Raw genomic sequence first — 57,671 nt, 5'->3', positions numbered from 1 at the left:
CGCAGTGGCGTCACCGTGGCATACTCGCCTATGGCGCAGTGATCCTGAGTGGCGCTGCGCTGCTAACGATGACCTTCACAACGTCACCTATTGTGCTTTCGCTGCTCATGGCCGTCCAAGGCTTCGGACTCATGATTTTCGGTCTCATCTGGGAGACCAGCCTTCAGGAATTAGTGCCACCCGAAGCTTTCGGGCGAGTGGTCAGTTTGGATTTGTTAGGCTCCTTTGCCTTATTGCCCTTGAGCTATTTCCTTGTCGGCTGGATTGCTGATCAAATCGGTGGCGTGATCACTATCACGATATTCGCTTCGATCGGCCTGGCCATTGTCGCCAGTGTGCTTTGTGTGCCGGCGATTCGGCGGTTTCAGTAGCAAGTTTCGGACTCAGAAGCCGTTATTTTAAAAATTCGACGTTCTATTTGGAACTAACGGACTGAGCGGGCGTTAATTGCAAATTCTAGAGCAGTATTAGGTTATTTCATGGCCGTTAGCCTCTCCTGAGTCCGTTAGAACTTGTATCCGGCCGAAATGCCTCAAATAAAGTCGGCTCAGTCCGTTAGATACTGGGGAGGCACAGGAGATCTTCCTGGGCAAGAAGATCTGGTAGATCTAGCCGGTGTGGGGACTTGCTCGTCCAACAGCTCCAGATCATCCAAACACAACTTCTTACACAACCAAAAAGGAAGGCCCCTAACCAAAGAGGCCTTCCTTTTCATTTTCCGTTTTCCGTTCTATGGTAAATTCGACGATCCCATCAAATAACGATCAACCTCACGAGCCACCGCGCGCCCCTCATTGATCGCCCAGACGACAAGGCTTTGCCCGCGACGCATATCTCCAGCGGCAAAAACGCCATCCACGCTCGTCGCAAACTTGCCGTACTCCGCCTTCGCGTTGGAACGCTCGTCTTTGGCGACGCCAAGCTGATCCAGCACCGTATTCTCCGGTCCTGTGAAACCCATCGCGATCAGTACCAGCTGCGCTGGATACACTTTCTCGCTGCCGGGTACTTCCACAGGGACGAACGCGCCTTTCTCGTTCTTCTGCCACTCGATCAGCACCGTGTGCAGCTCTTTCAAGTTGCCGTGCTCATCCCCCACGAATTTCTTCGTGTTGATTAAGTACTGGCGCGGGTCCTCGCCTTGAACCGCAGCAGCCTCTTGTTGGCCGTAGTCTACTTTGAGCACCTTCGGCCACTCCGGCCAAGGATTGTTCGCTGGACGCGTCTCCGGAGACTTCGGCATGATCTCGAACTGCGTCACGCTTTTGCACTTGTGACGCAAAGAGGTGCCCACGCAGTCCGTCCCCGTATCACCGCCGCCGATGACGATCACGTCTTTGCCTTCGGCGGAGATAAACTCACCGTCGGAATGCCCTGTATCCAGCAAGCTTTTCGTATTCTTGCTGAGGAATTCCATCGCCAGGTGAACACCGCCAAGCTCGCGGCCTTCAATCGGAAGGTCGCGCCCTTTGGTGGCTCCACCGCACAGCACGATGGCATCGAACTCCTCTTGAAGCTTCTCAATCGGATAGTTCACACCGACGTGCGCGGAGGTAATGAACGTGACGCCCTCGGCTTCAAGCAGGTCCACACGGCGCTGGACATACTTTTTGTCCAGCTTCATGTTCGGGATGCCGTACATCAGCAGTCCGCCCACGCGGTCCGCGCGCTCGAACACCGTAACCCAGTGACCGGCCTTGTTCAGCTGCGCTGCGGCAGCGAGTCCGGAAGGACCCGAGCCTACGACGGCAACCTTTTTGCCTGTACGCAGTTCAGGCGGCTCAGGCCTGATCCAGCCTTCAGTGAAGCCTTTATCGATAATGGCTTTCTCGATGCTTTTGATCGTAACTGGCGTGTCCTTAAGCCCCACTGTACAGGAGCCCTCACATGGCGCCGGGCATACACGACCCGTGAACTCTGGGAAGTTATTCGTTTTGTGCAAACGATCCAGCGCTTCCCGCCATTGTCCACGATACACGAGGTCATTCCATTCCGGAATGAGATTGTTAACCGGGCAGCCAGCAGCCATGCCGCTGATCAAAGCTCCCGTGTGGCAAAATGGAATGCCGCAATCCATACATCTTGAACCTTGCGTCTGCAATTTATCATCCGTCAGCGGTGTCGCGAACTCTTTCCAATGGCCAATTCGGACCAGCGGAGCAGCCTCGGTTGCCACTTCACGGCGATGTTCTATAAAACCGGTTGGTTTACCCATGAACGTCTAATCCCTCCTAAGAGTTTTGCTTCAACAAAACTTACGCCGTAAGCCTCTGCTCTGATTCGTTAGTTCCCACCGACACGGGAAACATCCCGCATATTCGCCTCGAAAGCAACCATGATTGCCTCTTGCTGGCCAAGTCCGGATCGTTTCACCTTCTCGATGGCATCAAACATCCGCTTGTAGTCCTTCGGTATCACCTTCACGAACTTCCAAACGTATTCATCCCAGTGCTGTATGACGCGGTGGGCAACGCTGCTATCCGTAAATGTAGCATGATGCTGAATCATCGTTCTCAGTTCATTCATTTCAAAAGCTTCCTCGACCTGCTCAAGATGGATCATCTCTTTGTTCACCTTGTCGGCAAAATCGCCTTTCTCATCGAGTACGTAGGCAATTCCACCTGACATCCCTGCCGCAAAGTTACGGCCAGTCGAGCCTAGAACAACAACACGGCCGCCTGTCATATATTCACAGCCATGATCGCCGACGCCTTCGACAACTGCGCGTACACCGCTGTTTCTAACACAGAAACGTTCACCAGCAATGCCTCGAATGTAGGCATCACCATCTGTAGCTCCATAGAAAGCCGTATTTCCAATGATCACATTCTCTTCTGGGATAAAAGTGGACTGGGCAGGCGGGAAAATAACAATCTTGCCGCCGGATAACCCTTTGCCCACATAGTCATTCGCATCTCCTTCAAGGGAGAGTGTAATCCCCTTCGGCACAAAAGCGCCAAAGCTTTGCCCGGCTGAGCCGTTAAAATGTAAGCGAATGGTATCGTGCGGCAAACCTTCCACGCCATGACGGCGCGTCACTTCACTGCCGATGATTGTGCCGACCACACGATTCGTGTTAGCGATGTCCATGCTCACATGCACATGTTCCTTACGCTCAATCGCGGGTTCGCAGACCTCAAGCAGCTTGCTAACGTCCAAAGAGCGATCCAAGCCGTGGTCTTGCGCCATTTGGCAGAATCGACCCACATCCTCACCGACATCCGGCTGGTGCAGGAGCGGCGATAAATCAACGCCTTTGGCTTTCCAGTGCGCTACAGCTTGCTTGGACTCAAGCACATCTGTGCGGCCAACCATTTCCTCAATGGTGCGGAAGCCAAGCTCAGCCATCAGCTCACGCACATCCTGCGCGATGAAGGTCATGAAATTCACAACATGCTGCGGATCGCCGGCAAATTTCTTGCGAAGCTCCGGATTTTGCGTAGCCACGCCAACCGGACAAGTATCCAGATGGCACACGCGCATCATCACGCAGCCGATGGTAATCAGCGGAGTTGTCGCGAAGCCGAACTCCTCGGCACCGAGCAGCGCAGCAACGACAACGTCGCGCCCTGTCATCAGCTTGCCATCCGTCTCGACGGTGATACGGCTGCGCAGGTTGTTGAGCACGAGAGTCTGATGCGTCTCCGCCAGACCTAGCTCCCACGGCAGTCCCGCGTGACGAATACTCGTCTGCGGCGACGCGCCCGTTCCTCCGTCGTAGCCGGAGATGAGGACCACGTCCGCTTTCCCTTTGGCTACGCCGGCGGCGATCGTGCCAACCCCAACCTCGGATACCAGCTTAACGCTGATTCGTGCACGCGGGTTGGCATTCTTGAGATCGTGGATCAGCTCTGCGAGATCCTCGATCGAATAAATATCGTGATGCGGCGGAGGTGAAATCAAGCCTACGCCTGGCGTAACGCCGCGAACCTCAGCTACCCAAGGGTAAACCTTGGTGCCTGGGAGCTGACCGCCCTCGCCGGGCTTCGCGCCCTGCGCCATCTTGATCTGAATCTCGTCGGCATTGACGAGATAATGGCTCGTGACGCCGAAGCGGCCGGACGCCACCTGCTTGATCGCGCTGCGGCGAAGGTCGCCGTTCGCATCCGGCGTGAAACGCTCCGGATGCTCGCCGCCCTCGCCGGTGTTGCTCTTGCCGCCGATGCGGTTCATCGCGATCGCAATCGTCTCATGCGCTTCTTTGGAGATGGAGCCGTAGGACATGGCTCCGGTCTTGAAGCGCTTAAAGATCGATTCGATCGGCTCCACCTCTTCGATCGGGATCGGTTGACGGCCTGCCTTGAAGGTTAGCAGCCCGCGTAAAGCCATATATTTCTCATCTTCACGCTTGATGAGCTTCGTGAAGTTCTTATACTGGGCGTAACTGTTCGTACGAACCGCTGATTGAAGGGCATGCACCGTTTCCGGTGTATACAGATGGTCTTCCCCATCTCGGCGCCACTGCAGATCACCACCGGTATCGAGCACCTTATCGCGTCCCTCTTGCTCAGAGAAGGCTCGCTTGTGGCGAAGCACCGCTTCTGTAGCCACAACATCGATACCTACACCGCCAACCGGCGTATAGGTCCATGTGAAATACGCATCGACCAGCTCTTGGCTGAGCCCGATCGCTTCGAATATTTGTGCCCCACGATAACTTTGAATCGTGGAAATGCCCATTTTCGCCAAAACTTTGACGACGCCTTTGGTCACTGCCTTAATGTAGTTGTAAGTTGCTTTATCATGATCCATCCCAACAAGCTGGTTGCGTCTGATCATGTCATCTAACGTTTCCAAAGCCAGATACGGATTGATCGCGCCTGCACCATAACCAAGCAGCAAAGCAAAATGATGCACTTCGCGCGGCTCGCCGGACTCGACAAGCAAGCTGACTTTGGTCCGTGTGCCTTGGCGAATCAAATGGTGATGCAGTCCTGACGTTGCTAGCAGCGCGGGAATTGGAGCCTTTTGGATGTCAACGCCGCGATCTGAAAGGATTAACAGGGAAGCGCCGTCCTGGATGGCTGTATCTGCGGCCGCATAAAGAGCTAGCATCGCGCTTTCCAAGCCTGTGGTACCTTGAGCGGCCTCAAACAGTGTAGGCAGCGTTACTGTTTTAAAGCCGTCACGCTGAATATGACGCAGCTTCGCCAGTTCTTCATTAGAGAGGAATGGCGTTTTCAAACGAATCTGGCGGCAGCTCGCCGGCTCAGGGCTTATTAGATTGCGTTCTGGCCCAATCGTTGTCCCCTGCGCTGTGATAATTTCTTCGAAATTCGCATCGATCGGCGGATTCGTGACCTGCGCGAACAACTGTTTAAAGTAGTTGTATAACAGCTGCGGCCGGTCGGACAGCACAGCCAGCGGTGCATCTGTACCCATAGAGCCGATAGGGTCTACGCCTGTTTTGGCCATAGGCTCAAGAATTTTGCGCAGCTGCTCAAATGTATATCCAAAAGCTTGCTGACGCTGCAAGACCGTGTCATGATCGGAACCAAGCACGATAGGCGCATCGTCCAAATCCTCGAGTGAAATGAGATGCTCGTTCAACCAATCGCGATAAGGCTGCTCGCTGGCAATGCCGCTCTTAATTTCTTCGTCAGCTACAATGCGGCCTGCTACGGTATCAACAAGCAGCATGCGCCCTGGTCTGAGGCGATCTTTGTACAAAATTCGTTCAGGCTCAATGTCCAAGACACCAACTTCTGAGGCCAAAACGATCAAATCATCCGTAGTGACATAATAACGTGATGGACGCAAACCGTTGCGATCAAGGATAGCGCCGATCTGACTGCCGTCCGTGAAGGCAATTGCCGCCGGTCCATCCCATGGTTCCATGAGTGTGCTGTGGTACTCGTAAAATGCTTTTTTGGCATCATCCATAGACTCATGCTTGGACCACGGCTCAGGCACCATCATCATCGCTGCATGCGGCAGTGAGCGTCCTGACAGCATGAGGAATTCGAGTGTATTATCAAACATTTGTGAATCGGAGCCGTCCGTATCAATAATAGGAAGAATGCGTTTGAAATCTTCGCCAAATAGTTCCGAATCGCACATCGCCTGACGCGCATACATCCAGTTCACATTTCCACGCAAGGTGTTGATTTCACCATTATGAATCAGGTAGCGGTAAGGATGCGCACGCTCCCAGCTTGGGAATGTGTTCGTACTGAAACGGGAGTGAACGAGCGCAAGCGCAGACTCTACCTTCTCGTCCTGCAACTCCACGTAGTAAGCGTCGACCTGCTCAGGCGTCAACATCCCTTTATAAACGATTGTTCGGCTAGACAAGCTAGAATAGTAAAATTGCGCATCCTGAAGCGACGATTTGATAGCGTTTTCAGAAAGTTTACGTATGACATATAGCTTCCGTTCAAAATCGAGATTGCTCGCCACACCCGCACTTTCTCCAATGAATACTTGACGTACGAAAGGTTCTGCCGACTGTGCGGATTCTCCAAGTGAGCTGTTATCCGTAGGAACAGTTCGCCAACCTAAGAATTGCTGATCTTCCTCGCTAACAATGCGCTCAATGATTTTCTCGCATGCTTGGCGTGCCTCCAGATCCTGAGGCAAATAGACCATACCTACACCATAGTGACCTGCTGCAGGAAGCTTGATGTTCTCCTCCGCACAAGCAATCTGGAGATACGCATCCGGAATTTGCATCAAAATTCCCGCTCCGTCGCCTGTGTTTTGCTCACTGCCTTGACCACCGCGATGATCTAAATTGCAAAGTACACGAAGCGCTTGCTTGACGATTTCATGCGACTTAACACCTTTAATATTGGCTACAAAGCCAATACCGCAGGCATCACGCTCGAACTGAGGATCGTACAATCCTTGCTTGGGAGGTAACCCGTTTTTGGTCATGTTGTGCAACCTTTCTTTTCTGGTTTTTGGACTCACTTTGTCCAATGTACGCTTTAAAGTATTGAACTGTCGAAACATGGTGGCGCCTATTCCCATCCAAATATATTGAATAATACAAATTGATGAAATAGTCTCAATATTTTTTATATTATATTAACACCAGAAATAGTATAGTTCAATCTAAATGTAAAGGTTTTCATTTTAATATTTTTATAAGATAGTCCTAAAAAAAGGAAGTGGCGGGTAAGGATGACCTTCTGCCTCCTTATTCATTGGATTTGCAGCTTGTCGTGCATGTTTTACGGTGCCTTTTCATACGCTCATGATAGCAAACTTTCTATGTTTCATGCTATGATAGCTAATGCGCTGAAATGAAATATACATCCAGATTCCACAGCCTAGGAGGAACGCTGCTTTGAGTCTACAGCATACTTTTTCGACTGGGATGATTTGGGAGCCCCTTTATAAGTGGCACATACCAGCCCATCCGGTTGAAGTCCAGCTTTTCCGATCGCAGCCGGTTCGCCGTTTGAAGTTTTTGCATCACTTCGGAGCTTCCGCGCTTTTTTCACCAATGACCCATTCACGGTTCGAGCACACAGTAGGTGTGTGGTCCTTGATGGCCCATTTTTGCCCGGATGAACCTTTGCTTCGCATTGCTGCACTTTTGCATGACATCGGCCATTTGCCCTTTTCGCATGCGGTGGAACGAACACTCGGTTATGACCACCATCAACATACAGAGCGATTGATCCTGAATGGAACAGTTGCTGACATCCTGACTGAGCATGGTATCTCCCCAGCGGCGATCGTGTCCATTTTGAATCAGGACAGCCCTCTAACGAATAAAACTTCCTTGATGGGTCTTGATCATCTGGACAGTTTTCTGCGGGATACTGCCTATGCAGGGCAGCAGCTCATGCCGCCTTCTGATCTCGTCCGAAAGCTTCGCCTTCGCGGGAATTATATAGAAACAGATGAAGAAACGGCGGCAGCCCTCGTTCATGCAGTCGTGGAAGACCACCGTATTTTCCTTAGCCCACCGTTCCTTGCCATGGATGCGCTGCTCGCCAAAGCGGTTGCTCATCACTGCGAAACGAACCCGGGCATGAAAGAACGACTTCCATCCTTATTGGATCATGAGCTCATTCAGGAGCTATTGCAAAGTGCAAACCCTATAGCTAGGGACACGATGAATGTCTTGATGTACGAACCCCATCGTATTCAGATTACAGAAGAGCCAGTTAAAGGCAGTATAGAAGTCAGTATTCGTAAAATATACAAGAAACAGCCGCTGATCGGCGACAAACCAGCTTCGGAAACAAGCTTCCAAGCTGCCGTGATATTAGAAGAGCTTCAATCTCTTTCAGCTACTTATTTTTTTAACATATAGTCATACATCCATTCGATCCTAGACCTACAGAGGGGACTGGCCAGCTTGGCAAAATTATATTTCCGTTATGGTACGATGAACAGCGGTAAATCCATTGAAGTACTGCGCGTTGCGCATAATTATGAAGAACAAGGTAAAAAAGTTCTCCTTTTGACCTCCGTCGTTGATGACCGTTTTGGCGTTGGCAAGGTCGTATCTCGAATTGGTATGCAAAAGAATGCCATTGTTGTAGACGATAACTTGGATATGATTGAACTCGCGCAAGTTGAGTCTCCCAACTGCATTCTTGTAGACGAGGCTCAATTCTTGAACAAACAACAGGTCGCTCAGTTGATCACGATTGTCGATGATTTGAACATCCCTGTTATCGCGTATGGCTTGCGGGCGGATTTCATGGGGCAACTCTTTGAAGGAAGCACTGCGCTGATTGCAGCAGCCGACACGATTGAGGAAATTAAGACGGTCTGCTGGTACTGCGATAAGAAAGCGATCATGAACATGCGCTGCAAGGACGGAGAGCCTATTTTCCATGGTGAGCAGATTCAAATTGGCGGCAATGAGAGTTATGTCCCTGTCTGCCGCAAATGCTACGCATCGAAGCTGAAAGCAACGCTTAGCGTCTAACTTGCAGGGATTTACCCGCAAATTACGTCTGATCTACGAATAAGATTGATATGGTTGTCAAAGAAAGGTGAGTTCCTTGCGAAAAAAACGGATTTTGCTCTTTTCTGAGGGCTTCGGGAAAGGTCATACACAAGCTGCACACGCTCTTTCCGTTGAGCTGAGACAGAACTCTTCGGAAATTATTACGCGTGTTATTGAGCTCGGCGCATTTTTGCACCCTACCCTTGCACCTTGGATCTTCTCGGCATACCGCCGCACGGTTACTTCACAACCCAAACTCTATGGTATGCTTTACCGCAATCAATATGAAAAGTCGCTGGGCCGTTTTGCTGGGCTTTTCCTGCACCGGATGTTTTATTCCCAAACCAAAGCGATCATCCAGCAACTCAAACCGGATATTATCGTGTGTACGCATCCTTTTCCGAGCATCATCGTTTCTCGTTTGAAACGTGCCGGACTTACGGTACCTCTGTTCACCGTCATCACCGATTATGATGTGCATGGCACTTGGATTGACTCTGCTGTAGACAAATACCTTGTCTCTACGCCGAAAGTGCAGGAGCGTCTAATCGCTCGCGGCGTACCGGAGACGAACATCGAAGTCACAGGGATTCCCGTGCACCCTGATTTCCATCTCGAACATAGCAAAGTGCAGACCCGCAAGCAGTTCGGGCTTAACGCCATGCCTACGGTGATGGTGATGGGCGGCGGCTGGGGTGTTTTTAAAAAGGAAGAAAAAGAAGAGTTGCTAACGTATTTGGCCAGTTGGAGCAAGGATATACAGCTTCTCATTTGTCTTGGGACGAACGAGAAAGCGCGCCAGCAGCTGTTAGAGGAAGAGATTTTCCGACAGCCGAATATCCATCTGATTGGGTACACCAATGAGATTAATAAGCTGATGGACATTTCGGATTTATTGATCACCAAACCTGGTGGGATGACCTGCACAGAGGCTATGGCCAAAGGCATTCCAATGCTGTTCTACAGCCCTATTCCAGGGCAGGAAGAAATGAATTGCCAGTATTTTCAGGATCAAGGTTACGGTCAAATGATTACATCGCTCGAAATGGTCGACCACTGGTTCAAGCTGCTGCTGGAGCAGTATCCCGAGCTCTCGAAACGCCGCATCACGATCCGCAAGCATCAGAAGTTCGGTGCCCAAGATTGCTCTAGAGCGATCATTCAGTATTTAAAGTTATCCGACCAACGCCCCTATCGGCAGGCATCAACAACAACACCGCTCATACAATGGTATTAACCATGTATAGGGCGGTGATTTTTTTTGGACCCCTTGAAACGTTTCGGCAAGCAGACGATCTTTGTTTATTTGCTCGCATGGTTCATCGGCAGTCTCTGGATGATGGCTGTGCTCGGCAGCGGGTCCGTTCAGGGTAAGCTGTTAGGTGTTGACGTAAGCCTGTACCATGAATACGCCTGCTTTGGCTTTGCTGGTGCTTTGGGTGGAGCGTTATACGGCCTCAGGATGTTCCACGAGCATTATCACGACCTGACCCCGCAGTGGATGTACTGGTATTTCATGCGGCCTATCCTCTGTTTCGGTTCTGCTATCATCACCATCGTCCTATTCGAAAGCGGCATTATGCTGCTGCAGGTTGACGATTCCATGTCCGCACGAATCTCTATCGCTTTTTTGACCGGATACGGGTATGGTAAATTTATGGAAAAAATCAAGGCACTTACGACTACTTTTTTCAATGGAAATGGAAACGGGAATGGAAGTACGAACGGAAATGGGAATGGCAGTGGAAACGGGAGCGAACCGCCGAAATCTTGAATTCCTTTGAGGGTAATTGGAAACGCTACTTGTACCAAATCAACGAAGGAGACATCATGAGAATCTTTGCAGCTTTGTGTATTTGCTTGTTGTTGATGCAGCCAGTAGCAGCCAGTGCCGCTCCTAAAAAAGACCGCACCTACTATGAAACACGTGGGGAAATTGTCTGGGAAGTCAATACGGATGAGAAGGTGATTGCCCTTACCTTCGATGACGGCCCACATCCTAAGTATACGGCTCAAGTTCTAGAGCTACTTAAGCAATACGACGCGAAGGCGACTTTTTTCGTTGTCGGCAACAAAATCCAGCTCTATCCTGATGTTCTGGAACAAACAGCTCGAGAAGGTCATGAGATTGCTAATCATACATATAGCCATGCCTATATCGGGCGAAATACTAACATCAAGAAAGAACTGAACACGACGGAAGAGCTGATTGTTGCGAAAACAGGAACGCGTGCACAATTGTTTCGGCCGCCTGGGGGCTTCTACAACGAGCGTCTTGTGTCTGTCGTTAAAGATGAGGGCTACAAAATGATTATGTGGAGCTGGCAGCTGGATACGAAGGATTGGGATACTCCGGGGGTCAATCGTATTGTGAACACGGTGCTCAAAAATGCGAAAAATGGGAACATCGTTCTGTTTCATGACTATATTGAAGGCCCAACGCAAACCATCGCAGCCTTGAAGATTATTTTGCCTGAATTAAAAAACAGGGGATACAAGTTAATCACCGTATCGGAGCTTCTGGGTTACAACAAAGCCATCCCCGCAAAAATTCATTAAGACAACACGCGTTTAGCCTTAACGAAGCGATCTTTCCAAACGGCATCCAGTTCCGAGACGGTGACACCGATGCCTGGACGGAAGGTATGCAAGATAAGTCCGTTACCCATATAGACCGCCACATGGCCAATCTGTTCGGTACCTTCTTTGTTTTTTCGCTTGGGCGTGGTGAAAAACACGAGATCGCCCTCGCGCAGTTCATCGAGGGACACCTCGGTCCCTCGCTCACTTTGCAGTCCGACATCACGCAGCAAGCTTACCTCTTGGGTCGCAAATAGGTATTGGAGGAAGGAGGAACCGTCGAACGTGTCCGTTTGACCTTCCTTCGCTCCGAACACATAAGGGGTTCCAAGGAAACTCATTCCTTTGACAATGAGGGCGTCAGCTTCACGCTTCCACGTTGACGTTGCATCCTTGTTATCGGAAGCCGCAGTTTGTTCGTATTGTTCTTTGATTTTCACGATCTCAGCTGAGGCGAGATTCACCTTCTTCACACCCGGAACGGGGTCATCCCCCTCTCGCATTTGTTCAGGCGCAGGCTTATTTATGATAGGTGTCGCAGTCGCAGCAATCATCACAGATGGTGTAGGACTTGCCTGCGGTACTAGGTTCTCTTGCGCTGCTGCCGTTGCAACTGGAGCCGCTGTGGGACTCTCCACTTCATTAGGTAAGACCGCAGGCGGTGTGAGGCTTGGAGCTGCTGCTTTGGGTGTCGCTGAAGGCTTCGCAATTGGCTTAGCTGTCCGCGCCGGAGTTGATGTGGAAGTTGCTGTCTCCACCATCCCCTTCGTTATAGGCGTTGCCGAGGGAGTTATTTCTGGAGTCGCCGATTCGGCCGGTTGTGTTGGTTCTGTTGTTATCGTCTTATGATCGTTCGTATTCATATTTGCCGCATTCAGCGCCATATTTTCTGGATTTTGCACGGTAAAACCAATAAGCACGACAAGTGCAATGACTAGCGTGGAAATTGTATATTTAGGGGCTAGCATGTCTGACCTCCTGTGTATGTGCAAAAATAGCAAGTCTACACATACCATTCTCACCCCACCCCCGAGGTCAGGGGGTCGTAATCATTGGAATTTCATGGATGAGAGAAAAAGCCTTACCGTTAGCAGTCAGCTTCCGGTAAGGCTTTTTGTTATTTCGGTGCATCGAAGGTATGCACCTTCGTCCAGTTCACACCACCTGTGCCGGTGGTGTACATCACGCTGGGCTGCTCATTGTCATTCGTGATCAGCCAGCCTTGATTCGCATCTGCCATGCCTAGCAGAAGCTCGCCGTAACCCGTGAACGTCTCTTTGCCGTTCACCCAAGTTTTGCCGCCGTCCTTCGTCCATCCGACGGAGTTCGGCTTGTCGCAGCTCGGGCACTGGCCGCCCATGAAGGCTACGTCGGGACTTACGACGTAGAGCGGCCCTGGCTTCGAGCCCGTGTTTTTCGGCCCTGCGGTATCCCCTGCAGGGATGCCAGGGGCTGGCCCGCCTCCAGCGGTGCTGTTCGCGAGTACCGTCTGCCAGGTCTTCCCGCCGTCCTTCGTGTGAAACAAGGAGTACGAAGTTTGAGACATCCCTGATTCACCGATCAACTCAACCCAAGCATCGTTCGCTCCGGCGGAACGAATGACTGCGCCTGTGAGGTTGGCGGCATTATTGCGGGACATCACGGTGTTCCAAGTTTTGCCCCCATCCTGGGTTCTCACAACCTCCACGGTGCCTTTGCCTTGCTTGACAGCCCACCCGTTACTGGCGTCATGGAAATAGGCATCTCCCGTAGTGCCCTCAGGTACAGGCATATTTGTCCACTTTACACCGCCATCCACGGTATGTGCATTCCCGCTGAACGCTTCCCCATTCGATACAAAATGAAAGAATGCGGCGTTCGGCATTTTACCGACAGATGCCCAATGTTGGCCTCCATCTTTGGTGCTCAGCAAGCTGCCTTCCGTTCCGACAGTTGCCCAGGCTTCTTTGCCATTCAGAGCAAATAATTGTTTGACATCGCCTTTGCCTTCATATTGAACCTGCCACTTTGCACCACTATCATCTGTATGGGCAATCCAGCCGTTGCCGCCAATCCAGCCGGATTTGGCATCCGCTAAGCGGACAGCCGTCACCCCGGTCATAGCTACTTTCGATGGTTTATCACTGGTTCCTGCTACAGGTGTCCCAGAGGGAGTTGTCGTTTGATCCGTTGGTTGTATGGTTGGTTGTGATGTTGGTTGTGATGTTGCAGTCGCTGTCGACTGCGGAGAATCAGAAACATTCACAGCTCCATTCGTTGTTCCGGACGACTCACATCCGGTAAACGTCATAACAGCTAAGGCCAAAATAGGTACATATTTTTTCAACATCATCTTCACTCCTTCCATTTCTTGTAGTGCGCCACTCTTCCCTATAGACGTAGCTTTTCATAAAAAAGTTGAGTTCGGGGACATGCTGCTACACCCAAATTAATACCCAAAATTAGTATGTCCTGCATCCGGTCATTCATTGGAATATTCTCACAAAATAATAAATTAGGCATGACTCATCTTCTTTACGAATACAATCCAATCAAGGAGGGGGGACTTTATTACGGAAAGGAAGAGGATCGGTTGAGATTCATCTGGGGTAAAAAAGAACTAACCTTCATGATCATTCCGGGCGCCAACCGCCGTACCGTAAGATTCAAGCTTCCGCACAGTAGCTTGTATATTGTGCCTAGCGTGATCCTGCTCGTGCTGATTGGTTTTTTTGTCACGATTTACTTCATGAATACCTACTCCCATCAAACAAAAGAAAACTTGCAGCGAACGTTCGATGGACAAGAGCGCCAACTAGTTGATCAAATTACACTTAAAGATAATGAACTTGAGCAGCTTCAAACTAATTTGATTGACTTATCCCAGCAAGCAGATGAGTTCAAGAGCAAGCTCGAAGAAATTAAGAAACTAGATCATGTCATACAGTTAATGAGCCAATCAGAGGAACCAAACAGGACAAGCAAAAAGCTGTCCGCTTTAAGTGATTCCGCTTCTGAAACAGATGTCGGAGGCAACGAGGTCCCAGTCACTTCTCAGGAGGTGACTCAGCTTGTTAGCAGCACCAAACAGGGGCTTTCTAGCTTAGTCGGGGATATTAACGCACTGCTTATTAATCTCAGCGAGTCAGAAGCGCGATTGCAGCAAGCCGACTATTTGCGGAGCATCACGCCAACCCTCTGGCCCATCACGACGCATAGTCTTACTTCGGGCTTCGGCATTCGCAGAGATCCCTTCACTGGCAAGCCGTCCATGCATACGGGTCTTGACCTTGACGGCGAGTTAGGTGACCCCGTCTATGCAACTGCTTCAGGCAAAGTAATCGAAGCCAGCTTCGACAATGAGTACGGCAACCGTATCCTTGTCGATCATTCGCGCGGCATTCAAACTGGTTATATGCATCTGAATAAAATGCTCGTTAAACGCGGAGAATCAGTAACAAAAGGTCAACTGATCGGCCTACTTGGTTCCACAGGACGAAGCACGGGTTCCCATCTGCATTACGAGGTACAGAAAAACCGTGTCCCCATTGACCCAACCCCTTATCTAATAACCAATAGAAAGGATGAACGCTAATGCTTGGAAGCTCAAAATCGAAGCGCATGGATACGAAAACAACGGACACATTGATCGGAGGCAGCACCATCTGCGAAGGTAAAATCATGTCCGAAGCCAGCCTTCGGATCGAAGGCCAGCTGCATGGCGACATTGAATGCGCTGGCGATATCACGATTGGCGAAAATGCTGTCGTCCAATCCAACATCCTGGCGCGCGACGTCATCATCGCGGGCAAAGTGAAAGGCAACATCCAGACCAAAGGCAAGCTCATCGTCACTAGCTCCGGCGTGCTGGTGGGCAATATCGATGTCCGCTCCTTCATTATTCAGGAGGGAGGGATCTTCCAAGGCAGCAGCGCGATGCAGATCGCAGCGGTGAGCGACAAAGGCAGTGGCAGTGGCAGCGGCGGTAAGGTCATCGATGCGCAGGCGCATAAGCAGCATAAAAACGAGCAGCAGGCTGCTTCGGGCGGAAATTAATAAGGACTGTCCTCCAAAGAATACAACCTTCTTTGGAGGACAGTCCTTATTTGCGTTTGCCTGTGGGAACTACAGGTCGCTATTTCTGTTAAATCGGCTAAATTGCGATACCAAGAGAACTACAGGGTCTTATTTCGCCTAAAAACCTACATTTCAGCCGAAATTAGAGAAATAGAGGATCATAGTTCCTCTCATCGGCCGCAGGGTCGATTTCCACTGAAATAGAGAACCACAGTTCCCAATATCTTATATCTCGTAGCTCGTAGCTCATAACTCGATCAACCTAAACCAATTTTTTCTCCAGCTCCAACAAATGAGCTAAGCTGATTGCCAGACTATCCATAGGGCTGCCTGGGCAGTAATCCTGCTCAACAGCGAACCATTCAACCCCGTTTTGCAATCCCCACGTCAGTATAGGCGCAAAATCGATCAGTCCTGTACCGATCTCGGCAAAATATTGCCTTCCGTCTGCCGTCATATCCTTCAAATGAAGAATCGGCATACGAAATGCATACTGGCTGAAGAAGGACAACGGATCTTGACCCGCTTTTTGGACCCAATAGGTATCGATTTCCGGATAAACAGCTGGGTCTTCGAGCAAATATTCGAGCGCAAACTTTCCTTCCATCATCGTATGAAATTCAAAATCATGATTATGGTAACCAACACGATAGCCTAAGCTGCTTACCTTAGAAGCAACTTGATGCAAATCGTTGCGCACGCTGAGATAACCTTCCGGGTTTTGCAGCCCATTTGGCAAGGAGTGACAGATCAAATCTTTGGTATCGAACAGCCTTGCTTCCTCCAATACAGCCTCAAGATCGTTTTTCATCCGCTCTAAGCCAACATGCATGCCTGCGGTACGCAGTCCTGTTTCCTTCATAACTGCAGCAATGTCTGCAGCAGGATACCCATGCAATCCGTCGATTTGAACGGCTGCCCACCCCATCTTCTTTAACTCTCTTAACACGTTTGGAAAGTCCTGTTTAAGCTCATTTCTTACTGTATACAACTGGGCTGCCAGCTTGTGTCTAATCATTTCGCAGCTCCCTCCCGTTCTAGATTTAACCAAGCAAGCTCATCTGGCGTAAACTGAATATGCATAGCTTCAATAGAAGATTGAAGTTCATCAGGATTTCTCGGGCCAATGATAGCACAAGTCGGAAAAGACTGATTCAACACATAAGCTAACGCAATTTGAATCGGGCTGACGTTCTTATCCGCGGCAAGCTTAGTGGCGCGGCGATAACGCTCCCAATTGTCAGCGTTATAGTAAACCCTAACCATTTCAAGATTTTCCTGATGGTCCGGCGTAAAATGACCCGAGAAAAAACCTCCTGCCTGCGAGGACCATGCAAGGAGCGGCAGTTGATTGTGCCCATGCCAAGCGCAGGTGTCTCCATCTGCCGATACACAGCCCTCCCATCTGGGCTCGTTTGGCTTAGCTAGGCTTAGATTTGGACTGCTGAATGTAAACCCGATCAACCCATGGGAGGCTGCGTAATCATTGGCTTCCTGGATACGCTCAAAGGACCAATTTGAAGCTCCGATAGCCCGGACGCGCGATGCCTGAATATGTTCATTTAATTCTTCCATTATCGGGCCTACTGCTGCATGAGGATCATCGCGATGGAGAGCGTACAAGTCCACATAATCCGTACCTAATCTGTCCAAACTCTCCAACAGATCCTTTCGGATTGCCTGTGGATTCACCCTCGGACCAGGGCTGCCATCGTCATGATGAGCCCCCTTCGTGAGAATGACGACCTGCTCACGGAGCTTCTTTTCCGCAAGCCACTGGCCAAGAATGACCTCTTTATTCCGATATTGATGAGCTGTGTCGAAGGTGTTCCCTCCAGCGCGAATATAAGCATCAAGCATCATCCGTTCCGGCTCTTCCAATTTCCTCAAATCCCCAGTACCCATGATCAAGCGCGAGATGGCTTTGTCCACACCCTGTATATGCATAGCCTTCATCCAGATTCCTCCTCACTGATTTTGCTTGATAAAAGCCTCTAACCCTTCTCTGTCTGGTGTACCTGTGCTGCCGCCGTAAGCTCCAACTGACAAAGCTCCGCATACATTGCCGTACAGCAGACATGTCTCCACATCAAGCCCGGTCAAAAAGCCATACATATAGCCAGCGTTAAATGAATCCCCCGCCCCCGTCGTATCTATGACTGCCACCGAGAATCCGGGACTGTTCGTTTGCAAGCCGTCTTTCATCGCTGCGGCCCCCTTAGGTCCAAGCTTAACGACGATGTGACGACAGAAGCCCGACATATAGCTTAAGCTTTCATCAATCTGCTCCAAACCTGTATAATGCAGAGCTTCCGTTTCATTCATCAGAAAAACGTCCACATATTGCATTAACTCGAAAATGCCCGAATACCACTCTCCGGTATCATCCCATCCTACATCGCAAGAAAGGGTAACTCCTGCTTCTTTCAATCTCTTAGCCATTTCCACGAATTCCATATGGTTGCGCCGTCCCCTATAGCCAGTGACATGTACATGTTTGCCTAACGCGATTTGAGCTACATCCAACTCCTCAACATGCATCTCAGCATTGGAGCCCACGTAGGTAATAAAGGAACGATCCTGTTCAGGATTAATGGCAATTGTGATACCAGTACGACTTGTTTCGCTTGTCCGGATCATTCTGGTATCGATACCATATCCGGTAAAACGATCCCGGATATAATGACCGTAGCCATCATCTCCAAGAACACCGTCGAATGCGACATCCAGACCTAACTTGGCTAATGCAATCGTAAATAAAGCTGCACCTCCACCAACATGCATCATCATATTATCTACGAAAATTTCTTGTCCGGGTTGAGGGATTTGATTACAGCCCACTACCACGAGATCAATATTGGCATCGCCGATGACTACCGCATCAAACTTTTTCACTCCGCTCTCCCTCTTCCGCTCTGTTCTCTGCCTATCTCTCTTGCTGATATGCCTTACAGCTGTCACGTACGACGAGCTTGTGTCCCAATATCAAATCTTCCCGCGGACTGGAAGCAGGATCTGTGATAATTTCAATCATCGTATGAACCGTAATTTTCCCCATATCTTGAATGGGCTGCTCCATAGAGGTCAACCTCGGGCGTACGAGTTCCGTCAGTTGACTTCCGTCAAAGCCAATAATAGATATATCATCGGGAACTTTAAGTTGATGGTCGTGTATACAGTTCATAGCCCCTACTGCCATATCGTCACTCACTGCAAATAAAGCAGTAGGACGAGGTTCACATGCCAGCAGTTCCTTCATCAGGTCATACCCGCTTTGTGTTTTATAGTCGCCAAACCGGATATAATCGTTGAACATTCTGACTCGCTGATCTTTCAGAGCATTGCGATATCCTACATAGCGGTTCTGCCCTGAGGTAACATCTCTCATATCCCCGCCTATAAAAGCAATTCGCTCATGACCGAGCTCCGTTAAATACTTGGTCGCATCATAAGCCGCCTCGTAATCATCGATAATGACAGAAATGAACTTATGATCTACAGGTCTTACGCTTGAAAAAATGATTGGAATATCCAATTTATGAATGAAGCTGCGAATTTCATCGCTTAACTTCTCATGCATAATAATGATGCCGTCTACACGCATCTCATGAAAGACATTCAAATATTTCAGTTCTTTATCCGTATCCTCAATAATGTTGCAGACCAGCAGGTTGTAATCATTCAAGCTCGCCGTTTCCTCGATGCTGCTCAAGATCGTCGAATAGAAGCTTGAGGTTAGATCGGGGACAATAACACCAATCAGGTTCGTTTTCTTCCGTACCAAGCTCCTCGCGATATGACTGGGTGCATAACCAAGTTCCTCAATCGCTTGTTTCACTTTGGCCTTCAGATCATCCTTCACGTATTTCTCTCCGTTTAATACCCTAGAAACCGTCGTGACGGATACTCCCGCTTTTTGGGCTACATCTTTAATTTTTGGCGCCATGATTATCATCCTTCCTAACTCGCAACCTAGAACATTTTTCTCTGTTTTTCGACAGAACCATATTTATACATTTTATCACACATTGAGCATGACGAAGGTCATGAATTATTCTGTTTGCAGCGTTTATTCTTTGACCGATCCAATCATGGCTCCCTTTGCAAAATATTTCTGTATAAATGGATAGGCCGCAATAATTGGCGCTACAACCACGATAATCGTCGCCATTTTCAACGAATCGCCCGTTAGCTGCATCCTTTCAAGCATTTGAAATTGGTTCGAGCCTGCTGCCTGCATCAGGGATTCCCGAATGGCATCTTGTTTGGTCAACATCTCCTGCAGCAAGGTAGACAAAGGTCTCAGCGATGCGGTTCTGACAAAAAAAGCACCCGTGAACCAATCATTCCAATGACTCACAGCTGTAAATAAGGAGATTGTTGCTAGCACAGGTTTACTTAACGGCATAATAATTCGCATGAAGATGCCAAAATCGCTGCAGCCGTCTAGCTTCGCCGACTCCTCCAGACTGATGCTGATTTGCTGGAAAAACGTGCGCATAATAATCAAATTCCATGCACTGTACAACCCTGGAAGGACATAAACCCAGATGGTATTCGTCAAATGCAAACTCTTGAGCAGCATGTAATAAGGAATAATACCACCAGAGAACAGCATCGTGAAGAAAACCATCAGCGTAAAAAATCGGACGCCCGGCATCGTCTTGCTTTTTAACGTATACGCTGCCATTGCTGATAGAAATACGCCTGCAATCGTACCCAAAGCCGTACGAAATATAGAAATGGCAAATGCTCTGCCGATATTAGCCGACGTAAATACTTCACGGTAATTTTCTAGCGTCCACACGCGGGGCCAGAAATAGATGCCCCCTCTTTCTGCATCCTTTCCTGCGTTAAAGGAAAGTGCCAATATATTCAGAAAAGGAAGCACGATGGACAAGCATAGGAGAATAATTAGGGCATAATTAACGAACTTAACTATTTTCTCACCTGTTGAGATCTTATAGAATTCATTTCCCACGTTAACCTCTCCTCTTACTAAAAGTGCGCTCCCGCCAGCCTTACGGGAGCGCCAGCCTCCCAATTCAACTTTGAACTATTTAAGAATTACTTTCGTTTTAGGATCGCTGTCCTTCTTCTGAAGCAACTCCTCGAATTTGTCCAGACCTGCTGCTTGCAGCTGCTTTTTCGCGGAATCAAGAATTTTCTGCGCTTCATCCATGCTTTTCGCGTAAAATGCGCGAATGATGCTTTCATTATAGTTCGTTAAAGCTGTCTTTAACTCATTGCCAGTAGGAAGCTCATTCATGAATGAAAGCGGGCGATAACCATCGTTAATAAGGGCGTTTTTCTTTTTGTCATCGTAGCCCCAGTAGTCGGCAATTTTCAGAGGTGTCGCATTAGCTTCCGGAGAGACCGCATCGGCATACTGCATCTCACCGAAATCACCTAGTCTGTTAATGTCCGTACTGCCGAGGTAACCTCCCCAGCCATTCCCTACGCCGTCAAAGCCCAGTTCTTTGGCCGCCTTTGGATCTTTGTTACGAAGCTCTAAAACTTCTTTTTTGACCAATGGATTGCCTTTGGCATCCAGCGTGTAGTCCCTTCCTTCCAGACCGTACTGCCAGATCAATTTCCCTTCACGACTAGCGAGAAAATCAGCGAATTTGACGATGTCCTGTGGATTTTTCGTTGTTTTCGGAATGGACCAGGCCATATACCCGCTTTTATAATCAACGTTCATCCGGTAGGTACCATCCACAGAATGAATAGGTCCAAGCGGGATATAACTCATGTCTTTATTAAAGTCCAGATAGTTATGCATATCGCCGATGATCCCAAATGACCCGTTAATTGCTCCTTCCGTCGCTTTGTTTTCCTGCATGGCGTAGTAATCAGGCACCATCAATTTTTCCTTCAAAAGCTTTTGAACGAACTCAATTCGCTTCATCGGAAATTCTGTTTTACTTTCGTGAACGATTTTGCCTTCCTTATTCTTGTCAAAACCTTGGTCAATCGCTCCCCACGTTAAATCGCTGAAGAGTGTTCCATTCTCATGATTGCTGTTCCCCCAATAACGAGGTCCAATTGGCAGGATATCTTTACCGTTTTTATCCTTGAAATTACCTTCTTTGATCTTTTGCGCCAGCTCATACACTTGATCCGTTGTTTTAATCGTTCGTGGATCAACGTTTAGCTTCTCGGCAATGTCCTTACGAATATAGGGGCCAGAAACATATTTGCGTTCCTCGTAGCCGCCTTCTCTTTGAACATTCATATGGACAAAATAACTGGAGCCGCTAAATTCCGGTCGAAACATCACGCCATTTTTCGTGTCCAGCGGTAAATATTTATCATCCAAGTATTTGCTGAACACCTTTGTTCCTTTAATAAGAGGCGTTAGATCTGTGAGCATGTCTTCTTTGGCTGCTTTCAAAATGACTGGCATTTCCGGTCGGCCGCTGTTATTGAGATAATAGACGATGAAGTCCGGTAAATCATTGGAAGCCAGCCCGGCAATGAGTCCGTCAATGGCATGCTGGGAATTTACACCCTCCATTTGCAGCGTAATTCCTGTCATTTCCTTTACCTTCTTGGCAATCTCGGGGTTAATATCCTTCGTTATATCATCGCTGTCAATAAATAGTAGTCCCTTAATGGTTCGGTCTGCAATCCAAGTGGCGGGCTTGCCGCTGCTGGCTGCGGATGAAGGTGTCGTAGAAGCTGTATCTCCTCCTGCCGCAGGTTGATCGGAGCTTTCACAACCTGCTAGCAGCAAGCTTGCGGCTAACGGCATGGTCACCCATTTAATCCATCTTTTGCTCATCCCATACTCCCCTTTTCCATTAAATATTATGAATAACACCTGGCGGTGATCTTCAACACTCTAACTGTCGAAAAGTGAAAGATTCTGGTATCGCTACCATATTGACTCGTCAAAAAACTTTTTCGAAGCTCGGTTCGCAGCCACAACAAGAATTAAACCGATAATGCCTTGCATCAAACCAACAGCCGTTGCATACCCGTATTGCCCATTTTGAAGTCCTACCCGAATAATATAGGTATCAAGGATATCTGCCAGTTCCATATTGCCAGGAGTTCGCATGAGATAGATTTGATCAAACCCTGCCTGCAAAATGTTACCCAGCGATAAAATAAACAAAATGGATATCGTTAAGCGAATACCCGGCAAGGTAACGTGCCAGATTTCGTGCCATTTATTTGCGCCATCAATTTTGGCAGCCTCATGCAGTTCAGGATTAATGCCAGCAATAGCGGCCAAATAAATGATAGAATCCCAGCCAATACTCTGCCAGATATGACTTCCAAACATGAGAGGATAAAAGTACTTGCTTTCCATCATGAAAAACGTACTTCCATCTCCGCCGAAAAATCGAATCACCTCGTTGAGCAGCCCTGTATCCGGAGCAAGTACCCGCTGCATAAGGCCGATAACGATAACCCAAGAAAGAAAATGCGGCAGATACGAAATGCTCTGCGTGATTCCTCGAAATCTCCGATGTCTGATCTCATTAAACATCAATGCAAGCAGAATTGGAAAAGGCAATCCCACGAAAACTTTAATGCTGCTAATCATCAATGTGTTTTTAATTAACTTCCCACTTTGGTAGTCGTTAAAAAATGCTTTGAAATACGTGAGTCCCACCCAAGGACTACCCAGGATACCCTTATTAAACTGATAATTCTTAAAGGCTAGCATCAATCCGCCCATGGGGATGTACGAGAAAATAACGAAAAACACAATACAGGGAAGGAGCATGAGATACAAATGCTTGTGCTGCCGTATTCGCTTTCCCAGATCAGCATTTCTCTTCTTCACCGCAGCACTGACACCAGCTTGCGGCAGATTCGTTTCCATGTCATGACCACCTTCCTATCGCGTTCTCTTTTTTCTGGAATCGATTCCAGATTACCCTCAAATAAAATCCTCTTGATGAGGATTAGGTTTAAGTAAACGATTTCTGGTATCGCTTCCATATGGGATTAATGCTAGTATAGTTGAGTTGGTTATTTTTGACAACACCTTTTTTGAGGGTTTCTCGCTCGGTCGGCGCGAATGGCTTTTTACTGTGAGACGGCCTTTTGAGACGTCTCATGATATGTTCAGGCCATCTTGGCTTGCGAGACAGCCTTTTTCGACTGCTCGCGCGGCAAAATGCGCTGCACGGGCGGGCTTTTTACCGTGAGACGACCTTTTGGGACGTCTCACTAGGATCTCCAGGCCTTCTCGGCTTGCGAGACGGCCTTCTTCGACTGCTCGCGCGGCAATATGCGCTGTGCGGGCAGGCTTTTCACCATGGAACAGTTCGCCCTGAGGGCCCTTTTGGTGTAAACCTACCTTTCGTTCATAAGAACGAATTAATAGCCAAGTTAAATGTGCTTATTCCCCCTAACTATCGAGGTATCTAGTGAAATAAGACCACAGATCATGCTTATCTTCCGCCTAACCTAACATTTCCTGCTCAATAACGAACAATAAGCTACAGTAGCTTGCTTAATTATCTATATCAGCAGCAATTGTAACAAATAGGAACTTTTAACTGCATTAAAAAAAGCCCGTACCCCATCCAGATTCGGATCGATACAGGCCTCTTCCCCTATTTCCCACTCTTCACTTCTTCAAGCATGGATAAATCAACAAACTTGCGTAGATCAAGTTCATCTTCCTTAATGCCCTTCATATATCGGGCAGCGATCGAGACCTTCGCCATCTCCTCCATCACCTTGACGTCAACATCCGTGGTGAGCTTCAGACGGCTAAGCGAGGCCTTGATCAAGCTTTTGTCCATTCCTTTGCCGCTGTACTGCTTCAGCTGGTTGTTGATAAGCTCATAGGCTTGCTCCGGACTGTTCTGAATGAACGCGATGCCGTCCATATTGGCTTTGATCGCGCCCTTTACAATATCGCGGTGACGCTGGATCAACGAATCGCTCGCCACCATAATGACCGTCGGATAATCGCCATGATTCGGCGGGATCGCCTGCCAGTCGACGACAACCTTGCCGAGCCCTACCTTCTCAATCTGCGTCCCCCATGGCTCGGGAACAAGCGTCGCGTCAATTTCCTTCTGTCGGAAGGAAATGAGCGCATCCGACGGAGAGCGCACGATGAGATGCGCGCTTCCCGTGTCTCGTCCTAAGGAAATGCCTTCTTGCTGAAGCAGCATCCGCAGTGAAATCTCATTCGTATTCCCTTTGGACGGGATCGCGATTGTTTTATCTACCAAATCTTTAACGCCATTAATTCCTGCGCCATTACGGGCAACAAGCACCGCACCGCCATTATTGGAGCCGGAAACGACCCGATAGTTCCCGCTTTTCAGGAAAAATGTTATCGCAGGTCCGGGACCTACGAAGCCCACATCGATATCTCCTGTCGCCATTGCAATGGATAAGTCAGAGCCGTTATCGAAGGCTGTGACCTCAATTTTCACCTCATCGCCCCATTCACGGGCGAAATAGCCTTTTTCCAGTGCGATATAGGCTGCAGCATGTGTGACATTTTTAAATACACCAACCCTGACCACCTGCGGCTTACCAGAAGCAGTTAGCTTCTCCTCACAGGCGCTCAGCGTCATAACTACGAACAAAAGCAGCAGCAGCATCCATGCTTTTTTTCTCATGCAACCGCTCCCTGCTAAGACTTCGAGCCGGCGAGGCCGTAGCGCTCCAGCACTTTGTCTTCTAGTTTCTTGAAGCAGAAATGATCAGAGACCGTGCCCAGCACAGCGATAATAATGACGATGCACAGCATCAGTGAAGTATCGCCCAAATTACGCCCGTCCTGCAGCAGCTGACCGAGCCCTGCCCCTTTGGCAATAAGCTCCCCCGCAACCAGGGCGCGCCAAGCAAAAGCCCAAGCCGTACGCACACCGTTGATTAAATGCGGGAACGCCGCTGGAATCATGATCTGCACGAACATTTTATACCCATTGCCAGTTCCCATTGTCTGTGCAGCGCGCAGGTAAATCGGCGGAATATTTTTGATTCCTGTGCGGCTTGCAAGCGCCATCGTCCAGGTCGCGCCAAGCGTCGTAATGAAAATAACCGAGGATTCGTTAAGACCGAACCAAATAATGGCAAAAGGCAGCCAAGCAATACTTGGAATAGTCTGCAGCGAAACGACCAAAAAGCCCAGCGTATCATCCAGCAGACGGTAACGTGCGAATAGAAAACCTAATGTCGTCCCAATCGCAAGCGATAGGGCGAAAGAGACCAATAACCGGATCATACTGGCCAAGGTCGCCGCCAGCAGCTCGCCATGTACCAATCCGTCATAAAAAGCTTGCAGCGTCTGGGTCGGAGAGGGAAATTTCCAGCCCCAATCAAACAGCCTAAATCCCGCCTCCCAAGCTATCAGAAGCAGTACCAGAAAAATCGTTCTTCTTAATGCGGTACTCATCACCCGTCTCCTCCCTTACCACCTTCTCAAGCTCATCCGCCAGCGCATCCATGGCTGCGTTCTCCACATGATGCAGCAGCGGATCTGCGGTATCCCGGGGTCTTGCCGCCTGCACGGTGAACTCCTTCTTAATCGTGCCAGGGCGTGTGGACATGACGACAACTCGGTCTGATAGAAGGACCGCTTCCCGAATGTTGTGGGTGATGAAGAGAATCGTTTTACGCGTCCGCATCCAGATTTCTTCCAATTCCTTATGTAAAATAAGGCGTGTCTGCTCATCTAACGCCGCAAACGGCTCATCCATGAGCAAAATCTCAGGATCCATCGCCAGCGCTCTGGCAATCGCTGCCCGCTGCTTCATCCCTCCGGATAGCTCATGTGGGTAACGATCTGCAAAGCGGCTAAGATGCACCGATTTGATCTGCTCCATAGCGAGCTCATGGCGCTCTTTTTTGGGAATGCCCTTCTGTTTGAGGCCGAATGCCACATTGTCCAGCACAGTAAGCCATGGGAACAGACCGTGCTCCTGGAACACGACCACACGGTCGGCCCCAGCGCCGGTTACCTTTTTACCATTCACCTCAATCGTGCCTTCCGTTTGTGTATCGAAGCCTGCAACAAGGTTCAGCACCGTCGACTTCCCGCAGCCGGATGGCCCCAGAACGGAGACGAACTCCCCTTTTTTTATCGTTAATGTGATATTGTCCAGCGCCTTGTAATTGCCGCCGATTCGCTGTACGAACGTCTTGCTGACACCTTTCATCTCGATCAAAATGCTTCCCCCCACTCGGGTATGTCCCGTAGTCGTTTATATTAAAAAAGCATCTTTAATCCTGCGAGACCAAGCCCGATGATAAATCCGCAGATCGCACCGTTGACGCGAATCCATTGCAAATCCTTGCCGATCTTATCTTCCATCAGCTCAGTCAGCTTCTCGTTATCGAATTTATCCAGGTTTTCTTTGACGAGCTGACCGATCTTGCTGTGATTTTTCTCCAAATAGGAAGCAATCTGCTCCTGCACCCAAATCTCGCCGCGCTGCAGCAAGGCTTCGTTCTCCTTCACGGATGTAAGCACATTCCGCATGATCGGAACGACATGTACAGGGACAAACTCAGGCTGATCCACGAACTCTTCCGCTCTAGCCTTCAGACGTGCAAGGAGTCCTGACAGCTTCGTATCCAGCTCGAACATGTCTGGCAGCTTCGTTTTGAGCGATTCCAACTCGGCCAAAAGCTTCGGATTTCTCTCCAGCTTGTTCAGCTCACCCCGAATGAAGGAAAGAACAGCCTCTCTACGCGGATGCTGCTTCGTGCGCATTTGCTCAATGTAGGAAAGCAAGAAGTTCTGGATAATGCCCCCGATCTTCTCCTCATTGACCATCCCGATGAACGCGTTCACGGCAAACGCCATGAAGCCATTGGATTGCAGCCCCTCGAACGCCTTGAGCGCCATAGCCCCAAGCTGATCGCGTGTCTCTGCTTTGAATGCCCAAGCTTCCACTTTATCGAGGACAAAATCAAACGTTTTGCCGTCATAACCGCCGTCCTTGACCGTATCGACAAGCGCGCGAACGAGCCGGCTCGTATCCACGTCCTGAAGCGCTTTGCTAATCTCATCCGCGAGCAGCGGTGTTAATTTTTCAAGATCAATAGCGTTTAACGCTTGTTTGGCAAGCGTGCTTAGGCCTTTGTGAAGCGCTTCGCTGTCCAAATGACTTTCCGCCAACTCGAGCCCTCTTTCAAGAAAACGAATTTGCTGCAAACGAGCACGGATGGTTTCTTTGGAAAGCAGCTCATTTTGAACCGTTGAGACAAGCGCGTTCGTAATTTTCTCACGATTCTTCGGCAGCAGCGCTGTATGCGGAATCGGAATGCCCATCGGGTGACGGAACAAGGCGCTAACCGCGAACCAGTCCGCCAAACCGCCTACAACCCCGGCTTCAAAGCCGCCTTGCAGAAAGCCTCCCCACACCGTGGAAGCTACAGGAATTGTAGCCAAAAAGCCTGCTCCCATCACACCTAAGGAGACTGTTGCTATATACTTTGCTTCTTTTTTCATCGTCATAACATCACTTTCTTTCTCGATTTTCAATCGTCATTCGTTCTATTTTACCACAAATTCCGACGAAAGCTGTTCTCGAACCCGAAACTGTTGAATACACTTCGGTATGTGTAGTATCGGCAAGGCTTGGCCCGAAGTTAAGAGACCTAGGAGGAACCTTTCCATGAGCCTAAATGAGACCATCACACCCTGGCAGGAACAGTTGTTTTGGGTTGAAATCCTACAGGATCACGCCATTTTTGTGGACGAGGCGCTTGCTAATGAAGAGGTGCAGTGGATCGCCACTGCGAAGAGGTACATAGCCGCTTTCACCGAACTGCGGAACCGCATTTTGAAAACAGACCCTTCCCTGCCAGTCTCCTCGGAAACCATGATTCAGCTCTCTAAAGACATATACCCCGTTGCGCACGGGTATTATCAGTTTGAAGGCTTTATGCAGCATTTGCGAATAGAAAATAAGGTCGTCATCTCGCTGACGCCCGTGTATTTTAACGGAACTTTACTCGAGAACGGCGAGTATTTGCGAATTTTACATGCTTGGATGAACGGTGTGCCTTACGAACCCCTACCGCTTGTTGCGCTGATGGAGATGTGGCTGGAGGATCAACTTGGACATACCGTGCTTCTGGGCAATCATTTGGATCCAACAGAAATAGAGCTGCTGAAAAGCACTCAGCAGTACGCGCAGCAATTCAGCGCACATATCGTCAAAAACACCGCCATCCGCGGCTTCCTCCGCTTCACTGCACCGGGATTCCCGGTCCAGCAGAAGTTCGCCAGACAAGTGGCGGAGACGGTCATCGGCTTCTATCGGGTCGTCGAAGAGGTTATCCGTGAGTATCAGCATACCGAGCTGCTTAGCCGCCTGACCCTGCGTTTCCTTGAGCATCACCTGCCGGAAACATGCTATTTCTTGCGTAAGCTGGCTGCTTACAACGTGGAGATTCTTACATTGCCGAATTGTCCATTGACGAAGCCGTCGTTTGAGTGATTGAAAGTCAGATGAGTGCGGTGAGTACGGCGAGTACGGTGAGTGCGGTGAGTGCGGTGAGTGCGGTGAGTGCGATGCGTGCGATGGGTGCGATAGGTGCGATAGGTGCGATAGGTGCGATAGGTGCGATAGGTGCGATAGGTGCGATAGATGCGATAGGTGCGATAGGTGCGATGCGTGCGTGAGTGCGTGAGTGCGATGCGTGCGTGAGTGTGCGATGAGTGCCGTGCCGTGCGGTGCGAGTTGGGAATCTAGAGGTTCGTTGTACTTTGTGCAATGTAAAGACCGCCCGAGGCATATACTACTGTTCTTCATTGTAAAAAGTGCAATCATTTTTGCCTAAAAGGCTAGAAATGGCTCATTTCACACCAGAATGTTGTATAAAATGCAGTATAGACAGGCGCTGGGAGCTAATTTAGGCATCAGGTTGTATTATATACAACGTAAAAAACCGTCTGACCTTCTAGACGGTTTTTTACGTTGCACAGCACCGAAAACATCAAATGAATTAACAGGAAAAAATCCTGTTAACTTGCATACTTGCCCACAGAAATTTCAATTAACTTGAAATAATCCCGTTAATTTCATCTCAAATAATTAATTTGCGGGGTTTTCGCAGGATTAGATGGATAAACTCCAGCTAAACCGTTCAAATGCTGCATTCGAGCGAAATTAACGGGAGATTTTCCCGTTAACAGCCAGCCCATAAGTCGACATCGCAAGAGCCGAGCCCTTGCTACCGCTGCAAAAAAAAATTAACGCTCGCCTTCCCACTCCGCATAAAACTGCTTGAGGTACTGCTCCATGAAGCGGTGCCGCTCCTCCGCAAGTTTGCGGGCGTAAGCCGTATTCATCAGCTCCTTCAGCTTGAGGAGCTTCTCGTAAAAGTGATTAACCGCGGTGTCATTCCCCGCGCGATACTCCGCTTCCGTCAGGTGCTCACGCGCCGTGACGGAGGGATCATGAATCGGGCGGCCCTTCCAGCCCGAATAAGCAAATACGCGCGAGATGCCTACCGCGCCTATCGCATCCAGCCGGTCGGCATCCTGCACGACCTGGCCTTCAAGCGTGCGCATCGGAGGCCGCGCGCCGCCCTTGAACGACATCGTGCTGATGATCTCCAGCACGTGCTCCACTGTGGCCGCCGGTGCACCGCTGGCGGCCAGCCATGCTTCCAGCTCGCGCTGAGCAGCGGCTGGATCCGCATTCAGCTTCTCGTCGACGACGTCGTGAAGCAGCGCTGCAAGCTCGCAGACGAAAGCGTCGGCGCCCTCTTGGGCGGCGATGCGCTTCGTCGTCTGCACGACGCGATAGATATGCCACCAATCGTGGCCGCTGCTATCGCGCTCCAACTTCTCCTTCACGAGCGTTTCCGCCGCGAGTAAGATGCTCTCTTGTTGCTCTCTCGCTAAGTATTCCCCATCATGCTGCGTCATTTCTTCTTTTTCCTCTTTCCTTCACCGGATTTACCTTCGCTAGACTTTCCTTCGCTTGTTTTTCCTTCAGTAGTTTTTCCTTCGCTAGACTTTCCTTCACTAGTTTTTCCTTCAGCATTTCTACCATCACTAGCTTTTCCTTCTTTGAGCTTTTCTTCAACAGGTTTACTCGCAGCAGCTGCGTGTTCCAGTCCTACCTCAACAGATGGTGTATCCTTTTCTCTACCTTCAGCAGCTGTATATTTCTGTATGATTTTCTTAAAATTTTTCCCATATTTATCTTCCAGCTTAGCGCCCATATCCTGCTGCAGCTCGTGAATAACCACATCGCGCCAAAAACTATTGAGCAGCAGCTCCACCATCGCTGGATGCTCAGTCAACATCGTAAGTGTCGGCTCGTCGCCGCCTCTTGTGCCAACAATGGCCAGCTTACGGTCGATCAGCAGCGTAAATTTCCGCCCATTGCGCTCATTCCACATGGCATCACGTTTATGCGAGAACTGCTGCACGCCACTCGGCAGAGACGCATCGCCGATCGTCGAAACAAGCAAGCGCACTCCTTGCGCCGGAACCTTCCGCAAGTCTTCCTTCAGCAGCTGTGCTTCTTGCGCCCATAGGTCGCAAAGCACCTCTGCCTTCGCTTTCCTCAGCTCCGTTCGGATGCGATCAAGCACCTTGGCATCGCCTTCCAAGCTGAAATATTCCGAACGATGCGTACCCTGCTTCGGCATATGCTCTTTCACATAGCGGATCGACGCTTGCAGCTCCGCCTCAACACGCTCGCCGATCTCCTCGATCGGCACGCTTTGGTAGTGCGTCGGCTCACCGTGACTGGTGAGCACTGCGCCCTTCTCCGCCAGCTTCTGGAGCGCGGAGTAAACATTCGAACGCGATACGCCAAGCTGCTTGGCGATTTCATAACCCGTTTGTGTGCCGCTTTCGGCAAGCACATGCAGGCACTTGGCTTCCAGGTCTGTGAAGCCGAGATTTTTCAAATGCAGGTGGATATCCTCCATGCCAGTTCCCCTTTTCATAAGCTGCGATAAGTTCATGTTTTCGATATTGTAACATGATTTCTGCCTCAAAGTCGTATAGTCCTTCCTTGCCGGCTATCTCAGCAAAAAATGTTGATTCTCAATAAATTCTCAATTAAATGTTGACAATGATAATCATTATCAAATAATATGAAGGTGGTTGGTAACAACAAGACATTTACAAGATGACTACATACCTATAAAAACAATTCGTGGAGGGATTCCCATGCCAAAAATCATTATCGTTTACGCCAGCATGTCAGGAAATACGGAGGAAATCGCTGAAGAAATCGCTGTGGGCATACGTGAGGCAGGCATTGAGCCTGTTGTGAAATCCGTCATGGATGTGAGTGGTGTAGATCTCGTGAACTACGATGGAATTCTGCTTGGAGCTTATACATGGGGCGACGGCGATCTGCCAGATGAATTCGAAGACTTCTACGATGAATTAGAAGATCTGGATCTAAACGGCCGCAAATCCGGTGCATTCGGCTCCGCTGACTCCTCTTACACACACTTCGGCGCTGCCGTAGATACAATCGAAGCTAGACTTGCCGAGATCGGTACTGAGAAAGTGTTTGACGGTTTGAAAATCGAATTTAATCCGACTAGCGAGCAAAAGAAATTATGTCGCGAGCTAGGTGCGAAGTTCGCTGCTGCTGTCGCTGTTTCGGCCTAATACATGTTGGCGGGCTTTGGCACCTTGCTAGGCTCGCTTCTTATTGAGATCGTCCACCCTATATTGCACTTATTACAATAACATGGATTAAAAGAAGTATCGTCTCAGTTCCTCGTTGTATATCGTGCAACCATTTTAGCTAGAATCGCCCGATTATCTGCCATTTGTCTGATAACGTTGTATTTTGTACAACGAACTACCCATCAGGTAGCGAAAACCTCCTCTTTCGCTGCACATAATGCAACGAAGCACCCGCCACAACCTATTAAACCCCGCAAAAAAAAGGATCGGAACGCAGCATTAAGCCGCTGCCCAATCCCTATCTCTACAAAGTCTCTACTTCCGCCATTTCAATATATGGCATGCTCTTTAACTCTTCATATACTTCTGAAGCGTACTTACGGTCAATGAAAACAATGAAATTGAGTTCCTGCAGCTCCTGGCTCAACTCTTTTATGTGTACGCTTTTCATTCTATATCCTCTAGCAATAATGTCCTTGATGATATTCGTTAAATTACCCTCATGCGACACGATAAGCTTGACTCGCAAATCTTTCATTAATAGCGGTCTTGGCCCTATTTTCTTAATATAGTAGGGCAATACCACGACACTCACCATAATTAGCAGCAATCCCACAAACGCTTCAACAAAAAAACCTGCGCCAATGGCAATTCCTAACCCAGCTGCTCCCCAAATCATCGCCGCCGTCGTTAATCCAATGATGACGTCATTATGCTTCCGAAGTATGACCCCTGCGCCAAGAAATCCGATCCCGCTAACTACCTGCGCCGCAAGCCGCATAGGATCCATTACATGAAGCCCGGGAACTGCATATTTATTCGCAGATTCAATAGATACAATTGTCAGCAAGCAACTGCTTAGACAAATGACTAATGAAGTTTTGAGTCCAAGCGGTTTATTTCTGATTTCTCGTTCTAGGCCAATAATTAAACCGAACATAGCTGCGATTCCTAGTTTTATTAAATCATGTATGTCCACAGTCACCATCATCGTTGTTGTCTCCCCTATGTTTAGATAACCTTTACAATATATTAACATTAATAAGGTGTATATAAACAGGGATGAATGAATTGCTTTTTTAGGTAGAAAAATACAAAAAAACCTTCTAGAGTTGTTCACTCTGGCAGGCTTCTTTTACATGCTTATTTTACAAGTATCAGGTACCTTATCTTATTTTCGTAGAAACCGATACAACCCTACTTAATACGATTGCCGGAATAAAAATAATAGACATCGTAAACCAAATATTCATTTAAGTCCTCCCTCATCAAACGAAATAGAATTCCTCCCTCGCAACAAGAAGTGATGCCTTCCTATATCCTAATCATTACCAATTACAATGCTATTTCTATAGCCTTCTAAAAATATTGACCGAAAGTCACTTTATTGTTATAACTGTACTTATATAATGTTAGATAAAATAGATAGGGAGGCACATTAATGGGGTGAGGCTTAAATAGTTTTACTTGCTCAAACCGCAAGTAAAAGTTGACCGCAAGTCATACTTAAAGCTGTATCTGATTTTATATGAAGTCCATTAATAACTAGGGAGGCTCAATCATGGAGCGTGGGGGAAACATTGTTGCTCGTTCAATACTAACGAAGGATCATTTTGTGCGGATAACTGGAAAATTCGTATCGCACAAAACAGGTCTTCTATTAATCATGACCGCTACTGCACTCGCAGGCTGTTCCAGTGAAGCACCATTATCTCCCGCGATAACTGCCGAGCAGGCGGCCGGTGCCGGGGTAACGAGCAAACCTGTGAAAACGGCTGCGGTTACCACACAAGCATGGGCAGGTGCCAAAACACTCACTGCCGATGTCATTCCTTCGCTGGAGTTGAACGTCGTGCTGAAGGCGGATGGCGATGTAAAGTCCGTGCTGAAAAAACGCGGAGAACAAGTCCAGAAAGATGATGTGATCATCGAGCTGAATAATAAAGATTTGCTTCGCCAGAAACAAAAACTGCTTTATGCCAGGGCTAGTCTTGAACAACAATTGTCCAAGGCCAAAAAGGATTGGGACGACGGCATTCTGGAGTTAACCAACAATATTGCCATAACCCAGCAATCCTTGGACGATGTCACGAAGCAGTATAACCGGGTTCTTAATGACTATGACACCGGAGAGGCAACGAAAGAACAGAAAGAACAAGTGGAATCTCAAGTCAAACCGTTGAAACTCAATCTTCAAACTTTGCAACAGAAACTTCAGACGCTCCAAAGCACCCAACCGCTAGCCGCCATAGAGTACCAATTAGAGGCTAACGATATCGATCTGCAGGATGCGGATGTCAACCTTTCTTATTTTGAAGTCAAGGCGCCTGCGTCTGGACTTTTGACCGAAATGCCCATTGAGGAAGGCATGACGCTTGCCAGAGGACAAAAAATCGGCGTGGTGCAGCGGCATTCGCCAATCAAAGTCCGCGTCGAAGTAACGGAAGCAGATTTGCCTCTCGTGCAGGGCAAACAGAGCCTATCGTTTCACACTTCGGATTCCCCTGATACCTATGAGGGAAAAGTGACTTATTTGGCGAACACAGCCAACACCCAGACGAAGACCTATTCCCTGGAACTTGAAGCCGGGAACGAAAACGGCCGCCTCAAACCCGGAATGCGCGTACAGCTCCTACTTGCTGGAGACGGCGAACAGCAAGTCATCACCGTACCGGCGAGCAGCATCCTTCGCGAGGATGGCGAGCCCTATGTATTCATTTTGAATGGAGACCATGCCGAAAAAAGGACAATCAAGCTCGGCCGCAGCAAGGATGATAGAACTGAAATCACACAAGGGCTCAAGGCAGGCGAGATTCTGATCGTCTCCGGTCAGTACCAACTTAAACATATGGAGAAAGTAACGCCCGGTGAGTAGATTCGGCTTTCTAACCGAAGCAGCTGGACAGAAGGAGGAATCCGCTTGATTGCCAAACTGATCAAATATCAAAAGATCACCCTGCTATTTTTTGTCGTTCTCGTGCTGCTAGGTGCTTTCAGCTTTTTATCGCTAAACCAGCGTGAGAATCCGGAAATCACCGTATCCATGGCTACGGTAAAGACGATTTATCCCGGAGCATCGCCGGAGAAGGTCGAGCAACTTGTCACCAAGCCGCTCGAAGAAGAAATTAGAAAAATGGAGTCGATCAAGTCGATCGATTCGACTTCCTCCACTAACGTGTCCCTCATTACCGTTGAAATGCAGCCTGGGGTTGATAACATGCGGGCCTGGGATACGCTCCGACAAAAGGTGCAGTCTGCACAAGGCAAGCTGCCCGCAGAGGCAGATCAGCCAGAAATCAATGATGATTTGGCCAAGACATCGGCGCAAATCATTCATTTGATTGTGGAAAACCCTTCGGAGTTGGAGTCTTTGCGGTCCATTTCTGAAACATGGAAGGATCAGCTGCGCACGGTTGCCGGCGTCAGCGATGTTGAAATTGTAGGACTTCCCAATCAGGAAGTGAAGGTTATTCTGAACAAGGAGAAGCTCGAAAGCTTGCAGCTTCCTTGGCCGCTAGTTATGCAGGCGCTCACCACCGCTCACGATCGCACGCCAATCGGGAACATGACGGCCAATAACAATAACGCTTACGTTCAATTGACAGGCGAATGGAAATCCGCCAATGATATTGCCAATACGGTCGTTTACCGACCGGCAGGGCAAGGCAATTCACTTAGCCTCAAAGATGTCGCAGAGGTTAAGATTGGCTCTCAGAAAACGGAAGAGGAAGTTTTCTATCAAGGCAAACCCGCTATTGATGTCGTCATTTATCCAGCCAAAGGAGAAGATATTCCTTCCTTGCAAACCGGGATCGACGCCAGGGTTTCCGCCTTGCAGGCTCAGCTCCCCTCGCATGTGGCGATGGTATCGTTGTTTACGCAAAAAGAGAATGTTGATCATCTGTTTGCCGACTTGTCACGGGAAATGCTGATCGGGATGGCTGCGGTGCTAGTTGTCTGCATCCTTGGGCTCGCATTCGGAACGTCCATTATTGTCGCTTTGGCCATTCCCGTTTCCATTGCACTCGGCTTCCTCCCGATCAGTATGACGTCCATCGATCTCAATCAAATTTCCATCGTCGCGCTGGTCATTGTGCTTGGCATTCTTGTCGATGATGCCATTGTCGTTAACGATAATATCGAACGCAGATTGTCTCTTGGCGATTCTCCTCTGGATGCCTCGCTGAAAGGCAGCCAGGAAGTTGCGATTTCGATTCTAACCGCAACGATCGCCACGGCAGCCGCTTTTTTCCCGCTGTTTTTCTTAAAAGGCAACATCGGGGACTTTATCAAGCCGATTCCCGTTGTCGTCAGCTTAACGTTAGCTGCATCGATGGCTATGTCATTAACCATCATTCCGATTTTCCGCAAATGGAGCAGTGAACGCAGCCTACGCAAAGGAGTGTCCGCCCAGAATAAGCTGCCGGGACTTCTGGGAAAACCTATTTGGCTTCTAAGCGAGTACTATGAAAAGCTCATCCGCCGCCTGCTGCGAAAACCGCTGTTAACCGGAATGATAGGCCTTGTTATTGGCACGTCCAGCTATGGGCTCCTGCCCTTGCTGGGCGTTCAGTATTTTCCGAGTGCGGAACGAAGCGAGTTTTTGCTTGATGTGAAAATGCCCGTAAGCGCCGACTATAAGCAAACCGCCGATATGATGAAAAGCTTATCCATTTGGGCCGCTAAGCAGGATGGTGTTCAATCTGTTTCCACCTACGCAGGAAGGACAACACCTAAGTTTTACTATGCGGAAACTGATTCTGTTGGAACAAGAATAGGTCAATTATATGTCAAGGTTGACGAATCCCGAACCCATACAGGCAAGCTTGTATCCGACTGGCGAGAGCAGCTCAAGCGTATCTATCCAGAAATCGAGTTGCTGCCGAGAGAACTGGAACAAGGCCCTCCCGTCGGAGCGCCGATTGCCCTTCGAATCAGTGGCCCGGATTTAAGCGAACTAACCTCTCTCTCCAAACAGTTGCAAACGATTCTGAAAAGCATTCCGGGCACCGCCAACGTCTCTGACAGCGTCGGTGATGAAACCTTTACCATGGATCTGCAGCTTGATCAGGAGAAAGCTCGTTATTACGGCGTCACCGAGAAAGATTTGTCGGGTACAGCCCGACTCGCAACCGACGGGATTGAGGTTTCCAAGCTGCAACTCGGCAACGAAGAAATTCCCGTCACATTGTACAGCGAGGCCAACCAAACGCCTTCCAATGAAACGATAGGAGAACTGCTCGTTCCTTCGCAGTCCGGGCAGCTGTACCCGATCAAGCAGTTCATCAACGTGCAGGACGACCGCATGATCACCTCCGTGCAGCATCACAATCTGGTACGAACGATCACAGTAAGAGCATACACGGACGGAAGATTGCCGGCGGAAATTGTCGCCGAGCTGCAGAACCAAGTTAGCAAACTGCAAAAATCGAACGCCTACTCCATTGAATTTGCAGGCGAGAATGCTGACCGGAACGATGCCTTCTCCTCCATCGGCAAGCTTTCCATTGTTGTTGTATGCCTTATTTTCATCATTATTGCGATCCAATTCTATTCATTGTCCATACCTTTCCTCGTCATGATGACCGTTTATCTGGCCATGGGGGGCGCTCTAATTGGTTTATTCGTAACGGGTGCGCCAATCGGTTTCATGGCGCTTATGGGCTTTGTCAGTTTGGCAGGAATTGTCGTGCGCAACGGCATTGTACTGGTTGAGTTTATTGAAGACGCCAGACATCACGGCATGGACTTGTACGATGCCATTGCCGAATCCGGCCGTGCGCGGCTTCGCCCCATTCTGATGACGTCCGCTACCGCAATCAGCGGCCTCCTGCCGATGGCTATTATGGGAGGCAGCCTATGGCGGCCGATGGCTGTCGTCATTATTTCAGGGCTTATTGTCTCTACGATACTTACGCTTATTATCGTCCCCTCCTTCTATCTACGGTTAGCCCTATGGAGGGATAAACGCAAGCTGAAGCGGAATGCGGCGGCAAAGGCAAACCTTCCGGCCTCTGGCGGAACAACTTCTCTATAGATTCCCGGCATCAACAGCGAAGACGCTGAACTAACAGGCCTTAACATTGGAAAAAGACTGCATGTGCTCCCCGTAATTCGGGAGCACATGCAGTCTTTTTGCTTCATTTTATATCCGGAACCGATATCCGGCACCCCAAATCGTCTCAATATACTGCGGATTTGAAGGATCTTGCTCAATCTTCTCGCGCAGCTTGCGGATATGTACCGTGACTGTCGCAATTTCGCCCATGGCATCCATCCCCCAGAGGAGATCGAATAACTGTTCTTTGCTGTACACCCGATTAGGGTTCATCGCCAAATGCGTGAGCAGGTCGAATTCTTTCGTCGTAAAAACAACCTCACGCTCATTCACAAAAACACGGCGCGCTGTTTTATCAATCATCAAACCGCGAATCCGAACCTCGTCATTCTTCGCTTCACGTCGCCCCATCAGCCTTTCGTAGCGGGCAAGATGCGCTTTGACCCTCGCCACCAGCTCGCTGGGGCTGAAGGGCTTGATCATGTAATCATCGGCGCCGAGACCCAAGCCGCGGATTTTGTCGATGTCTTCCTTTTTCGCGGAAACCATTAGAATCGGGATGTCCTTCTCGCTGCGAACGCGCCGGCAAATCTCGAAACCGTCCATCTTCGGCAGCATTAAATCGAGAATGATGAGGTCATACTCCGTGGAGAGCGCAAGCTGCAGCCCTTTATCTCCGCTATTCTCGATGTCGACTTCGTATCCGCTGATCTCTAGGTAGTCCCGCTCCAGCTCGGCGATGCTTTGTTCATCCTCAATGATTAAAATCCGGCTCATCCTTGACTCTCCTCCTGCTTGTTAAGCGGTAATGCCATATAGACGGTTGTTCCCTGCCCGATCATGCTCGTTGCGCCAATACGTCCGCCGTGCTCTTCCATGATTTGTTTGGCTATCGCCAGGCCGAGCCCGCTTCCTCCGGTCGCGGTATTGCGCGAAGGATCTGCCCGATAAAACCGGTCAAATATATGAGGCAATGCCTCTTCCGAGATGCCTTGACCGGAATCTTTTATTTGTATGACGGCGTTGCCGTCGATTTCTCTGAGTGTTAGGGTGATTCGGCAATTGCCTTCATCACTGTATTTGACTGCATTTTCAATGATGTTCAGCAGCACGCGCCGCAGTTTATCTCGGTCTGCCGTTACAAGGAGAGGCTCCTTTGGCAGCTCGGTAAGCGTGAAATGAACGCCTTTTTTCTCCATATCGAACTGTAATTCTTGCGCGCAATCCAGCACATACTGACCTAGATCCACGGTTTCGAACTGAAATGGAACTTTGCCCAGATCCAGCTTGGAAAATAAAAACAGCTCATCGATCAGCCGATCCATATCTGCCGCTTTCGTATAAATGGTTCGAATATACTTCTCCAGCTTATCCGGAGAGTTCGTGACGCCGTCCATAATGCCGTGGGCGTATCCTTTAATCGCCGTAACCGGCGTCTTCAGATCATGCGAAATGTTAGAAATGAGCTCCTTGCGGTTTTCTTCATATTGAAGCTGAAGTTCAACGGATTTCTTGAGCTTGCGCCTCATTTCTTCAAAAGCTCTGCTGAGCTCCCCGATTTCATCATCGGACTGCTGCACCACTTCAAAATCGAGATTGCCATCTTTAATTTCCTCCGCCGCCCGTTTGAGAGCCCTAAGCGGTTTAATGATGCTGCGTGAAACGAAGTAGGTCAGCACACCGTTCGTGCCAACAAGAATAAGTATAAACGTTAAAATAAGCGATTTGGAAAACTGATGCAAATATTTCTGAAAAGGACCTCCATCCAAAAATACAAAGACGGACCCTTTACTGTTATCGGAGAACAGGAAATCCTGCTGCCTAGTTACCCACAGAGAGCCTTGATTACGTTGAAAATGGCCAGATGAAGTGCCGTAAGCGGGAAGTTTGGAGCTATTCTGCGCCTCCCCCTCTTTCAAGTAGGGTGAACTGTACGTAATTTCTTTCTCTTTGCGGATGATAATACCCATATTAATTTTATGGAAACGATCCTCCAAGTCCTTAATAAACACGGGATCGAGAAAAGCGTCAGGTTCTGTTTCCGTTTTGGCTTTCATGTAGGCGACATTCTCAAGCTCTTGGTCAACCACGCGTTTAATCGGATTGCCTTGGGAGAAATCAACCTGAAAGACTGACTTCAAATTGCCGAACGTTGCGATGGAGATTAGGATCACGGCTAGCCCCGAAAGGACGAGAGGTACAAGCAGCATCGCGATGTATGAGAGTACCAGCCGTAAGCGAATCGACATCGTGTTCAGATCTCCTTTTTATCAAACAAATAAAAACCTGCTGTAAAAAACAATATACTACACGCTATCAAAAACATAAAGATGCTGCTCACCTTGCCAATCGCCATGCCGCTTCCAATCCAAAGCATATGCCAGTCTGTATAGGCTGTAGGCGAGTACGTTGCAATCTGCGGGATAAAAAAGGCGGCCACTTTAAACGCCAAATAGAGAAGTATGCTCACCGTCAATGCCGAGGAGGAGCTGGAGAAGAACTGCGCCAGAAACACAGCCGCGATACTGAGCACAATCAGTGGCAGAAAAGCAGCGCCATATGCTAGGAACCAGGTCATGATCGTGTCAAAGCCGCCAAAATGCTGGAAAAACAGGGCTGAGATAACGGATGCCAATAAACCGGCAACTAAGTACAGCGCAATAAAAACACCAAGCGCAATCTGCTTGGAAGCAAACACCTTGAACCGCGTAATAGGCCGCGTCAATGTGTTCTTCATCGTACGGTCGCCCATCTCACCGGAGAATACATCTGCTGCGCCCATGAAAACGAATAATGGCAGAAAAATACTCGTCAGCAGCCCCAGCATGATGATGGGAAAATCTTGCGAAGCAATGGCTCCGATTCCAATACCGCTTTGGAACTGAGACAGCAGCAGCCCTGCTAAGAGCGGAAGCAGCAGCGTAACTACAAGGAAAAAGATCGTTTTCTTCTTGGACGTGATTTTGATCGTTTCGTTCCAGACGTTGGCGGTTAAGCTATGCATGCGCAGCGAGCCTCCTTACTTCTTTAATTTCGCGTAGATACGCTTCTTCCAGCGTCGCGCTTCCTTGTGCTATCTCGGGCACGAGTCCCTCGCGGACAAGGCGTCCTTGATGAATGATGCCCATGCGGTTGCACATTAGCTCCATTTCATGGATGAGATGGCTGGAGATGAGGAAGGTGATGCGCTCTTCTCGCGCCAGATGCATAATGATTTCTCGGATGTGAACCATTCCCTCGATATCCAGACCATTCGTCGGCTCATCTAGGATGAGCAGCTCCGGCTTCGACAGCATCGCTGCCGCGAGGCCTAACCGCTGCTTCATGCCCAGTGAGTAACCCGCTACCTTTTCCTGCTGGAAAGGGGTAAGTCCGACGATCTCCAAAACTTCGTCTATGCGCTGCTTCCCGATGCCTGGATAAAATCTCGCGGCCAGCTCCAAATTCCGTCTGCCGCTCATATAGATGTAAGCTTCAGCGGTTTCGATCAGCACACCTACCTTGGCCATCGCCTGCTCATAGTGCGTTGACACAGGATGACCAAAAAGTTTCACTTCCCCTTGCTGCGCTTTGGTTAGCCCGGTCATGATCTTCATGACGGTCGTCTTCCCGGCGCCATTGGGTCCGAAGAACCCATAGATGTCGCCTTGCTGCACGGTCATGTTCACCTCATGGATGCCGCGCAAATTATTGTAAATTTTCGTTAGACGATTGATTTCTACGACTGGCTTCATACATTAGCCGCCTTTCAGGGAAATAAGGAGGTGGGCGCTTGCCCTTGCCTCCTTCATTGTTTTCCTTAGTTCCTGTGGTGGGATTTCTCAGGATCAATCTTTACGGTTTCCAGCTGCTTCCCGGTCAAATCAACGGTATCCGGTGTTGTAGAGTTCAAACTGGACAGCGTCATATTCACACTCAATACAACATTGTGTGCTGTACCTTGTGCATCTTTACCGGAAATATGAATTTGTGCAGTTTGATTGGTGATATGGTTATCGCTATCCACGCTTGCGTTTACTTCCACTTCATCCATTTTGATGTCGGAGGTTAACTGAGGAAGGCTGTTTTTGAGGGTCGTTACATCAATACCAAGCGTATCTGCTTTGGATGGTAGCGGACGTTGATTATTCTCCATTGCACCATGCTTGATGGCAAGGGAGCCGATCGTGTTGACCACCGGAGAAATTTGGCTGCCTGACAATTTAAAATGAATCTCCTTCACGTTGCCTGCGGCTTCATCCATGGTGACATAGTTTTTGAGGTTGCCGACTAAGGCGTCGACCACATTTTCCACTTCGCTTACAACTTGAGGGTCCGGTGTGTGTTCTGCGCCTTCACGATCTTTGAATTTGCCGCCCATGCCCTCTCCTTCTAGCACTTTGTACACATCAGAATCATCTGTTTTTATAATTTGTTTGCCGTCTTGGTTGTAGAAATGAATGGTTTGTTCGTCCGCGCCATTATTCACGGTCACTTCTGCGCTTCCTGCGTGATTCTCACCACTGCTTTTAATCGTGGACTTCACGCCCAGCAATTGAGCTCCGTTATCCTGCAGTGTCACGTTCACTTGGCGTGTTACATTGTGTACGGTTGCCGTTTGTTTCACGGCTGATTTAAACGTTTCGTACCCGGGCGCATCGCCCACACCAGCGTATACCGACGTTACCAGCATCATGCTGCCTACCGCCACGCCTAATCCCATCATCGCTAACTTCTTATTCATACCTTATAGCCTCCGCGTCTTCTAACGCTCTATCTAATTTGGATGCGTTCCTCGCTTCCATGTATTCATCTTATCCCTCCGATCTTAATTGCCTCTAAAACACCTATTAACCTCGCCTAAAACAATTCTTAAATATTTCTAAACTGGTCGGCGGGGCGAGCGTGTTAGTTTGTGTCTGGTTGTGCCTGGGGGAGCGTTGGAGTGACTGCGATGATTCGGGAGAGGTGGACGGGCGTGGAGTGACCGCGATGATTCAGGTGGGTGGACGGGCGTGGAGTGACTCCGATGATTCGGGTGGGTGGACTGGCGTAGAGTGACTGCGACGGGGCCGATAGGGTGAATGTGCGCGGTTGGATAAACGAGGTTCAGACCAGGGAAACGCCAGCATAGTAAAGTTGGCAACACACCAATAATCAAATTCAGGCGAGGCAAGCTGCATAAAGTACATCAAACTAAGAGTCCACCACCCATTTGGGCGGAGATCATGTAAAAAGTACATCAAATTATATGGAATCCCCTCATTTTCTGCATATCCCCAGCAATTTGATGTACATTTTGCAGGATTGTCTATCAAATTCTCATAAAATCGAAAATTTACTGTACTTTTTGCAGGTTAATCCTGCCTTCTTTACACGAAAAGCCTCACCCGCCACATAAAGAAACTGGAGTCCTCTATATTAAGCCAAATTAAGCCAAGCGTCAGCCATAGCAAAAAGAAGCAAGCTTTCGCTCCCCCCCGCTGCTCCGCTGTACGGAGCACTTTTTGCTATGATCAGTACTGTTGATCTTTAACCCTCTCCCTCAGCATACCGGTATGCGTGAGCTGAACATCCACTCGGACATCCCCTAACTGATACCCTTCAAGCGGCTGCTTGCCATTCGAGGTCAGATTGGCCCACTGCTTAGAATCCTGCCTATACAAGGTGTGCTCCAGCTGATAGATATCAACGCCTCGGCTTTTGCCTTGCTTGAACGTTTCCTCAATTTCTTCTGCCATCTGCTTTTCAATTTGTTTGCGTATGGAGTCCTCATCTACTGTCTCCTGAGATTCAATCGTGATCGCCTTGCATTTCACATGAACATCAAAAATCAAGTTCTCCCCCTTGTGCAGCGTAATGCGGGGTTTCGGACTTTGAATGGAAACAGTTCGAACGGGCTTCCCGTTAATATAGACTACTAATGGCGAACGAGCGGTGCTTCTCTCCATCCACCTGTCTCCCTTAAACTGATTATATGAAAACCATTCGACTATATTATTTTTTCCTAAAGCATAAACACCGCTAACTTCTAATTTGGGATCAGGCTTCAGATTTTTCTTCCAGGCATCTTCTCGAATGCTCAAAGTCGGCATCATCAAAGTGTAACCAGGTTCACGAATCAAAGCAGCAGCCCTGTATAATCGGAACGGACGTATAAAGGAGAGTTGGCGATAATTATCAATAGGGTTCATCAATATGGACGCCATAGGAGAGACATTAAAAAAGGGAACAACCGAGAAAATAGCTTCAATTGACTCGTCGGTACTATAGACCCACTGGGTAAATCTTGTTTCACTGTATCGAACAGATCCGTCCATAAATTTACCAATCCCTTGCTTCAGAGCCTCCTTGGAAAATAAATAAGCGCCAACATGCCCCCAAAAAACGCGCTGCTGCGTCGTTTTATACAAGCGATTGAATGCTTCATTAACCGTGGCTCCCTCTTCACGACCTACCCAAATCTGCGGCGGCTGCCCAACTTTGCCCCCCTCCTGTTTGGCAACGGAGCTGAAATCCAACATCTGTGCATAAACGACGTAACGCCCTTTTTGGAAATCGAAACCTATCGCCGTAAAATAGTTCGTGTCTTGGATTGTTTTGATATCCCAACAGCCTGTCTGACTGACGAGAATCAGCACCCCAATCATCATCCGTCCTACTCGCTTCATGATCATTGATGATCCTCACTCTGACGTGTGTCGTCCTTCGGACTTAGCATCTCAGGTCTACTCTTCATACTGCTGAAAGGCTTAGCGAAAATGGCAGGAATCATATCCTTAAAGCGTGGCGGCGATAAGGGAGACAAGTACGGAACACCGAATGACTCTAAGGTAGACATGTATAAAACAAGCCCGATCAGTGACACCATGAACCCATAGATCCCAAAAATCGTCGATTCCAATAAGATAAGCACCCGCAAAATAGTCACGATCCCAGCAAGTGTCTGGTTCACGAGCGTATACATGGCTATAGTTGATATCGAGGTTATAACAAGGGTCGTCGGGCTAGTGATCCCAGAGCGAATCGCCGCGTCACCAACAATCAGCCCTCCAACAACGGTGACGGTTTGTCCGACGACTTTAGGCAGCCTCGCGCCAGCTTCTCGAAATAACTCGAACAGGAGAAGCATGATAATAAAATCCAGCGGACCCGATAACGGCAATCCTAGTCTAGATGACGAGATGGTAGCAACTAACGGAAACGGAATCTGATCGAGATTAAACGCAGAAAGGGATATCCAGAAACCAGGAAGAAACGTGGCAACGATCAAGCCCCCCAAGCGCAGCACACGTTCGAACGCTACATAATAAAAAGGCGAGTGCACATCTTCCGGTGACTTTAATATAAACATGAGGTTCGCCGGGGCTATTAGAGCCATGGGAGACCCGTCAACAATAACGGCGAATCGCCCACGGAGCAAGCTGTCTGCTACGAAATCTGGTCTTCCCGCGTAATCCAGCAGGGGAAAGAAGTTGTATTTCTGCTCGGTTAACAGCTCCTCCAGCTGCGAACTGGAAATTAATGCGTCCACATCAATATGCTGCAGCCGGCGCCTGGCATCCTGAAGGATATCCGAATCGATGACATCATCGATATACATAAGAGCTACGGTAGTGTGGCTTCGCTTGCCGAGTTCCATTTTTTCGCAACAAAGACTGCGAGTTAACAACCTTTTGCGAATCAACGCGATATTGGTTACGATGCTTTCCGTGAACCCGTCCCTAGGGCCTTTAATAGAAGTTTCCGTATTGGATTCCTCAGGTGAGCGATTGGGCGGATTGGATAGATCAAGTCCAAAGAGCCGCTGCTGACTTTCAAAGAACAGAACCAGAAATCCTGCATATACCTTGACCGTCATCGTTTCAATCATGTCAGGTCCCGTTATTTCCTGCATTTGAAGCAGGGTATCGAGCGCGAACTCGGACATGTCCTCCTCCTGCCGATGTGAGATGACATGCTGAAGGTTAGGGAGTACTCGCTGCTCAATATGATCCTTATTGATCATACCTTCGCAATATATTAATAAGATCTTCTTTCTGACATTCCCCTCAGAAAATGGGTACTCTTTGATGATGACATCATCCGAGGAGGCAAACCATTCCCGCAACTCATGCTCGTTCACTTCATCACCTTCTCCTTTCGCCTCACCGGCAGGATGGTCAGCACAAGCAGGACACAGAGCAGACCTGCACCAGTAATAAACATCATGGGGTAATACCAGGCTTGGATAAAATGCACCATCTGATTGTCCGTAATCGGCAGCAGGCAAATCGTAACGAAAAAGCCACTCATCACGATTAAAAACACCGTTCGGGTACGTTTCTTTTTCAGCATCAGCACATCTACGGCAAGAAACATCAGCATGGACATGCGAATACACGCACCCGATATCCACTGAAAAATGGATAAAAAATCCAGATGGGAAATATATTTCCCAAGCGTCACCATACGCCATTGTTCAAAAGCCGGATACCTTAATTCATCCGCTTCAAACGGCCCGAATATCGCAATGGCGCCAATTAAAGGACCCACTGTGAGACCAACTAAACAGGCGCCTACGATAAGCAGCGAGGGCAGTCGAATGCGGGTATCTGCATGATGCTGAAGGAAAACCATACTTAACAGTTCAAAAGAAGAACCACTGGTTAAATACATTGATTTCAGAGCAGGCCCATAGCCATGTGTAAATAAGGGCGTAAGCAGACTGTAGTCTTTGTATTGAAAATTTGCGCCCATCACAAAAAAACCGAGCAGAACAACCACAGGGAGCAAAATACCCGAGGTTATCGCGATGGCCCGCATCCCTTCACGAGCGGCAAAAAAGCAAAAAATCATAAACGCCAACGAGATCATGATCGGAGGGGTCCGGGGTAAATAAGAGATGTGTGTCCAAGTCACCATATCTTGCATGGTTATGATCGCATGCGTCATGGCGATGCCAATGACGACCACTTTTAGAAGGAATACAACGAACTTCCCATATCTCTGTCCTACCCACAGCAGTAAATTCTGCTGCTTAGAGCGCCTGATAACAATATACATGAGACATACCCACAATAGGGTAGGCAGAACAGATAAGCCCGCACCCACCCAGGAATCACGTTTGCCGTCATGCAGCAGCACAGGGATTAAGAGCACATGATTCGTTATAGCAATTGAAATAATAATGACGTAATACAACTGAAGCGCAGTAATTTTCCTATAACTTGCAGCCATAAGTAATCTCCCACTTTGGAATTAGGTGGAAACTTTTTATCTGTTAAGGTTTCCAATCCAGGTAGAATTATGCAAACAATGCAAACAGCAAAAAGCCGCCCTCGAATCCTCGAAGGGCGGCATCTTCACATGCCGGGCAAACCGAATAGGTATGGACAAATATCTAATCTTGCGGGAGAAAAGGTGTCAATTCACCTAGGTAGCAAACATCAAGGTGATGCAGCGCACGGGTGCAAGCCGTATAAAACAGCTTGCGCTCCTTCGCTTCCGCGTAGACAGCCTCTCCGGCATCGTAGAGGATCACGGCGTCAAACTCGAGCCCTTTGGCGAGGTACGCCGGCATGATCATGACGCCTGCCTCGTAGTGCAGCGTCTCCTTCGTGATCCGCGTGAGGCCGGGCAGCAGCGGCTTAAGAGCTGCGTGCGCGGCTTCCGTCTCGCGCTCGGTCTTGCACAGAATCGCGACGGAGCTAGCACCGCCATGCTGACGGGTCAGCGCCGTATCCGCGACCAAGCGGCAGAGCTCGGTCTCGCTGGCCGCACGTAGAAGTCGCGGCTCCTCGCCGCTGCGGCTGAACGGCTCGATCGGCTCGCCGAACGGGAGCACGCGGCTCGCGAATTCGACGATTTCGCGCGTTGAGCGGTAGCTCTTCACGAGACGGATCGTCTCCGTCTCCTCCTCTTTCATCAGCTCGCTGATCGAGCTGTACTCGTTCTTTGGCCCTTCGCCATCCTCGCTAGCGGCGTTCGCGTGCGTGAATATCCCTTGGTTCCAGTCGCCAAGCAGGGTAAACCGAGCGCGCGGGAACAGCTTCTTGAGATACGCATAGTGGAACGGCGAGTAGTCCTGCGCCTCATCTACCAGACAGTAGCGAATGGTTCCCACACGCAGCTGCCCTTCAACGAGCCCCTTCAGATACACAAGCGGCGTCGCATCCTCGTAGTGCAGAATCCCTTGTTTCAAGGCAGCGGAAGTGAAGGAGCTGATGCTCTCCCAAGCTTCAGGAAGCTGCTGGCCAGCCTGCGCCATCAACTCCTCATGGAGTTCTCTGTTCGTGTATAGATCACGATACATAACGAATACGTCGACATAAGCAAGGTTGCGTGCCTTCTCCTTAAGCGGAGCGATCGCTTTATGCGCCTTCATTTTGCTCATCTTCTTCATCTCGGGTTCTGTACCCATATATTTGGGCTCCCGTACCATTTTGCGATAGAAACGTTTCTGTGCATCCGCTTGAATCACATCCAGCTTCTCCAGCATCCACTCGGATAATTGCTCCATGCGTTCACCAAGCGCGAGAATCGAAGCTTTGCCGTAGAAACGTTCGCTGAGCTCTTCAGCCGTAATCAGCACTTTCTTCCCAACCGACAGGTCAAGGAAACGGATCCCGCCGTGCTTCAACTTCTCGCCATAAGCCTCAATCACGCTGAGGAAGGCTGCCGATGTTTTGTACGGTATGCTTTGCATCCGTGCCTTATAGGCAGGATCTTGCTCCGTGCCGGTCAGAATGAATTCCAGCTGATCGTAGGGGTCTTCGAGCTTTAACCCTGTGTCGCTTAATTTATGCGTTAAATAATCTTGAAAGGTCGTCTGCTGCATGGTCGCTTCGCCCAGCTCCGGAAGAACGTGCGAGACGTAATCGCTGAACAGCGAGTTCGGCGAGAACAAGATCATATTATCGGCGCTGAGCGTCGTCCGATATTTATAGAGCAAATACGCGATGCGCTGCAGCGCGACCGAGGTTTTGCCGCTGCCAGCCGCGCCCTGCACGACAAGCACCTTGTGCCGGTCATCGCGGATGATCTGGTTCTGCTCGCGCTGAATCGTCGTCACGATGCTGTGCATTTTCTCGTCGGCGCTGCGGCTGAGCATCTTCTGCAGCATCTCATCGCCGATCGAGATCCCGGTGTCGAACACATCCTGCAGCTCGCCGGCTTTGATGATGTACTGGCGCTTGAGCAGCATTTCGCCACTGACATCCATCTCCGGTGTATGGTACGTGGCCGGTCCCGGTGGATAGTCGTAGAATAAGCTGGCTATCGGTGCTCGCCAGTCGTATATGAGTATTTCATCCGTCTTCGGATCAATGAAGGAGGTGAGACCGATGTAAATCTTCTCGCGCTCCTGCTCGCCTTGCTCCTGGAAATCTATGCGCGCGAAATACGGCGCATCAACGACGCGCTGCAGTTTGTACAGCGCATCCTGCGCCACCTGAAAGCTGCGCTTCTGACCCATCAGCACATGCTCCTGCTGGGCCATACTCGCTGCCGTCTCGATGAGATCGTCAGCGTTGTCCGCATTGACGGAGATATCGTCCCAGAAGCTTCGTCCGATTGCCGTTAATTCCGAACCGCGCTGATCTACCGTCTCCCCCAGGTCCATAATTCGCTCTTTAATTTGGGAGCGTACAGAGGCAACACGCTGATCCTCCCGCTCCCGTTCTTCTTTATTAATTGGCATTTATTCTCCCTCCTGCCTATTTGTATACCCCGTGAATGACTTCTTCAAACTCAGGTTCTTCCATATGTACATCGTCCATATCGCCCCAAAGACTGACAATGCGCAGCACATCCATCGCTTTCAGTTCTTGGCGGTTGCACGCGATTGTCAGTACGCCAGCCTCCTGCTCCACCACGCGGAACGGCAGCTCCCAGCTATCCGGCACTTTGATATCCCCGCGATACGTAATCTTCATCATCGTTGGCAAACCGATTCTGTCTCTTAGTGTATCCAGCGAGCCGTCATATCCGATCTGACCGTGATTAATCACGATCACTCTTTTACATAACTGCTCGATATCATCCATGTCATGCGTCGTCAGCAAAATCGTTTTCCCAAACTCCTGATTTAACGTCTGCAAAAAGCTGCGAATGTTCTTCTTAGCTACAACATCCAGTCCAATTGTAGGTTCATCAAGGAACAAAATATCGGGATCATGCAGCATGGATGCCGCCAGATCAGCGCGCATACGCTGACCGAGCGAAAGCTTGCGAACGGGCATATCCATCAGTTCTTTAAGCTCCAGGAGTTCATTCAACTCGTCTAATCTGCGGCGTGAGGCGCTCTCCTCCACGCGATACATCGCTGTTAGAATTTCATAGGAATCCTTAACTGGCAAATCCCACCATAGCTGACTGCGCTGCCCGAACACGACGCCAAGCTTGCCTACGACGCGCCTTCGGTGCTTTTGCGGACTTAATCCATGGATCAGCACTTCACCCGATGTTGGATGCAGGATGCCAGTCAACATCTTAATCGTTGTTGATTTTCCCGCTCCATTAGGTCCAATATACCCGACGAACTCGCCAGATTCAATCTCAAAGCTTAGATCTCGTACAGCTTCCTTTTCTTTATAGGCCCGCGAGAACAAGGTGCGGACACCTGAAAACCTGCCTTCTTGGACGACCGGGGTTTGAAATGTTTTGCGCAAATTCGTGACCGTTATCATGTTGATGCCATCCCTCCTTTTATTAACGCTATTAACTTCCTGTACTTTGATAGCGGGATAAGCCCAGTTTCCAGAATCGCATAGCCAGCAAGAGCGCAGCACAAGCAACGCCCACAGTTCCCAGCAGCATTCCGATGCCACCTTCGTGTCTCAATAAATATAAGGTCGGTATGTAGTTCACAAAGCCTACAGGAACAAGCACTAGAAGGGCTCCTTGGAGCCATTTCGGATATAACGTAAGCGGATAGCGAGCCGCCGTTTGGGAGGCGTCCTCCGTCATATTTTGTAAGGACTCGATGCGTGTCAGCCAGAAGCCCGCAGCTGCCGTAGCCAGCCCGATCGCAAATAAAATAACCGCTCCCGTACAGATGATTAATGCCGTTAACGGAATCGCCGACCACTCCATTTGCCCGTTAGCCATCAGCGCTCTCATTGCAATGATTAGTAAAATAATGCCCTGCCCGATTTCAGCGAAGAGGATGCGGGAGTTTTGTGTCATTAGCGCCAGCAGCACGGGGACAGGGCGCGTCAATAACGCATCCAGGTCACCGGATACGAGATATTTTTCCAAATGATGCACATCTGAAGCCAGTGTACGGTAAATTGCTTTGGAGATCATCATAACGCCGTAGAGATAACAAACTTCATATAGCGTCCAACCTTTGATATCGCCGAAACGCATCATCACTAACGCCACCATAAGAAATTCGGAAACCTGTATGCATGAGGCCATAGCCATTGAGAAAATAAAGTTAAATTTATACTGCATCCGACTGCGTATACTCGCCTTGATCAGCAGGAGATAGAGCCTCACAGACATCATCCGCCTTGCACCTCCAGCTTTCTTCGCACTGCTTGCGTAACGGCCAGACAGACACAAGTAAACCCGATGCCCCAAAGAAGAGCTCCGAGCACAATCGTGCCTTGTTCAAGCTGCATGTAAATACGAGTCGGATAATAGAGTAGATAAGGATAAGGTGTGAAATTACTTATGGTGCGAAGCCAACCCGGCAGCCATTCGAGCGGAATGAAGAATCCGGAGAGCAGCATGCTGAAGGAGTAGTTCAGCCAGTAAAACCAACGGGATTCCGTGGTCCATAAGGCAGCAATGCCGATCAAATAATTCATGCAAATGGAGATATAAGCTGCTGCAACCAGCGCAATCGCTGTCCAGCCATAAACCGAAGCCTTGTGTGGAAGCTGTAAGGAGAAAATGAAAAAGTAGAGGACGTAAATCGGGATAAATTTATACAGAAACTGATACCATATTTGGCCCCATTCCCTGCTCATAGCTTGATAGAACAAGTGCACGGGTCTCATGAGATCAACCGCAATCTGACCTGTGCGAACCGATTGTTCGAGTCCTAGTCCGTTCGTCGTAAACTGTGTAATCCATAGGATCGCCTGGTTAAAAGCAATGTAACCGACCATCCCTTTGGCCCCGTAGTCGCCGAGCGAGGAGTCGCTCCCTAGTCCAGACCAAATACTTGCATAAATGAAGCCAAACACTGCACTGACGGCGTTGTGGAGCAAATGCGAACCGCGATATTGCAAATTCCTTGCATATGCCTTACGGGCTAAAACCGCGAAAAGCATCGTACACCTCCTATGTTTTTTCGTGCAAAAAAACGATTTTCCACTGCAGCCGCAGCGTAGAGACGGAGTTCCATATTACCAAAATCCCCCTATGATTGGCAATGTTTTTTTTATTGCTCAGAAGCTGTCCCAGAAATTATCAATTGACCACATGGTCGGCGAACGTCATGCGACACATGGCGCGCGGCGGAGGTATAGAACCATCCCAACTTAGAAAAAGAAGCTCTCCCAAAAGTCATTAAATGACCAAGGGACAGCTTCTTTCATTGAACTTTTAATTTTACTGCACGCTCACAGACTTAGCTTCCGGAGGACTACTGCTCTCCCCCGTTGCCCGAAGCTTCGTGTCAGGTTGATCAAACTCGGCGTTATAACTTGGCTGCGATGACTTCGTTAAATAATCATGATCAATGTAACCGGCTAGATACTGCTTGCCGAAGAGGAGATCATATTGGACGTTCCTGTAATCGTCTATAAGTGTCTTGGCAGATTCAGGCGCCTCCGCATGAAGCGTTTGGTCTTGATCCACAACCAGATTGCTCAGCAATCCAGGTACTTGGGCGGCCAGTTCCGCGTTCAGCGTGAAGTTCGCCGGTTTCTCCATATGCAGCATATCCAGAACGTGAGCGCCTAAGAAGGAATCGCTAAGCAGCGGAATATCCTGCTTGGGCATATCGAAATTCGACCAAGTAACGAGCGGAATGCTGTGCATTTTCTTCACTTCGTCCAGAGACCATGCATTGGCATTGCTCGTTGAGATGAATCCAGCTTCTTTATACACTTGGTAATCGAGGCCAAGCATCGGCAGATGATCCCCATAGAAGACGATCATCGTAGGTTCATCCGAATTTTGATAATGATCGATGAGCATTTGCAGACTTTGATCTGCATCATGTGCACCTTGCGTGTAAGTTTCCAAAATCGTTTTGGCCTGCGGCGTCAAATTGCCTTCCGCCTTGAATTGATTCTCTCCGTACCGCGGATCATCGTAAGGACCGTGATTTTGCATGGTAACGGTATAAATGAACATTGGATCTTCTGTTTTATCTACCTCATCGATAATGTTTCGAGACACCTCGGCATCCGAGATGAAGTAACCCTTCGTTTCCGGATTCACGAAATGCTCGCTGCTTTTGAAAGATTCAAAACCAAGCTGTTTATAGACGGAGTTACGATCCCAGAACCAGCCTTCGTAGGAGTGAATCCCCATACTTTTGTAACCCTGACCGGCAAAATAACTGGCTAAACTTGGAACAGGTTTACTTACATATTGCTGATACGGGATAGATCCCCCCGGAAGGAAACTCATAGAATTACCAGTCAGCACTTCGAACTCTACGTTACTTGTACCCCCACCGAATTGAGGCGACAACAGGTAGCCGGACGTTGACTCTTTCTGCAAACGGTGGATCGTAGGCAGTGGGTCTTCACTAAATTTCACATTTGGCAGTAACGTTGGATCCCAGAATGCCTCGCTCATAATGAAGATGACATTCGGCTTCTTCCCTTGCAGCGTATCGACTGACGCCTTTTTCATAGCTGGCTGTGTTTGTGTTTGGGAGACCGACTCAATATTTGCCGCTACAGCCCCAATGGCTTCATCGCTGTAGGTTTCCGGCTTTTGGACAATGGAATTTTTGACGTTGAGTGTAAAAGCGAGCGCTGTACCATTATTCGCATAATTTTCTTGTTGATTCCATACAATTTCATTCACACCGATATGGTCCAGAATTTTACCTGCTAACGGCGTTTTGATACCAAAAGCATATAAGGCATAGAGCGAGAACAGCCCTAAACCAATTCTTGAGATAATCGAAATCTTGGTGCGTGGAATAATCCATCTTAATGCAAGTACAACAATAATCGAGACAATGATGGCTCCGATTCTTATCAGCGCGGCTTTACCCGTCACAAGCGAAGCGATATCCATACTTTCTTTGTTGAGCAAAATATCCCATGGGAAGAATGGCTCCCCAATCATTGTCACCTTCATGTAAGAAATTAAAGCCATAAGGCCAAGAAGTAAGGTCGAGATTGCTCCTGAGATCGCTAAGGACCCCACCAAAGCATAAACGAAAATAAGTAAACAAAAGGTGATTCCTGCGTTTAATAAAAAAAGCGATTGATTGGACATAATCCAACTCATCGTATCATGCAGCGAACCGCGCTCGAGTAGCTCCATGCCGGCCACTGATAATACAGGTAATAGAATTAAAAAAAGTACTAACGAAATCGTCGCACCCAGTCGTTGTGGTCTCATCTTCTTATTCGGCTTCTTGCGAAGACGGCTCCGGGGCTTCAAATTCAAGTGCATATTGCATCACTCTCCTCTTGCCCCTATTCTAAACCCCAATTGTGAAGAAAATATGTAGATAACCTTAAAGGAACCTTAGGATACCCATTTATTCCCTTTACTTGAGCCCTGCCAACCATGCGGCCAACACCTTCAATTCCTCTTCTTTTAGCGCGACTTGGAACGGAGGCATCCCGCCACCACCCTTTTGTATGCGCTTTATGATCTCATCTTCCGTCAAACGTTCACCGACTTTTTGAATGTTGGGACCTTCTCCGCCCTGTAATTGATTTCCATGACAAGAGATACAAAAGTTTTGGTAAACCTTATGTGGATCGGCTTGTGCAGGCGTTGTCTGCGCCTCATTTTGTTGTTTATTTCCATTTCCGCAGGCAGTTAGCCCCAAAGATAAAATAATCATACTCATCATCAGCAGCTTTATTTTCATACAGGAAACTCCTTAAAGAATGATTTCCTCCATCATACCAGAGCATCGACTGCAAAATAAAGAATTCGTCAAGTCTGTTAGACTCCCCCTAGCTGCTTAGTCATAGTATGTGATGCGCGAGGAGGATTTATTTTGTTAAGAAGATGTAAAAAACACTTGAATAGAACAACATAAAGACATGGCAGAAGCAATTGCTTCTTACCATGTCTTCTGGTGCAGTGTTGTTGACCAGCCTAAGAGCCTATGCCAATTTCAAACGAATCACATTCCATGAAGCTTTCCCAAGCGTTGCGTGAATTTGACCATTCGAATCCACCGCTGCACTTCCGCCGCTATGCGGTTTGACACGATCCTGAGCGTCTATCGTATTCGCGGCTTTCAAATCGTCACTTTCCAGCACAATATGCTGGGCAACCTGGCATGCGCCAAAGCTGCGAAGATCCAACTCAAGCGGAAGCGCCTCCGCCAAATGACGGTTAACGGCGAAGATCGTTACTTCTGACTTCTCCTCATTATGAATAGCAACGGCTTCCAAATAAGGCACATCCGTATAATCTTTAGCATCATATTTAGGAGATTTAATAAGAGGCACAAGAACGGTTCCGCGTCCGAACAAGCTTGCATGCATGTAGGGATAATAGATCGTTTGCTTCCACGCTGCTCCGCCGTTGGCCGTCATAATTGGCGCAATAACGTTGACGAGTTGGGCTAAGCAAGCCATTTTGACACGATCTGCACGCTTTAGCATCGAAATCAGCATACAGCCTACGAGGAGCGCATCCTCATGATTATAAATATCTTCAAGCTGCGGTGGAGCGATGGACCAAGGCTCGATTTTACGGTCAGCTTCATTAGAATGGTACCAAACATTCCATTCGTCAAAGGAAAGGTTAATTTTCTTCTTGCCGCGTTTTTTGGCCTGAACATAGTCGGCTGTAGAGATGACCGTATTAATGAAGCGATCCATGCCCATGGATTGGGCCAAGAAGTTCGAAGTATCCTTGTCGCGATTCCCGTAATACTGATGCAGCGAAATATAATCAACATGATTATAGGTGTGATCGAGGACAGTCGCTTCCCATTCTGGGAAGGTAGCCATAGTCAAACTGGAACTACCACAAGCTACTAGCTCAATTGTAGGGTCAACCCACTTCATGACTTTGGCTGTCTCGCAGGCGATACGCCCGTATTCCACAGCTGTTTTGGCTCCAATTTGCCATGGACCGTCCATTTCGTTGCCTAAGCACCAGGTTTTGATGTTATGAGGCGCCTGATACCCGTGGGAAATCCGCAAATCACTCCAGTATGTACCGCCTTTGATGTTGGAATATTCAATGATATCTCTGGCCTCATCCGGCCCGCGAGTTCCAAGGTTAACCGCCATCATCGCCTCGGTGTTCGCTTTGCGGCACCAATCCATGAATTCGTTAAGTCCTACCAAGTTAGGCTCGATCGTGCGCCAAGCCAAATCTAGCCTTTTCTTACGCTGCTCGATCGGTCCAATGCCGTCCTCCCAATTGTAACCGGATACAAAGTTGCCGCCCGGATAACGCACGATAGGCACATCCAGTCCTTTGACTAGTTCCATTACGTCCGCACGAAACCCCTGCTCATCAGCCTGCGGATGTCCAGGTTCATAAATTCCTCCATAAACAGCGCGTCCCAAATGTTCAATAAACGAGCCGTAAATACGAGAATCTACTTCTCCTATTTTAAAATCCTTGTCGACAATCATGCTTGCTTTCATAGACATTGTCATCACCTCGTCGTATAATTAATAAAAATATAAATCAGTTAATACAAACATTATGATGTTGTTTCTATTAAACAATAATCAATGCATGATTTCAAGCCTTTCTTTGCGAATGTTTTGGATTTATATTTATATGAATCAGTCGAAGTGTGGGATAGCTAGAAACAGAGGGGATTGGAATCATATGATACAGGCATCAACCGATCGCAAATGGCTGCCGCTCTATGAAGCTTTAGCCAGCGATGTACGGCTTCAGATTTTGGATTTGCTTGCTGAACAAGAGATGAACGTGAAGGAATTAGCCCAGACGCTTGGCTTAAGCAGCGCCATCGTGACCATGCATGTGAAGAAGCTGGAGGCCGGAGGCCTTATTCACACGGCATTAGTGCGCAAACAAGGCGGCACGCATAAGATGTGCTCGCTCGCGGTTTCGCGCGTTGAGATTCAGCTGCCGCAGCTGAGTGAACCTAAGCGCGTGTTCGATGAAGTGTCCATTCCCATCGGACATTACACGCGCTTTGAAGTGCAGCCTACGTGCGGTCTCGCGACGGCCGATCATACCATCGGGCAGTACGACGATCCGCGCTACTTTTTCGAACCTGAGCGTATGCATGCGAAGATTCTCTGGTTCGGGAGCGGCTTCGTGGAGTACCGCATCCCGAATTATTTGCTCCCCAGCCAGACGCTGGAGGAGATTGAGATTTCGCTGGAGCTTGG

The 57,671-nt window shown here is 48.8% G+C and carries 48 protein-coding genes (2 of these 48 cut by a window edge); 15 read left to right on the top strand and 33 right to left on the bottom strand.

The features are described from left to right. On the top strand, positions 1-371 hold the final stretch of the coding sequence (locus tag AC58VC_RS22560; RefSeq protein WP_497371555.1) for an MFS transporter. The gene continues 907 nt to the left of window position 1, outside the view; only the last 371 of its 1,278 coding nucleotides appear in the window; its start codon lies beyond the left edge, outside the window; the stop codon is at positions 369-371. Between the two features lie 359 nt (positions 372-730). Here the strand turns inward: AC58VC_RS22560 and AC58VC_RS22555 are convergent, their stop codons facing one another. After that, positions 731-2,215: a glutamate synthase subunit beta gene (locus AC58VC_RS22555; RefSeq protein ID WP_497371553.1), complete on the bottom strand. Its 1,485-nt coding sequence runs from the start codon at positions 2,213-2,215 to the stop codon at positions 731-733. 68 nt (positions 2,216-2,283) lie between these two features. Further along, on the bottom strand, positions 2,284-6,876 hold the full coding sequence (gltB, locus tag AC58VC_RS22550) for a glutamate synthase large subunit (protein WP_497371551.1): 4,593 nt from the start codon (positions 6,874-6,876) through the stop codon (positions 2,284-2,286). 415 nt (positions 6,877-7,291) lie between these two features. Here gltB and AC58VC_RS22545 point away from each other — a divergent pair, with 415 nt between their 5' ends. The 5 genes from AC58VC_RS22545 (at position 7,292) to AC58VC_RS22525 (ending at position 11,473) form a co-directional block, all read left to right on the top strand. Continuing rightward, on the top strand, positions 7,292-8,269 hold the full coding sequence (locus AC58VC_RS22545) for an HD domain-containing protein (protein ID WP_497371549.1): 978 nt from the start codon (positions 7,292-7,294) through the stop codon (positions 8,267-8,269). A gap of 45 nt (positions 8,270-8,314) precedes the next feature. Continuing rightward, complete coding sequence (locus AC58VC_RS22540; protein WP_497371547.1) at positions 8,315-8,893, top strand: thymidine kinase; 579 nt, start codon at positions 8,315-8,317, stop codon at positions 8,891-8,893. Positions 8,894-8,969: 76 nt separating this feature from the next. After that, complete coding sequence (locus AC58VC_RS22535; protein ID WP_497371545.1) at positions 8,970-10,151, top strand: MGDG synthase family glycosyltransferase; 1,182 nt, start codon at positions 8,970-8,972, stop codon at positions 10,149-10,151. A 24-nt stretch (positions 10,152-10,175) separates the two neighbouring features. Further along, complete coding sequence (locus tag AC58VC_RS22530; protein ID WP_497371543.1) at positions 10,176-10,688, top strand: hypothetical protein; 513 nt, start codon at positions 10,176-10,178, stop codon at positions 10,686-10,688. 56 nt (positions 10,689-10,744) lie between these two features. Beyond that, complete coding sequence (locus AC58VC_RS22525; RefSeq protein WP_497371541.1) at positions 10,745-11,473, top strand: polysaccharide deacetylase family protein; 729 nt, start codon at positions 10,745-10,747, stop codon at positions 11,471-11,473. On the opposite strand, the gene AC58VC_RS22520 is transcribed toward AC58VC_RS22525, so the two are convergent. Together AC58VC_RS22520 and AC58VC_RS22515 are read right to left on the bottom strand one after the other, a co-directional pair. Beyond that, positions 11,470-12,462: a C40 family peptidase gene (locus tag AC58VC_RS22520; protein ID WP_497371539.1), complete on the bottom strand. Its 993-nt coding sequence runs from the start codon at positions 12,460-12,462 to the stop codon at positions 11,470-11,472. The genes AC58VC_RS22525 and AC58VC_RS22520 overlap by 4 nt on opposite strands. A 149-nt stretch (positions 12,463-12,611) precedes the next feature. Then, positions 12,612-13,823: a YCF48-related protein gene (locus AC58VC_RS22515; RefSeq protein ID WP_497371537.1), complete on the bottom strand. Its 1,212-nt coding sequence runs from the start codon at positions 13,821-13,823 to the stop codon at positions 12,612-12,614. Positions 13,824-14,066: 243 nt separating this feature from the next. Between AC58VC_RS22515 and AC58VC_RS22510 the strand changes: the two genes are divergently transcribed. Both AC58VC_RS22510 and AC58VC_RS22505 read left to right on the top strand, forming a co-directional pair. Next, positions 14,067-15,068 (top strand): peptidoglycan DD-metalloendopeptidase family protein, encoded by a 1,002-nt coding sequence (locus tag AC58VC_RS22510; RefSeq protein ID WP_497371535.1) that lies wholly within the window; start codon positions 14,067-14,069, stop codon positions 15,066-15,068. 26 nt (positions 15,069-15,094) lie between these two features. Beyond that, positions 15,095-15,529, top strand: a complete 435-nt coding sequence (locus tag AC58VC_RS22505) for a bactofilin family protein (RefSeq protein ID WP_497371533.1) — start codon at positions 15,095-15,097, stop codon at positions 15,527-15,529. 283 nt (positions 15,530-15,812) lie between these two features. On the opposite strand, the gene AC58VC_RS22500 is transcribed toward AC58VC_RS22505, so the two are convergent. From AC58VC_RS22500 to AC58VC_RS22470, 7 genes are all read right to left on the bottom strand, one after another. Next, the gene (locus AC58VC_RS22500) at positions 15,813-16,568 is read right to left on the bottom strand and encodes a sugar phosphate isomerase/epimerase family protein (RefSeq protein WP_497371531.1); all 756 of its coding nucleotides are present in this window, start codon (positions 16,566-16,568) and stop codon (positions 15,813-15,815) included. Further along, positions 16,565-17,506 (bottom strand): aldo/keto reductase, encoded by a 942-nt coding sequence (locus AC58VC_RS22495; RefSeq protein WP_497371529.1) that lies wholly within the window; start codon positions 17,504-17,506, stop codon positions 16,565-16,567. The genes AC58VC_RS22500 and AC58VC_RS22495 overlap by 4 nt, the downstream gene beginning before the upstream one ends. Positions 17,507-17,518: 12 nt before the next feature. Continuing rightward, positions 17,519-18,445, bottom strand: coding sequence for a carbohydrate kinase family protein (locus AC58VC_RS22490; RefSeq protein WP_497371527.1), 927 nt, complete (start codon positions 18,443-18,445; stop codon positions 17,519-17,521). Between the two features lie 31 nt (positions 18,446-18,476). Beyond that, a complete protein-coding gene (locus AC58VC_RS22485) occupies positions 18,477-19,496 on the bottom strand; it encodes a LacI family DNA-binding transcriptional regulator (RefSeq protein WP_497371525.1) in 1,020 nt (339 codons plus the stop codon). A gap of 123 nt (positions 19,497-19,619) precedes the next feature. Continuing rightward, on the bottom strand, positions 19,620-20,531 hold the full coding sequence (locus tag AC58VC_RS22480) for a carbohydrate ABC transporter permease (RefSeq protein WP_497371523.1): 912 nt from the start codon (positions 20,529-20,531) through the stop codon (positions 19,620-19,622). Positions 20,532-20,606: 75 nt separating this feature from the next. Beyond that, complete coding sequence (locus AC58VC_RS22475; protein ID WP_497371521.1) at positions 20,607-22,337, bottom strand: extracellular solute-binding protein; 1,731 nt, start codon at positions 22,335-22,337, stop codon at positions 20,607-20,609. Between the two features lie 93 nt (positions 22,338-22,430). Next, positions 22,431-23,390 carry an ABC transporter permease gene (locus AC58VC_RS22470; protein WP_497371519.1) on the bottom strand — a complete coding sequence of 320 codons (960 nt, stop codon included), beginning with the start codon at positions 23,388-23,390 and terminating at the stop codon, positions 22,431-22,433. A 236-nt stretch (positions 23,391-23,626) separates the two neighbouring features. Here AC58VC_RS22470 and AC58VC_RS22465 point away from each other — a divergent pair, with 236 nt between their 5' ends. Continuing rightward, positions 23,627-23,941, top strand: coding sequence for a hypothetical protein (locus tag AC58VC_RS22465; RefSeq protein WP_497371517.1), 315 nt, complete (start codon positions 23,627-23,629; stop codon positions 23,939-23,941). 188 nt (positions 23,942-24,129) lie between these two features. Here the strand turns inward: AC58VC_RS22465 and AC58VC_RS22460 are convergent, their stop codons facing one another. From AC58VC_RS22460 to AC58VC_RS22445, 4 genes are read right to left on the bottom strand one after another with little or no spacing between them, the layout of a single operon-like run. Beyond that, positions 24,130-25,155 (bottom strand): ABC transporter substrate-binding protein, encoded by a 1,026-nt coding sequence (locus AC58VC_RS22460; RefSeq protein ID WP_497371515.1) that lies wholly within the window; start codon positions 25,153-25,155, stop codon positions 24,130-24,132. Positions 25,156-25,169: 14 nt separating this feature from the next. Next, complete coding sequence (locus tag AC58VC_RS22455) at positions 25,170-25,934, bottom strand: ABC transporter permease (RefSeq protein WP_161407932.1); 765 nt, start codon at positions 25,932-25,934, stop codon at positions 25,170-25,172. Beyond that, positions 25,867-26,706, bottom strand: coding sequence for an ABC transporter ATP-binding protein (locus AC58VC_RS22450; protein WP_497371513.1), 840 nt, complete (start codon positions 26,704-26,706; stop codon positions 25,867-25,869). The genes AC58VC_RS22455 and AC58VC_RS22450 overlap by 68 nt, the downstream gene beginning before the upstream one ends. A 41-nt stretch (positions 26,707-26,747) precedes the next feature. Continuing rightward, on the bottom strand, positions 26,748-27,995 hold the full coding sequence (locus AC58VC_RS22445) for a DUF445 domain-containing protein (RefSeq protein WP_497371511.1): 1,248 nt from the start codon (positions 27,993-27,995) through the stop codon (positions 26,748-26,750). 166 nt (positions 27,996-28,161) lie between these two features. On the opposite strand from AC58VC_RS22445, the gene AC58VC_RS22440 reads away from it, so the two are divergent. Continuing rightward, positions 28,162-28,989 carry a DUF2935 domain-containing protein gene (locus AC58VC_RS22440; RefSeq protein ID WP_497371509.1) on the top strand — a complete coding sequence of 276 codons (828 nt, stop codon included), beginning with the start codon at positions 28,162-28,164 and terminating at the stop codon, positions 28,987-28,989. An 11-nt stretch (positions 28,990-29,000) separates the two neighbouring features. Further along, a complete protein-coding gene (locus AC58VC_RS22435) occupies positions 29,001-29,174 on the top strand; it encodes a hypothetical protein (RefSeq protein ID WP_497371507.1) in 174 nt (57 codons plus the stop codon). 570 nt (positions 29,175-29,744) lie between these two features. Here AC58VC_RS22435 and AC58VC_RS22430 read toward each other — a convergent pair. Both AC58VC_RS22430 and AC58VC_RS22425 read right to left on the bottom strand, forming a co-directional pair. Further along, positions 29,745-30,425, bottom strand: a complete 681-nt coding sequence (locus AC58VC_RS22430) for an HD domain-containing protein (protein ID WP_497371505.1) — start codon at positions 30,423-30,425, stop codon at positions 29,745-29,747. Continuing rightward, entirely contained in the window at positions 30,422-31,477 is a 1,056-nt protein-coding gene (locus AC58VC_RS22425) for a helix-turn-helix domain-containing protein (protein ID WP_497371503.1), read from the bottom strand. The genes AC58VC_RS22430 and AC58VC_RS22425 overlap by 4 nt, the downstream gene beginning before the upstream one ends. A 208-nt stretch (positions 31,478-31,685) precedes the next feature. On the opposite strand from AC58VC_RS22425, the gene AC58VC_RS22420 reads away from it, so the two are divergent. Beyond that, positions 31,686-32,138, top strand: coding sequence for a flavodoxin (locus AC58VC_RS22420; protein WP_497371501.1), 453 nt, complete (start codon positions 31,686-31,688; stop codon positions 32,136-32,138). A gap of 325 nt (positions 32,139-32,463) precedes the next feature. Here the strand turns inward: AC58VC_RS22420 and AC58VC_RS22415 are convergent, their stop codons facing one another. Continuing rightward, positions 32,464-33,147 carry an MgtC/SapB family protein gene (locus AC58VC_RS22415; RefSeq protein WP_497372126.1) on the bottom strand — a complete coding sequence of 228 codons (684 nt, stop codon included), beginning with the start codon at positions 33,145-33,147 and terminating at the stop codon, positions 32,464-32,466. 573 nt (positions 33,148-33,720) lie between these two features. On the opposite strand from AC58VC_RS22415, the gene AC58VC_RS22410 reads away from it, so the two are divergent. Continuing rightward, positions 33,721-35,034: an efflux RND transporter periplasmic adaptor subunit gene (locus AC58VC_RS22410; protein ID WP_497371499.1), complete on the top strand. Its 1,314-nt coding sequence runs from the start codon at positions 33,721-33,723 to the stop codon at positions 35,032-35,034. Positions 35,035-35,079: 45 nt separating this feature from the next. After that, entirely contained in the window at positions 35,080-38,196 is a 3,117-nt protein-coding gene (locus tag AC58VC_RS22405) for an efflux RND transporter permease subunit (protein ID WP_497371497.1), read from the top strand. 108 nt (positions 38,197-38,304) lie between these two features. Here the strand turns inward: AC58VC_RS22405 and AC58VC_RS22400 are convergent, their stop codons facing one another. From AC58VC_RS22400 to arfA, 15 genes are all read right to left on the bottom strand, one after another. Continuing rightward, positions 38,305-38,994: a response regulator transcription factor gene (locus AC58VC_RS22400; RefSeq protein ID WP_145658534.1), complete on the bottom strand. Its 690-nt coding sequence runs from the start codon at positions 38,992-38,994 to the stop codon at positions 38,305-38,307. Continuing rightward, positions 38,991-40,466, bottom strand: coding sequence for a sensor histidine kinase (locus AC58VC_RS22395; RefSeq protein ID WP_497371495.1), 1,476 nt, complete (start codon positions 40,464-40,466; stop codon positions 38,991-38,993). The genes AC58VC_RS22400 and AC58VC_RS22395 overlap by 4 nt, the downstream gene beginning before the upstream one ends. A 5-nt stretch (positions 40,467-40,471) precedes the next feature. Beyond that, the gene (locus AC58VC_RS22390) at positions 40,472-41,221 is read right to left on the bottom strand and encodes a DUF2705 family protein (RefSeq protein ID WP_497371493.1); all 750 of its coding nucleotides are present in this window, start codon (positions 41,219-41,221) and stop codon (positions 40,472-40,474) included. Beyond that, a complete protein-coding gene (locus tag AC58VC_RS22385; RefSeq protein ID WP_497371491.1) occupies positions 41,214-41,951 on the bottom strand; it encodes an ABC transporter ATP-binding protein in 738 nt (245 codons plus the stop codon). Before AC58VC_RS22385 ends, AC58VC_RS22390 begins: the two co-directional genes overlap by 8 nt. Positions 41,952-42,016: 65 nt before the next feature. After that, entirely contained in the window at positions 42,017-42,940 is a 924-nt protein-coding gene (locus tag AC58VC_RS22380; protein WP_497371489.1) for a hypothetical protein, read from the bottom strand. 772 nt (positions 42,941-43,712) lie between these two features. Then, positions 43,713-44,873, bottom strand: a complete 1,161-nt coding sequence (locus AC58VC_RS22375; protein WP_497371487.1) for a Ger(x)C family spore germination protein — start codon at positions 44,871-44,873, stop codon at positions 43,713-43,715. Then, positions 44,870-46,321: a spore germination protein gene (locus AC58VC_RS22370; protein ID WP_497371485.1), complete on the bottom strand. Its 1,452-nt coding sequence runs from the start codon at positions 46,319-46,321 to the stop codon at positions 44,870-44,872. The genes AC58VC_RS22375 and AC58VC_RS22370 overlap by 4 nt, the downstream gene beginning before the upstream one ends. Continuing rightward, positions 46,318-47,415 carry an endospore germination permease gene (locus AC58VC_RS22365; RefSeq protein ID WP_497371483.1) on the bottom strand — a complete coding sequence of 366 codons (1,098 nt, stop codon included), beginning with the start codon at positions 47,413-47,415 and terminating at the stop codon, positions 46,318-46,320. The genes AC58VC_RS22370 and AC58VC_RS22365 overlap by 4 nt, the downstream gene beginning before the upstream one ends. A gap of 163 nt (positions 47,416-47,578) precedes the next feature. Further along, a complete protein-coding gene (gene helD / locus AC58VC_RS22360; protein WP_497371481.1) occupies positions 47,579-49,876 on the bottom strand; it encodes an RNA polymerase recycling motor HelD in 2,298 nt (765 codons plus the stop codon). A 16-nt stretch (positions 49,877-49,892) separates the two neighbouring features. After that, positions 49,893-50,864, bottom strand: coding sequence for an ABC transporter ATP-binding protein (locus AC58VC_RS22355; protein ID WP_497371479.1), 972 nt, complete (start codon positions 50,862-50,864; stop codon positions 49,893-49,895). Positions 50,865-50,895: 31 nt separating this feature from the next. Next, positions 50,896-51,687: an ABC transporter permease gene (locus AC58VC_RS22350; RefSeq protein WP_497371477.1), complete on the bottom strand. Its 792-nt coding sequence runs from the start codon at positions 51,685-51,687 to the stop codon at positions 50,896-50,898. Beyond that, entirely contained in the window at positions 51,684-52,460 is a 777-nt protein-coding gene (locus tag AC58VC_RS22345) for an ABC transporter permease (protein WP_497371475.1), read from the bottom strand. Before AC58VC_RS22345 ends, AC58VC_RS22350 begins: the two co-directional genes overlap by 4 nt. Positions 52,461-52,740: 280 nt before the next feature. After that, entirely contained in the window at positions 52,741-54,774 is a 2,034-nt protein-coding gene (locus tag AC58VC_RS22340; RefSeq protein WP_497371473.1) for an LTA synthase family protein, read from the bottom strand. Between the two features lie 97 nt (positions 54,775-54,871). Continuing rightward, the gene (locus AC58VC_RS22335; protein ID WP_497371471.1) at positions 54,872-55,201 is read right to left on the bottom strand and encodes a c-type cytochrome; all 330 of its coding nucleotides are present in this window, start codon (positions 55,199-55,201) and stop codon (positions 54,872-54,874) included. A 241-nt stretch (positions 55,202-55,442) separates the two neighbouring features. After that, positions 55,443-56,954, bottom strand: a complete 1,512-nt coding sequence (gene arfA, locus AC58VC_RS22330) for an arabinosylfuranosidase ArfA (protein WP_497371469.1) — start codon at positions 56,952-56,954, stop codon at positions 55,443-55,445. Positions 56,955-57,138: 184 nt separating this feature from the next. Between arfA and AC58VC_RS22325 the strand changes: the two genes are divergently transcribed. Continuing rightward, positions 57,139-57,671, top strand: partial view of an ArsR/SmtB family transcription factor gene (locus AC58VC_RS22325; protein ID WP_497371467.1) — the 5' portion only. 373 nt of this gene lie beyond the right edge of the window; the window shows 533 of its 906 coding nt (coding positions 1-533); it begins with the start codon at positions 57,139-57,141; its stop codon lies off the right edge, out of view.

The sequence above is a fragment of the Paenibacillus sp. J22R67 genome, assembly GCF_059692175.1.
Note: the sequence above shows the minus strand (reverse complement) of the source record. Positions and strands in the feature narration are given on the sequence as shown.

What these genes read in the sequence shown, in the direction of transcription:
- AC58VC_RS22555 (WP_497371553.1), bottom strand. Translation starts at nt 2,215, where the DNA reads ATGGGTAAACCAACCGGTTTTATAGAACATCGCCGTGAAGTGGCAACC.
- gltB (WP_497371551.1), bottom strand. Translation starts at nt 6,876, where the DNA reads ATGACCAAAAACGGGTTACCTCCCAAGCAAGGATTGTACGATCCTCAG.
- AC58VC_RS22525 (WP_497371541.1), top strand. Translation starts at nt 10,745, where the DNA reads ATGAGAATCTTTGCAGCTTTGTGTATTTGCTTGTTGTTGATGCAGCCA.
- AC58VC_RS22520 (WP_497371539.1), bottom strand. Translation starts at nt 12,462, where the DNA reads ATGCTAGCCCCTAAATATACAATTTCCACGCTAGTCATTGCACTTGTC.
- AC58VC_RS22515 (WP_497371537.1), bottom strand. Translation starts at nt 13,823, where the DNA reads ATGTTGAAAAAATATGTACCTATTTTGGCCTTAGCTGTTATGACGTTT.
- AC58VC_RS22505 (WP_497371533.1), top strand. Translation starts at nt 15,095, where the DNA reads ATGGATACGAAAACAACGGACACATTGATCGGAGGCAGCACCATCTGC.
- AC58VC_RS22500 (WP_497371531.1), bottom strand. Translation starts at nt 16,568, where the DNA reads ATGATTAGACACAAGCTGGCAGCCCAGTTGTATACAGTAAGAAATGAG.
- AC58VC_RS22495 (WP_497371529.1), bottom strand. Translation starts at nt 17,506, where the DNA reads ATGAAGGCTATGCATATACAGGGTGTGGACAAAGCCATCTCGCGCTTG.
- AC58VC_RS22485 (WP_497371525.1), bottom strand. Translation starts at nt 19,496, where the DNA reads ATGGCGCCAAAAATTAAAGATGTAGCCCAAAAAGCGGGAGTATCCGTC.
- AC58VC_RS22475 (WP_497371521.1), bottom strand. Translation starts at nt 22,337, where the DNA reads ATGAGCAAAAGATGGATTAAATGGGTGACCATGCCGTTAGCCGCAAGC.
- AC58VC_RS22470 (WP_497371519.1), bottom strand. Translation starts at nt 23,390, where the DNA reads ATGGAAACGAATCTGCCGCAAGCTGGTGTCAGTGCTGCGGTGAAGAAG.
- AC58VC_RS22465 (WP_497371517.1), top strand. Translation starts at nt 23,627, where the DNA reads ATGATATGTTCAGGCCATCTTGGCTTGCGAGACAGCCTTTTTCGACTG.
- AC58VC_RS22460 (WP_497371515.1), bottom strand. Translation starts at nt 25,155, where the DNA reads ATGAGAAAAAAAGCATGGATGCTGCTGCTGCTTTTGTTCGTAGTTATG.
- AC58VC_RS22455 (WP_161407932.1), bottom strand. Translation starts at nt 25,934, where the DNA reads ATGAGTACCGCATTAAGAAGAACGATTTTTCTGGTACTGCTTCTGATA.
- AC58VC_RS22445 (WP_497371511.1), bottom strand. Translation starts at nt 27,995, where the DNA reads ATGAAAAAAGAAGCAAAGTATATAGCAACAGTCTCCTTAGGTGTGATG.
- AC58VC_RS22440 (WP_497371509.1), top strand. Translation starts at nt 28,162, where the DNA reads ATGAGCCTAAATGAGACCATCACACCCTGGCAGGAACAGTTGTTTTGG.
- AC58VC_RS22435 (WP_497371507.1), top strand. Translation starts at nt 29,001, where the DNA reads ATGAGTGCGGTGAGTACGGCGAGTACGGTGAGTGCGGTGAGTGCGGTG.
- AC58VC_RS22430 (WP_497371505.1), bottom strand. Translation starts at nt 30,425, where the DNA reads ATGACGCAGCATGATGGGGAATACTTAGCGAGAGAGCAACAAGAGAGC.
- AC58VC_RS22425 (WP_497371503.1), bottom strand. Translation starts at nt 31,477, where the DNA reads ATGAACTTATCGCAGCTTATGAAAAGGGGAACTGGCATGGAGGATATC.
- AC58VC_RS22420 (WP_497371501.1), top strand. Translation starts at nt 31,686, where the DNA reads ATGCCAAAAATCATTATCGTTTACGCCAGCATGTCAGGAAATACGGAG.
- AC58VC_RS22415 (WP_497372126.1), bottom strand. Translation starts at nt 33,147, where the DNA reads ATGGTGACTGTGGACATACATGATTTAATAAAACTAGGAATCGCAGCT.
- AC58VC_RS22410 (WP_497371499.1), top strand. Translation starts at nt 33,721, where the DNA reads ATGGAGCGTGGGGGAAACATTGTTGCTCGTTCAATACTAACGAAGGAT.
- AC58VC_RS22400 (WP_145658534.1), bottom strand. Translation starts at nt 38,994, where the DNA reads ATGAGCCGGATTTTAATCATTGAGGATGAACAAAGCATCGCCGAGCTG.
- AC58VC_RS22395 (WP_497371495.1), bottom strand. Translation starts at nt 40,466, where the DNA reads ATGTCGATTCGCTTACGGCTGGTACTCTCATACATCGCGATGCTGCTT.
- AC58VC_RS22390 (WP_497371493.1), bottom strand. Translation starts at nt 41,221, where the DNA reads ATGCATAGCTTAACCGCCAACGTCTGGAACGAAACGATCAAAATCACG.
- AC58VC_RS22385 (WP_497371491.1), bottom strand. Translation starts at nt 41,951, where the DNA reads ATGAAGCCAGTCGTAGAAATCAATCGTCTAACGAAAATTTACAATAAT.
- AC58VC_RS22380 (WP_497371489.1), bottom strand. Translation starts at nt 42,940, where the DNA reads ATGAATAAGAAGTTAGCGATGATGGGATTAGGCGTGGCGGTAGGCAGC.
- AC58VC_RS22375 (WP_497371487.1), bottom strand. Translation starts at nt 44,873, where the DNA reads ATGATCATGAAGCGAGTAGGACGGATGATGATTGGGGTGCTGATTCTC.
- AC58VC_RS22365 (WP_497371483.1), bottom strand. Translation starts at nt 47,415, where the DNA reads ATGGCTGCAAGTTATAGGAAAATTACTGCGCTTCAGTTGTATTACGTC.
- helD (WP_497371481.1), bottom strand. Translation starts at nt 49,876, where the DNA reads ATGCCAATTAATAAAGAAGAACGGGAGCGGGAGGATCAGCGTGTTGCC.
- AC58VC_RS22355 (WP_497371479.1), bottom strand. Translation starts at nt 50,864, where the DNA reads ATGATAACGGTCACGAATTTGCGCAAAACATTTCAAACCCCGGTCGTC.
- AC58VC_RS22350 (WP_497371477.1), bottom strand. Translation starts at nt 51,687, where the DNA reads ATGATGTCTGTGAGGCTCTATCTCCTGCTGATCAAGGCGAGTATACGC.
- AC58VC_RS22345 (WP_497371475.1), bottom strand. Translation starts at nt 52,460, where the DNA reads ATGCTTTTCGCGGTTTTAGCCCGTAAGGCATATGCAAGGAATTTGCAA.
- AC58VC_RS22340 (WP_497371473.1), bottom strand. Translation starts at nt 54,774, where the DNA reads ATGCACTTGAATTTGAAGCCCCGGAGCCGTCTTCGCAAGAAGCCGAAT.
- AC58VC_RS22335 (WP_497371471.1), bottom strand. Translation starts at nt 55,201, where the DNA reads ATGAAAATAAAGCTGCTGATGATGAGTATGATTATTTTATCTTTGGGG.
- arfA (WP_497371469.1), bottom strand. Translation starts at nt 56,954, where the DNA reads ATGTCTATGAAAGCAAGCATGATTGTCGACAAGGATTTTAAAATAGGA.